The organism is Flammeovirga sp. AWQ4_249, assembly GCF_056161045.1.
In genome coordinates this window covers 115,343-173,013 of record NZ_JBSWYJ010000004.1, presented here as the reverse complement: position 1 = coordinate 173,013, position 57,671 = coordinate 115,343, and the positions used below count along the sequence as shown (strand labels likewise).

36 protein-coding genes (2 of these 36 running past the window's edge) are annotated in these 57,671 nt (G+C 32.1%); 27 read left to right on the top strand and 9 right to left on the bottom strand.

All coding sequences use genetic code 11. The features are described from left to right. The 8 genes from ACXAHM_RS05630 to ACXAHM_RS05595 form a co-directional block, all read left to right on the top strand. On the top strand, positions 1–2,603 hold the 3' portion of the coding sequence (locus ACXAHM_RS05630; RefSeq protein WP_474959433.1) for a carbohydrate-binding protein. It extends 1,750 nt beyond the left edge of the window; 2,603 of the gene's 4,353 nt are visible here — the last part of the coding sequence; its start codon lies off the left edge, out of view; the stop codon is at positions 2,601–2,603. Positions 2,604–3,140: 537 nt separating this feature from the next. Next, positions 3,141–6,293, top strand: a complete 3,153-nt coding sequence (locus tag ACXAHM_RS05625; RefSeq protein ID WP_474959432.1) for a SusC/RagA family TonB-linked outer membrane protein — start codon at positions 3,141–3,143, stop codon at positions 6,291–6,293. Continuing rightward, positions 6,280–8,232 carry a RagB/SusD family nutrient uptake outer membrane protein gene (locus ACXAHM_RS05620; RefSeq protein ID WP_474959431.1) on the top strand — a complete coding sequence of 651 codons (1,953 nt, stop codon included), beginning with the start codon at positions 6,280–6,282 and terminating at the stop codon, positions 8,230–8,232. The genes ACXAHM_RS05625 and ACXAHM_RS05620 overlap by 14 nt, the downstream gene beginning before the upstream one ends. Positions 8,233–8,258: 26 nt before the next feature. Further along, positions 8,259–9,470: a DUF4959 domain-containing protein gene (locus ACXAHM_RS05615; protein WP_474959430.1), complete on the top strand. Its 1,212-nt coding sequence runs from the start codon at positions 8,259–8,261 to the stop codon at positions 9,468–9,470. A gap of 25 nt (positions 9,471–9,495) precedes the next feature. Further along, complete coding sequence (locus ACXAHM_RS05610; protein WP_474959429.1) at positions 9,496–9,861, top strand: DUF4998 domain-containing protein; 366 nt, start codon at positions 9,496–9,498, stop codon at positions 9,859–9,861. A gap of 66 nt (positions 9,862–9,927) precedes the next feature. Next, the gene (locus tag ACXAHM_RS05605) at positions 9,928–13,461 is read left to right on the top strand and encodes a carbohydrate-binding protein (RefSeq protein ID WP_474959428.1); all 3,534 of its coding nucleotides are present in this window, start codon (positions 9,928–9,930) and stop codon (positions 13,459–13,461) included. Positions 13,462–13,526: 65 nt separating this feature from the next. Next, a complete protein-coding gene (locus ACXAHM_RS05600; RefSeq protein WP_474959427.1) occupies positions 13,527–15,311 on the top strand; it encodes a hypothetical protein in 1,785 nt (594 codons plus the stop codon). Positions 15,312–15,390: 79 nt separating this feature from the next. Beyond that, positions 15,391–16,806, top strand: coding sequence for a glycoside hydrolase family 30 protein (locus ACXAHM_RS05595; protein ID WP_474959426.1), 1,416 nt, complete (start codon positions 15,391–15,393; stop codon positions 16,804–16,806). 48 nt (positions 16,807–16,854) lie between these two features. On the opposite strand, the gene ACXAHM_RS05590 is transcribed toward ACXAHM_RS05595, so the two are convergent. Continuing rightward, entirely contained in the window at positions 16,855–18,360 is a 1,506-nt protein-coding gene (locus tag ACXAHM_RS05590) for a CotH kinase family protein (protein ID WP_474959425.1), read from the bottom strand. A gap of 142 nt (positions 18,361–18,502) precedes the next feature. Further along, positions 18,503–18,997, bottom strand: a complete 495-nt coding sequence (locus ACXAHM_RS05585) for a hypothetical protein (RefSeq protein WP_474959424.1) — start codon at positions 18,995–18,997, stop codon at positions 18,503–18,505. Between the two features lie 208 nt (positions 18,998–19,205). Here ACXAHM_RS05585 and ACXAHM_RS05580 point away from each other — a divergent pair, with 208 nt between their 5' ends. Both ACXAHM_RS05580 and ACXAHM_RS05575 read left to right on the top strand, forming a co-directional pair. Beyond that, complete coding sequence (locus tag ACXAHM_RS05580) at positions 19,206–19,781, top strand: NUDIX domain-containing protein (RefSeq protein ID WP_474959423.1); 576 nt, start codon at positions 19,206–19,208, stop codon at positions 19,779–19,781. A gap of 106 nt (positions 19,782–19,887) precedes the next feature. After that, complete coding sequence (locus ACXAHM_RS05575) at positions 19,888–21,246, top strand: MATE family efflux transporter (RefSeq protein ID WP_474959422.1); 1,359 nt, start codon at positions 19,888–19,890, stop codon at positions 21,244–21,246. A 170-nt stretch (positions 21,247–21,416) separates the two neighbouring features. On the opposite strand, the gene ACXAHM_RS05570 is transcribed toward ACXAHM_RS05575, so the two are convergent. Continuing rightward, positions 21,417–22,304, bottom strand: coding sequence for a hypothetical protein (locus tag ACXAHM_RS05570; protein WP_474959421.1), 888 nt, complete (start codon positions 22,302–22,304; stop codon positions 21,417–21,419). A gap of 212 nt (positions 22,305–22,516) precedes the next feature. Here ACXAHM_RS05570 and ACXAHM_RS05565 point away from each other — a divergent pair, with 212 nt between their 5' ends. The 3 genes from ACXAHM_RS05565 (at position 22,517) to ACXAHM_RS05555 (ending at position 24,307) form a co-directional block, all read left to right on the top strand. Further along, entirely contained in the window at positions 22,517–22,972 is a 456-nt protein-coding gene (locus tag ACXAHM_RS05565) for a TspO/MBR family protein (RefSeq protein ID WP_474959420.1), read from the top strand. Between the two features lie 200 nt (positions 22,973–23,172). Then, a complete protein-coding gene (locus ACXAHM_RS05560) occupies positions 23,173–23,673 on the top strand; it encodes a hypothetical protein (protein ID WP_474959419.1) in 501 nt (166 codons plus the stop codon). A gap of 121 nt (positions 23,674–23,794) precedes the next feature. Beyond that, the gene (locus ACXAHM_RS05555; RefSeq protein ID WP_474959418.1) at positions 23,795–24,307 is read left to right on the top strand and encodes a hypothetical protein; all 513 of its coding nucleotides are present in this window, start codon (positions 23,795–23,797) and stop codon (positions 24,305–24,307) included. A gap of 95 nt (positions 24,308–24,402) precedes the next feature. On the opposite strand, the gene ACXAHM_RS05550 is transcribed toward ACXAHM_RS05555, so the two are convergent. From ACXAHM_RS05550 to ACXAHM_RS05540, 3 genes are read right to left on the bottom strand one after another with little or no spacing between them, the layout of a single operon-like run. After that, a complete protein-coding gene (locus ACXAHM_RS05550) occupies positions 24,403–25,731 on the bottom strand; it encodes a TolC family protein (RefSeq protein WP_474959417.1) in 1,329 nt (442 codons plus the stop codon). A 59-nt stretch (positions 25,732–25,790) separates the two neighbouring features. Beyond that, positions 25,791–29,009, bottom strand: coding sequence for an efflux RND transporter permease subunit (locus ACXAHM_RS05545; RefSeq protein WP_474959416.1), 3,219 nt, complete (start codon positions 29,007–29,009; stop codon positions 25,791–25,793). Positions 29,010–29,031: 22 nt separating this feature from the next. Next, a complete protein-coding gene (locus ACXAHM_RS05540) occupies positions 29,032–30,159 on the bottom strand; it encodes an efflux RND transporter periplasmic adaptor subunit (protein WP_474959415.1) in 1,128 nt (375 codons plus the stop codon). Positions 30,160–30,396: 237 nt separating this feature from the next. On the opposite strand from ACXAHM_RS05540, the gene ACXAHM_RS05535 reads away from it, so the two are divergent. The 9 genes from ACXAHM_RS05535 to cydB all read left to right on the top strand — a co-directional run bounded on the left by ACXAHM_RS05535 (position 30,397) and on the right by cydB (position 40,909). Continuing rightward, entirely contained in the window at positions 30,397–31,470 is a 1,074-nt protein-coding gene (locus tag ACXAHM_RS05535; RefSeq protein WP_474959414.1) for a sensor histidine kinase, read from the top strand. Positions 31,471–31,473: 3 nt separating this feature from the next. Further along, entirely contained in the window at positions 31,474–32,214 is a 741-nt protein-coding gene (locus tag ACXAHM_RS05530; protein ID WP_474959413.1) for a LytR/AlgR family response regulator transcription factor, read from the top strand. Positions 32,215–32,379: 165 nt separating this feature from the next. Beyond that, a complete protein-coding gene (locus ACXAHM_RS05525) occupies positions 32,380–32,835 on the top strand; it encodes a CBS domain-containing protein (protein ID WP_474959412.1) in 456 nt (151 codons plus the stop codon). 316 nt (positions 32,836–33,151) lie between these two features. Further along, complete coding sequence (locus tag ACXAHM_RS05520; protein ID WP_474959411.1) at positions 33,152–33,640, top strand: hypothetical protein; 489 nt, start codon at positions 33,152–33,154, stop codon at positions 33,638–33,640. A gap of 9 nt (positions 33,641–33,649) precedes the next feature. Then, positions 33,650–34,561, top strand: coding sequence for a DUF72 domain-containing protein (locus tag ACXAHM_RS05515; RefSeq protein ID WP_474959410.1), 912 nt, complete (start codon positions 33,650–33,652; stop codon positions 34,559–34,561). 87 nt (positions 34,562–34,648) lie between these two features. Continuing rightward, positions 34,649–36,295, top strand: coding sequence for a CTP synthase (locus ACXAHM_RS05510; RefSeq protein WP_474959409.1), 1,647 nt, complete (start codon positions 34,649–34,651; stop codon positions 36,293–36,295). A gap of 185 nt (positions 36,296–36,480) precedes the next feature. Next, positions 36,481–38,286 (top strand): membrane protein insertase YidC, encoded by a 1,806-nt coding sequence (gene yidC / locus ACXAHM_RS05505; RefSeq protein ID WP_474959408.1) that lies wholly within the window; start codon positions 36,481–36,483, stop codon positions 38,284–38,286. Between the two features lie 196 nt (positions 38,287–38,482). Next, positions 38,483–39,859 (top strand): cytochrome ubiquinol oxidase subunit I, encoded by a 1,377-nt coding sequence (locus ACXAHM_RS05500; RefSeq protein WP_474959407.1) that lies wholly within the window; start codon positions 38,483–38,485, stop codon positions 39,857–39,859. 12 nt (positions 39,860–39,871) lie between these two features. Further along, entirely contained in the window at positions 39,872–40,909 is a 1,038-nt protein-coding gene (gene cydB / locus ACXAHM_RS05495) for a cytochrome d ubiquinol oxidase subunit II (protein WP_474959406.1), read from the top strand. Positions 40,910–40,966: 57 nt separating this feature from the next. Here cydB and rfaD read toward each other — a convergent pair whose 3' ends face one another. Together rfaD and ACXAHM_RS05485 are read right to left on the bottom strand one after the other, a co-directional pair. After that, the gene (rfaD, locus tag ACXAHM_RS05490; protein ID WP_474959405.1) at positions 40,967–41,938 is read right to left on the bottom strand and encodes an ADP-glyceromanno-heptose 6-epimerase; all 972 of its coding nucleotides are present in this window, start codon (positions 41,936–41,938) and stop codon (positions 40,967–40,969) included. Between the two features lie 70 nt (positions 41,939–42,008). Further along, entirely contained in the window at positions 42,009–43,988 is a 1,980-nt protein-coding gene (locus ACXAHM_RS05485; RefSeq protein ID WP_474959404.1) for an OmpA family protein, read from the bottom strand. Between the two features lie 294 nt (positions 43,989–44,282). Between ACXAHM_RS05485 and ACXAHM_RS05480 the strand changes: the two genes are divergently transcribed. Further along, positions 44,283–44,426: a hypothetical protein gene (locus ACXAHM_RS05480; protein WP_474959403.1), complete on the top strand. Its 144-nt coding sequence runs from the start codon at positions 44,283–44,285 to the stop codon at positions 44,424–44,426. Between the two features lie 74 nt (positions 44,427–44,500). Here the strand turns inward: ACXAHM_RS05480 and ACXAHM_RS05475 are convergent, their stop codons facing one another. Beyond that, a complete protein-coding gene (locus ACXAHM_RS05475) occupies positions 44,501–53,365 on the bottom strand; it encodes a T9SS type A sorting domain-containing protein (RefSeq protein ID WP_474959402.1) in 8,865 nt (2,954 codons plus the stop codon). A 378-nt stretch (positions 53,366–53,743) separates the two neighbouring features. On the opposite strand from ACXAHM_RS05475, the gene ACXAHM_RS05470 reads away from it, so the two are divergent. The 4 genes from ACXAHM_RS05470 to ACXAHM_RS05455 all read left to right on the top strand — a co-directional run. Beyond that, a complete protein-coding gene (locus ACXAHM_RS05470; RefSeq protein ID WP_474959401.1) occupies positions 53,744–54,463 on the top strand; it encodes a 5'-nucleotidase C-terminal domain-containing protein in 720 nt (239 codons plus the stop codon). Positions 54,464–54,465: 2 nt separating this feature from the next. Then, positions 54,466–55,407, top strand: coding sequence for a bifunctional metallophosphatase/5'-nucleotidase (locus ACXAHM_RS05465; protein ID WP_474959400.1), 942 nt, complete (start codon positions 54,466–54,468; stop codon positions 55,405–55,407). A 6-nt stretch (positions 55,408–55,413) separates the two neighbouring features. Beyond that, positions 55,414–56,850, top strand: a complete 1,437-nt coding sequence (locus tag ACXAHM_RS05460) for a BCCT family transporter (RefSeq protein ID WP_474959399.1) — start codon at positions 55,414–55,416, stop codon at positions 56,848–56,850. Between the two features lie 94 nt (positions 56,851–56,944). Next, positions 56,945–57,671: the 5' portion of an ArsO family NAD(P)H-dependent flavin-containing monooxygenase gene (locus ACXAHM_RS05455; RefSeq protein ID WP_474959398.1), read on the top strand. 320 nt of this gene lie beyond the right edge of the window; only the first 727 of its 1,047 coding nucleotides appear in the window; it begins with the start codon at positions 56,945–56,947; its stop codon lies off the right edge, out of view.

Below are 57,671 nucleotides of genomic sequence, written 5' to 3'. Positions count from 1 at the left end.
AATACCTTTCATCAGTAACTTTGAATAACGAAAAGTCGGTTATCCTAACTTTTAATAAACCATTAAATACATTTGATGTAAATAACTCAGGATTTTCATTAAAAGTGAATGGAGGAGAGAAGGCTTTAGAAAATGTAGTATTAAGCAGTTCAAATCAAGTAACATTGTCTATTAATGATGTTATGTTCTACACTGATGAAATTAGAGTTTCTTACAATGGAAATGCGGTTTCATCAACAGATGGAAGAGGATTATCTCATTTTCATGATCAACTTGTAGTCAATAATATTGCTCCAAGATTTGAGATACCTGGAAGAGTGGAAGCTGAGGATTATGTAGAAATGAGTGGAATTGGATTAGAAAATCCTACTGGAGATCGTGATGGAGGAGGAGCTAATATTGGATATTTACATCCTGGAGACTGGGCAGATTATCAAGTGTACTCAGCGGTAGATGGTGTGTATAAAGTAGATTTTAGAGTAGCAAGTAACTTTGAAAATGGAGGAGAATTGCAATTACAGATGAATAATCAGGTATTGTCTACAACAAGCATCCCAGGAACGAATGGTTGGGCTAATTATATAGTTGTCTCAGATACCCTAGAAATTGATGCTGGTTCAAACACCCTTAGAATGTATGTTCCTTCTTATGGAGAATACAATTTGAATTGGATGGATTTTACATTATTATCACTTAAAGGAGTAATTGAAGCAGAAGATTATATTGCTCAAAATGGTACGCAAACTGAAAATTGTCAAGATGCTGGAGGTGGATTAAATGTAGGTTTTATAGATGATAATGATTGGATGGATTATCAAATAGACTTGGCTCAAGGTGGTGAATATACTGTTGAATTTAGATACGCAAGTCAAAATGGTGGGTCTGAGTTAGCCTTATTAAACGATGGACAGCAATTGTCTGTCACTACTTTATCAGCTACAAATGGATGGCAAAATTGGTCTACAGCATCTACTGTTGTTAATCTTAATGCAGGAACTTCAACTTTACGATTACTCGCACAAAGAGGTGGATATAATGTCAATTGGTTAAAACTTACTCTAAATACACCTTGTGTGCCACCTACAATAGATTTAGGGTCTGATGTGAGTATTTGTCAAGGAGAAACAGTAACCTTATCTTCACCAGATACATTTACTTCTTATTTCTGGAGCACAGGGGAATCAACTCAAAGTATAGAAGTGGGAGTAGAAGGAGATTATTCTTTGACGGTTACAGATCAATTTGGGTGTCAAAACACAGATGTTATTCATGTATCAGTAACCAATGGACCAACTTTAACACCAAGATTTAGTATTAACGGAGGTATTACACAATCAGGTTCAACTGTGGTTGTTGATGAAGGTATGTCATTCCAATTGATTGCAGTAAACGCATCAGTGGATAACTGGCAATGGTCAGGACCATCAAATTTCTCAGCAACCACTTCTAGTGTTTCCCTATCAAATGTAAATACTCTAGATGGTGGTACTTATACAGTAAGTTCTATAGGAACAAACGGATGTTCATCTTCTGTATCATTTAATGTTGTCGTCAATGGAGTAGATTTGGTATCACCAAGTACACCGACAAATCTTAATGCATCTAATATTACAACTTCTGACTTATTATTATCATGGAGTGCCTCTTTGGATAATGTAGGAGTACAAGAATATGAGGTTTATCAAGATGGAAGTTTTATAGGAAGTACATCTTCAACGTCAATTCAAATCAATAATTTGTTAGAAGAAACAACGTACCTATACTCAATAATTGCTGTGGATGAAGCTGGAAATACATCTTCAGAAAGTAGTTCATTATCGGTGACAACTTTGGCTGCTCCAACAGAAGTCGTATTATTCCAAAATAACAATGGTGGAGATAAAATGGAAGTTACAGATGGCCAAGATGGTGCACAGGAATTTAGATATGGATCTAATGGAAGTAATTACCAAATCACAAAAGTGGGTGTATATCTTTCTAAAGAAAAATCACCGAATGGTAATCTTATCTTGAGTGTTGGAACTTCTAGAAATGGAGGAAGAATTAGTGATGAAGTTGGAATCTCAGCCAATCAAGTGACTAATAATTCAGAAGGGAAAAACTTTACTTACTTTGAATTTGTATTACCAAATCCAGTGGATCTACAAGGAAATCAAAGATATTATCTAAACTTCCATAGCCAGGCAAGTAATGGTGATAAGTACTATTTTGAGTATGATCCTAATAACCAATATAATAATGGAAACTGGTTCAAAGATGGTAGTAATGATGGTAAAGACATTAGATTCAAAGTTTATGGAAGTGAATCAAGTGGCTCAAGATCAAAAACAGCTTCACTAAATTTAAATGATGAATTAAATGAAATTATAGCTTACCCTAATCCTTCCAATGGTCGTGATGTTGGTTTAAGAGTACCCAATAATTTCAGAGAAAGTTCAGTTGTTATTTATAATCTTCAAGGTAGAATTGTCCACACGCAAGATTTAAAGTCAGCAAGTAGTACAAAAGTAATATACTTTAAAAATATGCTTTCCGCAGGCTATTATATCTTAAGATTGAATAATGGAAAAGAAATTAAAACAGCCAATTTGATTATTAAGTAAAGAACTTTTTATCCTAATATACTATTAAGGTCATTCTAGTTTTAGAATGGCCTTTTTTATTTGTATTTAATTTTTTGATAGTTAATCGATCTTCCTGTAAGTTGATACTATTTCTGGTAGCGTCCTATTCAATGTATACTCGATCAATGAATCCCAATTTTAGTCTGGTAAAAGCTGTAAAGAGTATAATTGAAAGCTCTTTAATATTTCAAATTGTATCATTTTTATAATGTCATTTTTCCATTTACTTTTATTTAAGTGATATTTTACATTCGTGAACTCGTTTTTTTATCACTTAAGTTTAAAATTGGTGTCAATTAATTCAAATTTCAGCTGATTGCTTTTGTGATATAAATGAGTGATAATCAGTAGTTAACCAGGTTTTGTATATGTGTTGTATATGTGTTTTTTAAGTGTGTAGCTAACATTTAATAATTGTAAATTTGAAGTTTGTGTGTAATTGTGTCTAAGTTTGAATTATCAATGAAATGAATAAAAAATTCAAGATACTTCAACTGTTCAACTAACAAAGTTTACATGAAAAAATATCTATTATATACGCTCTTCATTATTCTATTGCCTCTTCAATTATTCTCACAAAATAGAGTGGTGAGAGGAATTGTTGTAGATGAAAAAGGAGAGTCGTTGATTGGGGTAACAGTCCAAATAAAAGGTACTACTACTGGTACTACGACTGATTTTCAAGGACGATATACAATTAATGCATCTGAAAACGATATACTGGTTTTTTCTTATATCGGTTTTGAAAAGAAAGAGAAACAAATCGGGAGTCAAACTACTTATGATATCATCCTCAAAGAAGATGCTGCAGAATTGGATGAAGTGGTAGTAGTCGCTTTCCAAGAACAAAAGAAGGAAAGTGTGATCGGGTCGATTAATACAGTAAAAGTGGAGGATTTAAAACAACCTTCCTCAAACCTTACCAACTCATTAGCAGGTCGAATCGCAGGGGTGATTTCTTATCAAAGATCAGGTGAGCCAGGTGCGGACAATTCTCAATTCTTTATTCGTGGTGTTACTTCTTTTGGTTATCGAAGTAGTCCATTAATTATGTTGGATGGCTTTGAGGTTTCTCAAGAAGATTTAGCCCGAATAGAACCTGACAATATTGCAAGTTTTTCAATCATGAAAGATGCTGCAGCTACTGCCTTATATGGTGCGAGAGGTGCAAATGGTGTTATCTTGGTGACAACAAAAGAAGGTCGCAAAGGAAAAATGAGAGTGTCTGCTCGTTTGGAGACTTCAATTTCACAACCTACTCAATTAAATGAAATGGTTGATGGAGTAGAATACATGGAATTGTTCAATGAGGCTTATAGAACAAGAAACCCTGGTAACCAGCTTGTTTATTCAAAAGATAAAATTGAAAATACTAGAAACAATACCAACGAATACCTTTATCCAAATGTAGATTGGTATGATGAATTGTTTAAAAGACAGACATACAATACAAGAGCAAACCTGAATATCTCAGGTGGTGGAGAAATTGCTACTTACTACATATCTTCTTCTTATCAGAACGAAACAGGTTTATTAAAAGTTGATCCACTCAACAATTTTAATAACAACATTAATATTGACAGATATAATCTTCGTGCAAACTTAGCCTTCCAAGTTTCACCAACAACAAAGATTTCTGCTAAATTTAATTCAAGATTTACTCAGTATAATGGACCGGCTGTTCAAACAAGCGGTGAAGATCAAAACAACAACAATGCTGATCAAGATTTAGACAATAACAATCTTCAAACTACTTCAGCAATTGATATTTTCAATTCAGTAATGGATGCCAATCCAGTCAATTTCCCTAAATATTATCCAAAAAATGAGGATAATTACTTCTACAATCATATCCTTTTTGGTAACAAAGGTAATGGAGATTATGTTAATCCTTATGCTAAGATGGTTGGAGGTTTTAAAGATGAATTTTCTTCAAATATTATCTCTCAATTAAAGATAGAACAAGATTTATCAGGACTTACAAAAGGTTTAAAGGCAAGAGGAATGGTTACGATGAAAAACTATTCAACTTACGGTGCCTCAAGAACTTTTGATCCCTTCTTTTATGGTGTAGATAGTTACGAACCTGAAACAGGAAAGATTAATTTATATGAAATCAGAGAGGGTACTGAATATCTGAAAAATCCAGAAACATGGACTGGAGCCAATAGTAGATTGTACTTTGAAGCGGCTATGATTTACAACCGTGAATTTGGAAAACATAGTGTTGGTGGACTATTAGTGTATAATCAAACTGAAAGATTGAATACAACTCCAGGAAATGATGTCTACGCTTCTCTTCCAGCAAGAAATATGGGATTATCAGGTCGTTTTACTTATGGATTTGATAGTAGATATTTCTTAGAAGCCAACTTTGGTTATAATGGTTCAGAAAGATTTGCTGAAGAAAATAGATTTGGTTTCTTCCCATCGTTAGGTGTGGCGTGGTCAGTGTCTAATGAAGCATTCTGGGATAATTTTAGAAATGTTGTAACTAACTTAAAATTCAGAGGTACTTATGGTCTAGTAGGTAATGATGCGATTGCTAGAGATGAAGAACGCTTTTTATACTTATCGAATGTAAGTTTAACAGACGATAATCAAGGTTATTCATGGGGACAAGATTTCAACAATAGATATCAAGGTTATCGTGTAAATAGATACCCTAATCCATTTGTGACTTGGGAGGTTGCTACGAAATTAAACCTAGGTATTGAATTTAGTTTATTTGATAAATTAGATGTGCAAGCTGAGGTATTTAGAGAGCAAAGAGATCAGATTTATATGCAAAATGACTATATCCCTGATGCTACAGGTTGGGCAACTTCTCTATCAAGTAACATTGGTAAAGCAATGTCTGAAGGCTTTGACGCTTCAATGACCTATAGACATTTTATCAACAAAGATTTCTCAATAGAAGCTACTGGTAACTTCACGTATGCTACCAACCAAATTATTGAAAATGGAGAGCCTGATTTTGAAGATGCTCATCTAAGTAAAAAAGGAAATTCTATTAATCAACAATGGGGATTAGTTGCAGAAAGATTATTTATTGATCAGGAAGATGTTGCCAATTCACCTCAACAAAATTACGGTTCAAATTATGGTCCAGGTGATATTAAGTATGTTGATATTAATAAAGATGGAAAGATTGATAACAATGATAGAGTGCCAATTGGTTTCCCTACGATTCCTGAGATTATTTATGGTTTTGGAGCTTCAATCGGGTACAAACAAGTAGATTTCTCTTTCTTCTTCCAAGGTTCAGCGAGATCATCATTCTTTATTGATTCAAAGAAAATTGCACCGTTTGTCAACGAAAGAAATGCCTTAGAAGTCATTGCAGATAGCTATTGGTCTGAAAGTAATCCAGATCCAAATGCCTTCTGGCCAAGATTAAGTACTGAACATGTTGATAATAATGAACAACAATCAACTTGGTGGATTAGAGATGGTTCATTCTTAAGGTTGAAATCAGTAGAATTGGGATATACACTACCAGGTCAATTTATGGAAAGGTTAAAAATGGATGGATTAAGAATTTATGTGAATGGTACAAACTTATTGACGTTCAGTGAATTTGATCTTTGGGATCCTGAAATGGGAGGAAACGGATTTTCTTATCCAACTCAGAGAGTTTTCAACCTAGGTATTAATGCAAAATTCTAATCAATCAACTTTACTTACAGCAATGAAAAACTTAAAAAGATATATTCAAATAGGTCTATGTTCATTCATTTTATCAGGATGTGCTGACTACTTAGATATTGTTCCTGAAAAAACACAGGAGATGGAGCTGCTCTTTAATAGAAAAGAGCAAGCTTACAAATCATTGGCAACGGCCTATTCTTATTTACCCAAAGAGGATCATTTGAATTACTCTTACTTAATGGCTTCTGATGAGGTGGTTACACCTTTAAGACAAGTTACTCCGGCCATCAATTTAATGAGAGGTAGACAAAATACAAATGAGCCTATATTAAGTTTCTGGCATGGATTCGATAGACAAGAATCTTTGTACAAAGGCATTGATAATTGTAATATCTTAATTGATAACATTGACCTTGTGCCAGATATGTCAGAGGAAGAAAAAAGACAATGGAAAGCGGAAGGGACGTTCTTAAAAGCATATTATCACTTCTTGATTTTCAGAAATTATGGTCCTATTCCAATTTTAGATAAAAGTATTCCTGTTTTCTCTGAGGCTGATGCTTTAAGAGCAACAAGAAGACCTGTTGATGAAGTTGTGGATTATATTGTCAACAGTATGGATCAAGCGATGGAGGATTTACCACTAAGAGTAACAAGTAAATTAAACTTAGGAAGAGTTGACAAAGCAATTGTCGCTGCTGCTAAATCTAGAGTTTTATTATTTGCTGCCAGCCCACTTTTTAATGGTAACGCTGAGTTTTATGGTGATTTTAAAAATAATGATGGAGAACCATTATTTAATAGTGAATACTCTGTAGAAAAATGGCAAAGAGCAAAAATTGCAGCTGAAGAAGCAATTCAAATTGCGATTTCATCTGGTGTTGGAATGTATACTTTTAAAGGCCCTTATCCTGAATATGACTTGACTTTAAGTGGTAATGAACAAATACAAAATTTATATAATTACCGCTATATGTTCACCGAAAAATGGAATTCAGAAGTGATTTGGGGTAATTCTCGTCCTGTCGGTACAGCAATCTATGATGGATGGGAGAGTGTTCAACCTGCTACTTTAATGAAAGATCCAACAGTATCTAACAATCAAGCAGCTTGGCAATGGTTAGGACCATCAATGAAAATGGTGGATACTTATTATACCAATAATGGCCTTCCTATAGACGAGGATCTTACATTTGATTATGACAATAGAAATACTGTTGTCACTGTGACTAGTGCAAATTCACTAGAAGCACAAGTAGGACAAAAGACAGTAAAGAAGCACTTAAATAGAGAAGCTCGTTTTTATGCTAATGTTGGTTTTGATAGAGGATATAATCGTTCTCATGATAAGAAATTTGATCTAAGATTAAGATTCTCTGAAACGCCAGGTGGTAAAGTAGGAAGTACAAATGATTATTTGGCATCAGGATATTTATTAAAAAAGTACAATCACCCAGCGAGTACGGCTTCTTCTTATGATCAGTTGATTGCCTATGCTTGGCCAACGATCAGAATGGCGGAACTTTATTTGAATTATGCTGAAGCTGCAAACGAGGCAGGTGGACCATCACAAGAAATCTATAATGCATTAAACATGATCCGAAATAGAGTAGGATTACCAAATGTTGAAGCGGTCTGGAGTAATGCTACAATTTGTAAATCAGTGGGTAAGCATTTAGATCAAGAAGGGTTGAGAGAAATTATCAAACAAGAAAGATCTATTGAATTAGCGTATGAAGGCTTCAGGTATTATGATGTGAGAAGATGGAAAGAAGCATTTGAATCTTTTAATACAACATTAAAGGGGTGGTCTGTAGATGAGGTAGATATCAACAAATTCTACACGATTAAAGAGTTAAGTGATCGTCAATTTGTATCTCCAAGAGATTATTTACAACCAATCAAATTGAATGAATTAATCAGTAATCCAAACTTGGTTCAAAACCCAGGATGGTAGTCCTTCCACTATAATTTACGAATGAAATGAAATATATAAATTCAATAAAATCTTATTTATTCCTTATTCTTGGAGTGAGTCTAGTATTCTCTTGTTCAGAAGATAATATTTTAGGTGAAGACGGAACGCCTCCTGGTCAGGTAAAAGAAATTAGTATTTCTGCGACTCATGGTGGTGCAGTCATTACTTACACTTTACCAAATGACGATGATATTCAATATGTAAAAGTGACCTACAAAGATAGCTTTGATAAGACAAAATTTAGTGTCTGTAGTCCATTTGACAACGAATTAGTAATTGAAGGATTAAATGATACTGAATCTCATACAGGTGTCATTGAAGTAGTTGATTTAGCGGGTAATACTTCAACACCACTTGAAATTAGATTTACACCTTTAATGTCACATATTCAGCTGATTAAAGAAAATATTGAAATGAGTGCCACTTTTGGGGGAGTAAGTTTACAATGGTACAATCAAGAAATGAAAACTACCTATGTAAATGTAATTTATAATGATGACTTCGGAAATGAAGTTTCTAGATTTGTGTCGTCAGATCAAGAAAATGCTAGAGCAATCATTAGAGGTTTTAATACGGACGCAAGAACTTTCTCGGTTCAAATAGAAGATTACTTTGGAAATAAAACGGAAGTAATTCAAATGGGTGAATTTTCTCCACTATTTGAAGTTGAAATTCCAAAAGATACTTGGGAGCTCAATGAAGTATTATCTGTAAATGGTAATGCATGGGAAGGACAAACTGTAAATGTTTTTGACGGAGTGGTTGATACTAAAGAGAATAATAATGACAACAGCTATGCAATCATTACTAGAGATAATAATGGAGGTAGTTTATCATTTCCTTTAGATTTAGTAATTGATCTTCAACAAGAAATTGTCATGAACAGATTAATGATGTGGCAAAGAGCATATTGGTATGGAAATGATGAAAACTATTTCTATTATCAAAATGAAAATGTGAAAGCATTTGAGATCTATACAAGTAATGATCTTTTAGAATGGAAATTTGCAGGAAGTTTTGATTTGGGTGACCCTAAAGATGAAGATGGTAATGTTCCAGAAGAAGCCATCCTAGAAGCTATTAATGGTCATGAATTTATCTTAGATGTACCAACAGAAAAATTCAGATATCTAAAATTTTCGATCACAGAAAACTATGGTTCTGAAGAAATTGTCAACCTTTCTGAGATCAGTATTTTCGGTAGTTATGGAGAATAATAAACTAGATATTAAAAGAAATAATATGAAAAATAAACTAATATATATCGTCTCTTTATTGTTTTTCTTAGCCTTTACATCTTGTGAAAGTATGGAATCAAATTATGCTCATTACTTGGATGTAGAACCATATGCTGCAAAAATCACCAATTTAACTATTGAAAATGCATTGAATCAATGTACATTAACTTGGGATCTACCAGAGAAAGGAGACATTACTGAGATGTTGATCACATACGATGATCAGGAAATTAGAATTGAAGCTACTGAAGAATATACAATTGAGGATTTACCAATCAAAGGGTATACTTTTTATGTATATTCCATTAACAAGCATGGACATGTTTCTGTCCCTACTTCAATTTTTGGCTTTCCTGCTGATAACAACTAAGAATAGAATGTGAATAAAAAGGGGATATTATTTAATTCCCCTTTAGAAAAATACTAACAACATAGGATGAAAAGAATTATAACGATACTATCATTTTTCTACTGCCTAACATTTGGACAACAATTGCTAGGACAACATTTACATGCAGTAGGAAAAGAAATTCATGATGCTGAAGGCAATAACTTTATCATAAGAAGTATGGGCCTTGGTGGATGGATGCTACAAGAAGGGTATTTGCTTCAAACCGCTGGTGTTTTAGGTACGCAATGGGAATACAGAGCAAAGTTGGAAGAAATGATAGGCGAGGAAAAGACACAAGAATTTTATGACGCTTGGCTAGAAAACCATTTTACCAAAAGAGATTTAGATTCATTAAAAGCATGGGGTTTTAATACGGTACGTGTCCCGTTGCATTACAATTTGTTTACTTTACCAATTGAAGAAGAACCTGTTTTAGGCGAACAGACATGGTTGACGAAGGGTTTCGAAATGACAGATGAATTGTTGTCTTGGTGCCAAGAAAATGAGATGTATCTTATTTTTGACCTGCATGCGGCACCTGGAGGACAAGGTACAAATGCTGATATTTCTGATTATGACCCTTCGAAACCATCTCTTTGGGAAAGTGAACATAATAGAGACAAAATGGTTGCCCTTTGGGGAAAAATTGCCGAAAGATATGGTGCTGAAGCATGGATAGGAGGATATGATTTATTAAATGAAACCAACTGGACTTTTGCTTCAGGGAATAATTCAATGATGTTGGAATTGTATAAAAACTGTACTGATATTATTAGAAGCCACGACCAAAGGAATATTATTTATATTGAAGGGAACTCATGGGCCAATGATTTCTCAGGATTGACTCCTCCTTGGGATGATAACATGGCGTATTCTTTCCATAAATATTGGACTTACAATTCACCCACAGACTTGGATTGGGTGTTATGGATGAGAGATGAATTTAATGTACCATTATGGCTGGGTGAAACAGGAGAAAACTCAAATACTTGGTTTACTGATTTGATTAATCTCTGTGAAAATAACAATGTAGGTTGGTCTTGGTGGCCTCATAAAAAAGCAGGGATTAATAATCCAATGCAAGTTACAACTCCTAAAGAATATGAGGATTTAATTAAATATTGGAAAGGAGAAATTACTCAAAAGCCTACAGAAGAGGAGGTATTTAACGCAGTAATGGCTTTTGCAGAAGCTTTCAAAATAGAAAATGTCACTTTTAAAAGAGATGTTGTTGATGCAATGTTTAGACAACCATATACTGATGAAACAATACCTTATGTGAAGCATGATTTGACTTCACCAATTTTCTTTTCTGATTATGATTTAGGAAAAAATGGATTTGCCTATTTCGATAATAATGTAGCCAATTATGGTGGAAATGGAGGACAATATTCTGATTGGAATACGGGTTGGTCTTACAGAAATGACGGTGTGGATATACAAGGTTGTGATGATGAAGTAACCAATGGTTATAATGTGGGTTGGACAGAATCTGGAGAATGGATGCAATACACTTTTGACGTTTCAGCCTCTCAACTGTATGATTTGACAATACGTTCTGCTTCGGGAACTAACAATGCAGCTATTATTGAGCTTCAATTGGATGGAGTAAAAATTGGAAATGATTTAGCATTAAGTAATACTGGCGGATGGGAAACTTGGAAGTCAACTACTTTTGAAAATTACGTGATTTCCGAAGGACAACATACATTGAAAGTTTTGTTTAAAAGAGGAGGGAGCAACTTAAATTATTTTGAGTTTGTGAATCCTAGAGCATTGACAGCTATTGAAACAGACCTTGATAAAGCATTTACAGATGAATTAGGAAAATATGTTTATGTAACTTTAAATAAAGATTGGGATACTTCTGTATCATTAGATCCAAGTGATTTCGAAATTGTAATCAATAATTCAGTTGTTAGCTTCAGTGAAGTAAATTATGTAAATGGTAATAATAGAGCGTTACAATTTTCATTAGACAATGATATTCAGGTTAATGATGTAATTTATATTAATGTCAAAGAAAACAATCTTCTTGCAGAAGATGGAACGACATTATCTCCAGTTTCTCAATTTGTAGTAACGAACAATAAGTATCAACTGTTTGAAGTTCCAGGTAAAATCTATGCTGATAAATTTTACTTTAATAATGGATTTGAATTAGAAAAAACAAATGATACTGAAGGAGAAAATAATCTTTCATACGCTAACGAAGGTGACTATGTAGATTATAAAGTAAATATCTTAAATACGGGTTACCATGAATTGGAGTATAGAGTAAGTACTGAAAGAGATGAAAATACAATTGAGGTACTTGTTCTAGATGAGATGGGTATTCCAAAGTCAATCACTAAAACTTCATTTGGCTCAACAAATGGATGGCAGAGTTGGAAAACAATACATACTATAGCTCATCTTGAGGCTGGTGAATACACTTTAAGGTTTAGAGTAGACAAGGGAGAATACAACATCAATTGGTTTAATTTTAATTATAAATTAAATGAACCGTTAGCAATACCTGGAAAAATAGAAGCAGAGTTTTTTACTCAAAATAATGGATTACATCTTGAAAACTGTGAGGATGAAGGGAATGGTTACAATTTAAGTTATACTGATCCAGGAGATTTTGTCGAATACAATGTGGCTATTGAAACGGAAGGTGTTTACCGTTTAAATTACAGAGCAGCATCGAGCTATAATGATGCGGGTAAAGTAAAAATGGAATTGATCCCTGAGGAAGGAGATATCATCGAAGTACATACAAAAGCATTTGCGAATACTGGCGGATGGCAGGAATGGATGACGTTTACAGAAGATGTAAAGTTACCTGCAGGTAATTATACACTAAAAGTAACCGTAGAAGAATCTTCATTTAATTTAAATTGGATTGAATTTATCTATAAGCCTACTACGCCATTTAATATTCCAGGAAAGGCACAAGTTGAAGATAATTATTTTAGTAAAGACATTGACCTTGAAGTGACAGCAGATATAGGAGGTGGTTTAAATCTCTCTAAACCTAAAAAAGGTAGTTACTTTGAATTTATAGCTAATGTTGCAAAATCAGGTACTTACGATATTTCTTTCAGAGTAGCATCCCCTTTTAATAATGCCGGTGAACTGGAAATCTATAGTGTAAAAGATGATTTGTCAGAAAATTTAATCCATACACAACAGTTCGAAAATACCGGCGGATGGCAAGAATGGGAAACTTTATCAAGTACTATAGTACTAGAAGAAGGTGAGTACAACCTTAAATTTGTTATAGTTACTTCTGGATTTAATCTTAATTGGATCGAATTAAAAGAGCATAAAGATGATGTAACATCAGTGCGTGATGATCTCCTTTCAAATGTAAAGATTTTTCCCAATCCTACTAATGGTACTTTTTCAATTCAATTGAATAATACATCACAAAATGAAGTGAGAATATTTAATTCAAACACAAATTTAATTTTATCAGAGCAAAGTAATGGAAGCGTTTTTCATTATAATTTAACTGATTTTCCTTCAGGAATATACTTTGTTCAGATTACAAATAAATATAGTAACACAATAAAGAAAATAATTAAGAAATAACATTGTTGCTTTGAGCAAATAAGCTCTCTTTTTTCAAATCAAAATTTTTATAAAAAACGAATAGTATGAAAAGATTACAAACATTACTACTAGGCCTTCTTATGCTCTTTTTTGGGTATGCATGTACTGAAGATAAAGAACCAGAAACTCCACCAGTGGATGATGAACTTGAACTATCAAACCCTGTGATAAGTACTCCAGATGCAGAATCAACAGTTGATTTAGCTACAACAACGGAAGTAAATATCACTTGGGAAGCAGCTACAGCCAACACTGATGCTTATGCTATCACTTATAAAGTAAGCCTTTCTGTGGAAGGTTTTGAAGATTTAAGCCTTGAAATACCAACAGGTAATGACGGTAAGGATACTGAACTTATGGTGGATGTCTCTGCTTTTGACGAGTACTTGATGCTTAATGGTGTAGAACCGTTAGCTGAAATTAATGCACAAATTACAGTGACTGCAACTTGTCTTGATTTAATGACGACTGACAATGTAAATGTTGTGGTTAAAAGAACAGACGCAACTCCTGTCGCAAGTGTAGAGGCTTTGTATATTTCAGGTGAAGCATCTGAAAGTGGAGATGATATTTCTGTTGCGACAAGTATGAAGCGTCTAATGGATATGGGAACAGGTCAGTTAACGAATACTTTTGAAGTATATACTACTTTAAAAGCTGAGGGTACTTATAAATTCTATGCTAAAAATGAACTTCCTACTGTCAATTTTGGTGGAGCTGATGGCGTATTAGAATTAGCAGGAACAGGTCTTACTGTTGAAACTGAAGGTCAATACAGAGTATTTGTTGATATTGACAATATGACGTATGAATTAACTCAAATCACTAGTTGGGGATTAATTGGTAACCCTGTAAAAGGTTGGGGTGAAGACGTTCCATTAGACTATGTAGGAGGAGGAGTTTGGAAAGGTAATTTCTATTTCCAAAATACTGAAAATATGATCTTTAGATCAAATGGAGATTGGGGTAACTATGTAGGTAAAAAAGTAACTGGCTCTGAAAACGCAATTTTTGTTGGCCCTGATGGTCAAGGTGGTGTAGAAGATTTATACCCTGCAGGAACAGGTGCTTATATCGTAACACTAGATCTATCTGGAACAGAAACGGGATATACATATACTATGGAAGTAGATGAAAATGCTGTAGTCTCAGGTCCTGAAACTTTATTTATTCTTTCTAATGGTCAAATGATCTCAGAATTCTCTCCAAATGAAGAAACAGAAGGTATTTTCAATTCAAAAATGATTCCTTTGGAAGCTGGGGTAGAATATACTTTAAACAGTAAAGTAGACGGCACTGGTACAAGCTATGCTGTGTCTGAAGTGAGTTTTGGTGAAGCTGGTGAATCAGATAATGTTTCAGGAACTTTAGGTATTGCAGAAGGTGATGCTTCATTTACAGTAGGTCATACACAAGCCTACAATTTCTCATTCAACTTTATTACGAATGAAGTAAACTGGAAATATTACAACCTAAAAGTATTCCATTCTGAATGGGATCCTGAAAGAAACGAAGGTGCTGGAGATTGGGTATGGGAACCTAGAGATGAGTTTTTGATGGAATATGTACACCCACTTTCATATAAAGTGACGGCAGAATTTAAAGAAGGTTTTGCATCAAAAATCTATTCTCCTTGGGAGGTTGTAATCGGTTTACCTTTAAATGCTGATCAAGAGGCTCTTTCAGGTGATATTGCTGAAAATAAATCAATTGAAGAAGAAGGTAAAGAACCAATTCATTTTATGCATACAACGACTGGAACATATGAATTGACAATTGTTCTTGATGATGAATATGCTACAGGTACTTATGAGTTTGTAGCTCAATAAGACAAACTATCTATCACTTCCCTTTCATGAGGAGAGGGAAGTGATTTTTTATTTTTTGTACTACTTTTATTTTATGGAAATGATTCGATCACTTACATATTTATCTTTCTTGTCATTCTTATTTTTTAGTGGAATATCATGTTCAAATGATATCTCATTTAAAGAAGACAAATACGTAAAACAAATAACATCAGTAGAAATTATTTCCAGCGAAAAAGACAAACAACCTCTTCAAAGAAAAAATAATATCACATTTAGAAAAAGAGGAACAGCCTATCCTCAGGACCCTTCCATATTTATCAATCCTAATAAGACATTTCAAGAAATTGAAGGATTCGGAGGATTAATCTCAGATGCTTCATTGAGTGTGATTAATACCTTATCTAAAAGCCAAAAAGAAGAATTACTTAATGCTTATTTTAGTGAGGCAGGGAATAATTATAACTTATTGAAAATAAATATTCATAGTAGTAAATATTCAAAAGAGCGATATACTTATATACAAGAAAATGATGAATCTTTAGCTTCCTTTAATATTCATCCTGATAAAGAAAATAGGATTCCTTTTCTAAAGGAGGTATTAAGAAATACTGATTATCCAGTGAAAATTTATGCTACTCCATGGAGCCCACCTGCTTTTATGAAAGACAATAATAGTATGATTAATGGGGGACGTCTTCATAAAAAATATTACCAACATTGGTCTGATTATTATGTCAAATTTATTCAAGCCTATCAACAGGAAGGCATAGATATATGGGGAGTAACCTTACAGAATGAACCGATGCGAGTACATAAATGGGAATCATGTATTTTTACAGCATCTGAGGAAAAGGATTTTTTGAAAAATTATTTAGGTCCGACTTTTAAAAATAATGGGTTGGAAGACAAAAAAATCATCGTCTGGAATCAAGAAGACAATCTTTTGGCACATCGTGCTCAGACAATTTTTGAAGATCAAGAAGCCAACAAATATGCATGGGGGATTGGGATCAACAGAGAAATTTCGGCCTTAAATCAAAATGATAATTACATTTTAGGGGTATATGAATCTTATCCTAATAAAAAGGTAATACAAACGGATGCGAAAGTTTTAAATAATGAGAATTCATGGGAAAGTGCATCTATCTATGCAGCACAATTAATCAACGATTTAAATCAAGGCATTGTCGGTTGGACAGATACAAATTTATTCAATGATACATCAGATGGTGAGTGTACCTTATCATTTGATCAAATAAATGATGAATTAACCTTTACACCTCGTTATTATTTTCTAGGACATTTTTCAAAATACATCAAAGAAAAAGCAAAGCGGGTAAGCAGTTCGGTAAGTACATCTGAGTTATTATCAACTACATTTGAAAATGAAGGGAACTACACGACTATCGTTTTAAATACATCAAATAATCCTATTAATTACAAGGTTGTGGTTGAAAATAAAGAAGTGAGGATTTCTATAGAACCACAAGAAATTCAGACTTTATTGTTTTAATTTAAATATAAAAACCGCAATTAGTTAAAACTAGTTGCGGTTTCATTTTTATAAATTATTATCAAGCCATTCCATTCTTTCTGTAAGGTAGTTCTTGACGTGTTCTACTTCTTCATCATAGGTGTCATATACGGCGGTATTCGGCCAAATCCACTCTCCAATTACATTCCATTTTTTATTATTTTCGATATTAGCATAACGAAGGTCGTGTGCATTTTCATTTACGAAATTAATAAGATTGGGTAGTTCAGTTTTAAAATAATTAAAGCGTTCTCTAACGAGTGAACTAAACTCTGGATCTTCCATCATCCTACTGATCCAAGCGTTATCTCTTACCCAAAAACCAGAAGTGTTTTCATGTAAGCCATCTTCATAGTAAGAATTTCCTAAAGCAAGATCAAAATCCCATAATGGACCCATTGTAATTTTTTCACCACGAACATAGGTAAGGTAAATACTTGACCAATTTCTAGCATCAGGATTTCTCATAATTTCATTAATTAAAAACCAATCGGCAAAAGTAGTCATGTCTACATATTGTCGGTATCCAAGATCTTCATCCTTGAAATTATCTCCCATCAATGCATTTTCAAAAGCATTAATATGACCTTTCACATGTGTATATTCTTCACTTACAAATTCAGTATCAGGATCTTTAATATTGATGTAAAAATTATTTGTAGAGAAGTAAGTATCACCTTCATCAATTCTATCCAATTGATCAATTTCCATCAACCAACCATCATCTTTTAAATCCACTCGGTTGCTACTTTCTTCTACTTTTTGACAGATATGATACGTTCCAACATATTGAGAATTAATGAAAACTTCAGCCATTTGACCTTGTGGTGTATAAGGTAATTCACTTATTCTACCCATTTCAAAAGCTAAACGATTTCTCAATAACGATTTGTCAGAATGTTCTGCTAAGAATATCCATTTTTTGTCTGCCGGTAAGCCAAACATTGAAGTCTTATCGTCAAATTTTAATTGATAAGGCTTTTTATCGTGGAAATACCATGTAGAATTTCCTCTTCCTCGAATACCCGCAGGAAGATTTGAAAAATTAAATTCCTCATGAACATCCGAAGACATAGATATTTTTGCTTCTACATAATCTTCTTTCTGATCAATTGGTTGATTGCCTGTAGTACGAATATCTACAATCGGTAAATTTGTAAAACGAACAATGTCGATATCATACGTTTTCGTTTCTTGTCCATTGGATGCAACACTGTAAGTAAGTGTTTTTGTAAAATCATTGGCAGTAATTCCAGATTCTTGATTTACACCGTCAATACTTATAGAATTTCCTTGGAATTCAAAAGAAGTCACTAATGACTTTCGAGAAACATCTCTACTTACCGTAGCTGAAAACCCATTTTCAGTTTGTTCAAAATCAGTATCAAATAGAATTTCTTCATTTAAGGTTCTATCCAAATACATTCTAGTGAGTTCTGGCGTAGTGGTGTCATCATTGTTTGGAATTAGTTCTTCTGATGTACAGCTCATAGTTAGCAATAGCAACGCACCCATTAATTGGTTTACTTTCATTTCACTTAATTAGTTATTAGTCAGATTTGTTGATCAGTTAAAGTACAAAAAATTCTTCAAATTTTCGCATTTCAACACATAAAAAAGTCACATTACCTTATTGATAATGTGACTATTCAGATAAATATATCTTAAGATATTTTTATTTTATTTTATCGTAAGCTCTGAGTTGATACTTTGCGACCCAATTCTTATCTCTTTTCGTGACATAGTCATAACCTAATGTTTGGAATTTATAGGAGAAAATGCCTTTGTCATAGGTAACTTTTGTTCCGCCAACTTTCTTTTGTACATAGCCATAATCATTCACTAATTCTTGCATATAAGAAACAGAAATGTCTCTCACATCATCTTTAGAATCAGCAATAAATTCTATATCAAAACCGATAAGTCTTTGTTGAGCATTAAACTTACATTTGTAGGCAACATAATAGCCTGACATATTCTTTTTATAGGCTTTTAATCCATCATAGATAATAAATTTCTTTTTATCTCTGTCGTCTTCTTTTCTGTATAACTTTTTAAAAGCCTTATAATCCATTTTATAAGTATATTCTTTATCTATCAAGAGTTTTTCTTGAGCAAACAAAGAACTAGACATCATGATAATTAATGAAAACAGTGTTAGTAATTTCATCTTATTATTTCTTTTTATTCAAAATTTGACAATAGAATCTATGTATAATTCTTTTCTAATACGTAATGTATAAATATTAGTTTAAGTTCTCCATAGATTCATATATTAAAAGACAATTGTTTCTTATCTTTTGACAATCGATTATACTTGAGATTGAATTAATTACAATTTAATTAAATACTGCTATTACCAACCTATTTTAAGAAAAATGATCAATATTAAACATAAAAAAAGAGTATATGACGGCTTTTTAAAAATTGATGTCGTGACTTTCGATCATACAAAATTTGACGGTTCTCAATCCAAAGTGATATCAAGAGAAATCATCGTAAGGAATGAAGCAGTGGCTGGATTATTCTTTCATACTGAAGAACAAAAATATTGGTTTGTAGAGCAAATTAGGATTCCAACGATTACACCTGAAAATCCAAACGGGATTTTATTGGAATGTATAGCAGGGATGATTGATGATGGCGAAACGGCGGAAGAAGCAATCAATAGAGAAGCTATAGAAGAGGTGGGATGCAGTATGAAAAATTTAGAATATATCACTACTTTTTATGCATCGCCGGGAAGTTATAGTGAAAGAGTAGTCGTCTTTTATGCTGAGTTGGATGAAGTAGTGCATGAAGGTGGTGGTTTATTGACAGAAGGAGAAGATATACGTATCGTAAAATTCACATTCGATGAAATGCTGAAACACTATCAAGAAGATAAATTTAAAGATGCTAAAACAACGCTGGCTGTACAATGGGAATTATTACGAAAACTTAAAAACCACTAATGTTTTCTTTTATTAAACTTTAAAATAGTCCCTTTCTATAGAAAGTCGTTACTTTTGCTTCCACTAAATTAGAAGCCTGTACAAACACTTTTTATCACCCTTACAAATGTTTCACCTTAAATCCAACCAAAAGAAATTCTACAAGGAAGTTTGGGACGTTGCCCTTCCTATTTCTATGCAAAGTTTATTACAATATGCATTGGGAATGATCGATCAAATAATGGTAGGTCAATTGGGGGAAACGATCATTGCTTCTGTAGGCTTGGGTGGACGAATGACATTTATCTATATCGTTGGCATTATGGGATTATCCAATGGTGCAGGTGTATTTGTAGCTCAGTATTGGGGTAAAAATGAAAAGGGAAAAATCAGTTATCTCGTAGGTGATTTATTGAAAATCGGGCTTCTTGTGATGATAGTAGGTATTGCTGCGAGTGTTTTTCTTCCCGGACAAATTCTTTCTTTATTTTCTGACGACCCTGAAGTAATTCAATATGGTGGTTTGTATCAGCAAATTGTAGCTGTTGGATTCCCTGCAATTTTATTAAGTAGTGCATATAGTGCTTCACTGAGAAGTATAGGGCAAGCAAAGTTGGTAATGAAGCTAAGTTTCATCAAAGTGATTGTCAATACGGTAGTGAATTATTGGTTGATTTTTGGTGGATTAGGTTTAGCACCAATGGGTATGGAAGGAGCTGCATGGGCAACAGTCATTTCGATGTGGGTGGAAGCAATTGCCTTATTGATTATCATGCGTATCAAAAAATATCCTGGAAATGTAGAAGCAAAACACTTCTTTCGCTTCGAGAAATCTGATATTTATCCATTACTTAGTGTTAGTGCACCTTTAGTGGTAGGAGATATGTCATGGGCCATAGGAGAGACGTGTTATTCTATGATTTATGGCAAAATGGGTACGATTGATATTGCTGCCATGACGATGACGATTCCATTGCAAATGCTAAGTATTGGTTTCTTTATGGGACTAGCTTCAGCAGCAGCTATTGTTATTGGATTTCAATTAGGACAGAACAATATTTTAAAAGCTAAAATATATGGAGCAAAGTTGTTGAAATTTACTTTTATATCTGCCTTACTTGTTGCTCTGTTTATCGCATTGCTTACACCTTTTTATATTCAGTTGTATGAAGTAGCTGACACAGTAGCAGATATTACTCTTGAATTGTGTTTAATTTTCGCATTCCTGTTACCTTGTAAAATGTGCAACTTTATTTTAGCGGCAGGGATTTTACGTTCAGGAGGGGATACAAAATTTACTACAGCTTTAGGGATGTTTAGTACTTGGTTGTTTTCAATTCCCTTAGGATTACTTGCAGCTTTTGTTTTTGATTTGCCTTTATTTTGGGTGTATATCGTCGTTTCTTTAGAAGAATTTCTTCGTCTAATACTCTATATCAGAAGAAAAAAATCAGGAAAGTGGGCTAGAAATTTAGTCAATAAATAAAAAACCTCTCAATTTCTTGAGAGGCTAACTAGCTTGGTCTACTATGCACCTGTAATACCAAACAGGTTATTAATTTCTTTGTATCAATATAGTAAAAATTAGGATAGAAAACTAGCCTTCTAACATTTATTACTGAATAATCATATTTTAAATAAGATATTTATTATCCCTTAAAAACCATTACAAGTTGGCTTTACAGAGTTAACATTACTTTGGATATTATTAATACGGGCACTTAAAATACTTCTTGCTAAAGATGCTGAAATTCCATCAGCACTTGAGATAGCATCAATAATAATATCTTCATTATGATTATAGATTTCAATCATATATTCGCCATTTAATACTAATGATTGGCATTCATTATCAGAGATCGCATCTTGGTATCTACCTTCTGCCCTGTAATATTCTGCCACTGCTTGAATAGCATTAAAATCTTCTGGTTGTGCTCTGTCTCTAAATAAACCAATGGTTTTTAGCACATCATGATTACAATTACTTGCATTGATAATAGGCAGAGCATTATTGATGGAATTTATTTCTGCTTGCACTTCACTTGTTGAAGAGGACTGAGCAACACAACTCATATTATCTTCCAAGTAATCCACATAATTATTAAGTGCAGTTCCTAAAGCAGCACAATCTCTTGCATCATAAGCATCGTAATAAGCTGTTTTATAATTTTCTCGAACCCCTGCAATTGTTAATTCTCCACATGGAGCATATAATGCAGCAATTCTTAAACACTCATCGTAAGTGTCTTTTGTATTTTTCCATGCTCTAAGTCTCTCTCTTACTAAATCTTCTCCATCTGTCGTAGAATCAGCTTCAACATATGCGGTTTCGATACAGTTTCGATTATCTTCAATAAATGAAATAATAGAATCTACTGAGGCCGCAGCAGCAGAACAGTTTGCTGAATCAATATTTTGATATGTACTAACCAGTGAATTGTATTGAGATAATGCAGTTGTTGATGAGCAATTTAACTCATTTTCGTCACAAGCCATTAGTATAAATGGGATGCATAGAGTAAAGATAAGGTATTGGTTTTTCATAAAAAGTTAGGTCTAACGGTGTGTCATTTTAACCACAACAATGAAAAATCAGTTTCTTGTTTTCCATAATATCTTGGAAATCCACTTTTTTGACTTCTAATAATTCAATAATTACATCTTGTTGTTGTCCAATACTTTATCGAAATTTTAAAGGATATCGAAAACAATTCTTTGAAAAGAGGATTTTTATAGGAGAAAATAGCAAAGAAGTTATGTGGATAAGAGCAATTATATTTCTAATCATCAATTTTGCCGGTCTAGCAATTGGTGGAATATTTACAGGAGAAGGCGTTCCTTCAGATTGGTATCAAACGATGAATAAAGCACCATGGACTCCTCCAGGTTGGGTGTTTGGTGTGGCCTGGACAACCATCATGATCACCTTTTCATGTTACTTAGGGTATTTATTCCCCAAAGAAATTAGAACAAAATTTATCACACTTTATGTTGTTCAAGTACTCTTAAATATCAGTTGGAATCCCATTTTCTTTTATTTTAAAAGTCCTATTCTCGGATTGGTCACCATTGTGGGTTTGACGGCAGTAATTTATTTTTATATCATTAAATATTGGAAAGTAATGCAATGGAAATCTCTTTTCATATTGCCTTATTTTATTTGGATAAATATAGCAACAAGCCTAAATATGTATATTGTAATCCATAACTAACAAACGTCTTTTTTGTCCACAAGAATCATCAACACTTTTGTTGCATAAGAGATATGTCTAATCATCACCAATCTATAGTTTTTGTCCCGTCTTTCTGTCTTGATTCGTAATACATAAATAACTATATTGGAAAAGCATTTCAACAATTTAAAAACAAACTTTATTTAACATTGCAGAAAAAAAAGGAATTTATACTAACCGTGATATTCATCGGGATAGCTAATATTTTGAGTGCTCAATCTATTGACTTTTCTAATGTAAAGTTAAATCAATCTATTCTTTCAACGCTCACATTAACGGAATTAAAAGCTTCAAATGCGAAAATTGATAGTATAAAGGCTACTCCAATCGAAATGGATATGGCAACTTTTGATTCTTTAATTTATATAGGAGAATCCTATTATGAATATTATAAAGATTCGGATAAATGTGTTTTAGGTGTTGTTGATTTTGAAAATGAGGAGACAGCACTTAAAATAGGGCATTTGATATTCAATAATTCAACGACAATAAGTGAAGTCTCAAAATATTTCAGCTCAGATTGTAGTACATTAAAATCAATAAGCATCTACGAAAAAGAGGGAGACTTTAGAAGTTGTGATATCCCTGTAACCTTTCAAGGTCAATTGACGGATAGCAGGATGATATTTTTCTTTAAAAATGGGAAGTTAAATAGGATTGACTTTTGGGATGAATATTAAATGTTTTAGTATTGTGCTAAAGGCATAACTACGAACTCTCTTATTTTTTTAAGTTTTGTTTTTTTACCTAAATCATCAAGAATAGATCTAGAAAGACTTAAGACAAACAAATAATTATTCAATGATAAAAATATCTATTCTCTTACTATTAAATTTTCTATCTCTTTCAAAAAATAATCAACCAGAACAAGAAATTAAAGATTTTTATAAATGGTATTTGAATGGAGGAAGAGAAGAGGTTCAACCAAGTTTCAAACGAACAGAAAATGGTTTCACAACTTTAAACATTAAGGAAATAGAAACAATTCTAGAGCAAAAAAATGTATCTAAGCATCTTCTAGAAAAGTATCACAACAAATGGACTGATTGTCAAACAAATTTATCAAAATTACACTATGAAGATTTTCAAGCCATTGATGATATTTCTGGAATTGAAGATCTGATGTGCGATGTCCAATCTGATTTCTGGTTTGCTGAGTCATTTGAAAATCCTAATGAATTTAAGTTAGAAAAAGGTGAATATATTGATGAAAATAAATATAAAGCTGAGATCTCAGTTTCTTCAGCATTATTGAAGTTTCAAGTAATAATGATAAAGAAAAATGGTAAGTGGTTACTTTATGATATTAAATAATGAGTACTTATTATATTGATAGTAAGTGAGTTCAATTAAAACAAAAAATCCTGACCACAACAATGATCAGGATTTAACTTTTACACTATTTTATGTTACTGATTACCATAGGCATCGATAATGCCCCCAGTTAACCTAACTATTTCTGTATTCGTTGCAATCAAATTGAAGATAGCGGTTAACCTTGCATTTTGAGCATCCAAATATTGTATTTGAACATCTCTCAAATTGAAGGAATTGATTTGTCCATTTTTATATCTTTCAGAAGACATGTCCAAGTTTAATTGTGCTGTTGCTACTTGCTCCTCCGTAAGATCCAAAATCTCTTGCTGAAGTACATAGGTATCATAAACTTGCATGATTTGATTATTCAAACTATGTGACATCTGTGATGTTTGAATATCAGCAATCTGCTTGTTGATCGTTGCAATTTGTTTTGCTCTTCTTCTGCTTCCTCCCATATAAATTGGAATTGATAGAGTAGCCCCGACTGTACCACTTATTCCATCAATATTAAAGTTGGGAATACCTTGAGCACCTCCATAATTATCGGTGTATTTCAAATTTGCATTACCTGTGATTTGTGGGTAAAAAGCTGCTTTTGCCAACTCAATATCTTTTTGCTTAATGATCTGATTGATATATTGATTTTTTAACGTAGAGTTATCTGCATTCATACGTTGAATCAAGTCTTGTAAAACATAATCTTTTTCTACTGCCTCAAAAGATTCCGTAAGATTATAATACGTTTGCTCACTTTCTGGTACACCCATGATAAAGTTTAGATCGCGCAGTTTTAATTGTAGCTTATTCTTCTGTTCTAAAGCATTTTTTCGATCTTCAAACCATGCTATTTTAGCTTGTAGAACATCATAAGTAACCTTTTGACCTAATTCTTTTTGTGTATTAGTATAATCAAAACGTTCTTTGGAAAGCTGAGCTAATTGTTCCGCAACTTCTAATCTGTTTTGTTCTAATAATGCCTCGTAATACCCTACAATGATATCTTTAATAGTATTTTCTATTACGACTTGTGCATTACCTTCTGAGAAATGTTCTAATTCTTCCAATTGTTGTTTGTTGATCCAAACTTGAAAGCCATTAAAAATCGTAAATTGAGTCTGCACACCAGGACTTAATACACCTAAGTTGGATTGTGCGGCATGTGACCAGTTATGATTCCAGTCTACATTTGCAGAAACTGTAGGATACAAACCTGCATTTTCTAATGTATTATTTGCCTTTGCAATATTTACATTTTGTGCTTCAATACGGATGTCATAATTGTATTCTAAACCTTGTGCAATAGCATCTGCTAAGCCTAAGATTATTTCTTGTTGTACAACTTCATTTTTTTTCTCTTGAGCGAAAATTTGACCTAAAACGCCCAATAGTAGAAGTGTACCGATATATAGTTTTTTCATTATTGTTGTCTTTTCAACCCACCCTATATTTTATACAGAGTGGGAGGGTTTAGTTTATATTAATAGACTTCTAATTCTTGCTCTTTTTTGATTGAGATACCTTTATCTTTCTCCATCATTTCCTTTTCTCTTTTAATCTCAGAAATAGCAGTTTCTACTTCTTCACGAGACGGCATTTCACCTGTTAGAACCCATTTGAACATCCTTTTAATGTCATTAATCACTTTAACTAATACAGGAAGAACTGTAAGAATGAATACAGTACCAATCATAATACCATACGCTAATGCAATAGCAACTGGTACTAAGAATCGAGACTGAGGTGAAGTCTCCAAGATCATTGGATATAAACCAATGGTTGTGGTCAATGTCGTCAATAAAATAGGCCTAAATCTAGACTTACCTGCATTGATTAAGGCATTGTCAAATGACATTCCTTCTTTAAGGTCTTGATTGAATTTCGATAGATAAACAACCGCGTCATTAATTATCGTCCCTGAAAGGGCAACCATACCCAACATACTGAACATTGAAATGGTCTGTCCTTCGATGCCATGTCCCCACATTGCACCAATAATACCCATTGGAATCATACCTAATACAATGGCAGCTTGGACAAACGATCTGAAGTGTAACATCAAGATCATTACAATTAATAAGAAGGCGACAGCATATGTTTTTAATAACTCTGAAGAATCTTCTTTTGAACTTTTCAATTGCCCTTGGTATTCATATCTAACCGTAGGGAATAAAGTTTTTAATTGAGGTAAAGAAACTTTTTCCAAGTCTTCAATAATAGGTACTGAAGAATCATCTGAATTTAATAAATAAGCCTCCACACGAATCTCTTTTTCTCCATTGTAATGATTAATGGCAACTGGACCACGTGTGATATTAAAATCAGCTAATAAGGCTAAAGGATATAGACCTTCTTGCGTACGAATACGCATTCTTTCAAGATCACCCATAGTCGAACGGTTTTCCTTTTTATATCGAACATAGATTCTAATTTCATCCTTGTTGACCTGTAATCTTTGTGCTTCTGCACCAAAGAAACCATTTCTGACTTGTGCCATTAATGAAGCCTCTGTAAACCCTAATGCATATGCTTTTGGTTTCAAATGTAATCGGATTTCTTGCCCACCAATTTGGTTGTTGTCCATTACATTATAAAGGGCTGTATGCTCATTTAATTCATCTTTTAAATAATCAGCAGCTCTTTCTAATTCATCATAATCATAGCCTAATAAACTAATAGAAACAGGTGCACCCCACATGTTATTTGCACCGACAGAAAGTTTACGAGCAGTAGGTTCATCCCCAACAATTTCATTCACTTTCGCCTTGATTGTAGAAGCGTCAATTGGAGATTCAGTTAAGTCTTCCATGATTACGAAAACTGAACCCGTATGAGTACCACTTTCCGCTCCATTAAATGCAGAACCTAAGCTTACAAATGTATGTTCTATGAATTCAAAATCTGTATTGTACTCTTTTTGTAATTCTTCATTGGCTTTCCAAACAGCATCTTCGTAACGCATTAAGTAAGACTTCGTTGTATCTTGATGAATACCTGGTTTTAAAGCTAAATCAATATTAAAGAAATCACCTGGAGGGCTAGGGAAGAAGGCCAATTGAATTTTTCCACCGCCAATTAAACCAACTGTGAAAATAATGGCAGCTGCAGGGATGGCAATACCAAACCATTTGTGTGCTAATAAGAATTTTAATGTAGGAACATATAATTTATCTCTAAAAGTGAAGATAAATTTGTCCAGTACTTCTCTTACTTTATTAAATTTTGACTTCTCTTTTCTTGGAGTTAAAACAGCTGGTGAACTCACGTGTGAAGGTAATAAGAGCATTCCTTCAAAAAGAGAGAATAACAAACATAGAATAACGACGACTGCCATTTCTGACATCATTTCCATTCCTGATTCTAAGAAAAGGAAAGGTACGAAAGCAATAATAGTTGTAGATACTGAAGTAAATACAGCTGGAATAACTTCCATTGTACCATCAATAGCGGCATTAATAGGTGTCTTACCCATTTCATAATGCGTAAAGATATTTTCTCCAATCACAATACCATCATCTACAAGGATACCAATAATAAGGATCATACCGAATAATGAAATCATATTCAATGTCACGCCCATTAAACTGGCAAAAATAAACATCCCTAAGAATGAAGAAGGAATGCCCCAAGCTACCCACAATGAAAGTCTAAAACTTAGGAACAATGAAAGTGTAATGACTACTAAAATAATTCCTAAAAGACCATTGTCAATCAATGTATCTAATCTTGCATCAACTACAGAAAGGAAATCAAAACCAATAATGATTTCGGCATCATTATGTTCTGCATTAAACTTGTCAGCGTATTCATTAATATATTCTGAGATATCTTGTAAATCCTCAGTATGTAATTTTTTGATTTGAATAGAAACAGCATTTTTACCATTCATCCAAACAGCATTGGGAACATCTTCAAATTGATAATGAACATCTGCTAAATCACCTACTTTTACAATGCGTCCAGAACTTGTCGCTCTAACTACAATATCTTTAATATCTTCAGGATCAGAAGAACGATATCTTGCAAGAACAGAGATTTCTTCTCTTTTATTTTTAATTGTACCTCCTGTAATATCAAGGTTATTATTCGAGATCGCCGTTTTTATATCCTCAATACTAATATTGTAACGACGTAATAAGTCTTCGTCTACTTCAACAGAAATTTCTGTATTTGGAAAGCCGGAAATAGAGACCTGTGAAATTTTACCTGATGCTAAGAAATCATCTTCAATACGTTGCGCGTAGTTTTTCAGATCTCTTAAATTGTCTCCCTTCAGGTCTAAGAACATGGCGTCTGTTGTGGCTCTAGTTTTAGAAACAGAAGGCTTTTCAGCACCGGCAGGGAAATTGGAAATACCATCTACTGCATTTTTTACATCTGTCAATACCTCATCAATATCAGCTCCAGCTTCTGTAGTAACAGTTACAGTTGCAATATTTTCAGCAGAAACAGAGTTTGTTTCTTTTATTCCTGGTATACCTCTAATTTCATTTTCTATCAAAGTTGTAACCCCTTCATCCATTTCTTTAGGAGAAGCACCTTGATACATTACGCGAACAGTGATTGTTCTTGATTCGATAAGTGGGAAAGAAGCTTTACGCATACTCCAAGTTGCTAATCCTCCTAAGATTAAGATGAGTAGCAACGCCATATGTGCGTAAAAAGGTTTCTCCACAAAAGTTGTGATAATTTTTTTCATGATAGGCTAGTAATGAGGTTAATTAGCTTCTTACGTTTACTTTCATTCCTTCTTTACCATTGAAAACAGATTCTGTAACAATGACATCTTCATTTGAAATACCTTGGATAAAGAAACTGTCACCATTTGTTTTGATCACTTCAATTTCTTTTTGGTGTAAACGATTCCCCTTAACAATAAAAATATATTTAGCATCTGTGATGGCTTCTCTTGGAAGTTCAACTACATTTTGTAATTCTTCGCCTTTAAACTCAACATAAACAAATTGACCTTCAAAGATTTGATCATTTGCTGTTGGATTAATTCTTACATAAATCTTAATTGTTTGTGACTGAGGGTCCACAATTTTTGCTTTACGTGTCACCCTTCCTTTGATAGAAGCATGATCAGTAGATTCACTGATGACATTTACTTGATCACCATTTTTGATCCATCGAGCATTTTCAGGCTCTACTTCAACAACTACTTCCAAAACATCAGTTTGGCTAATTACACCAATCTCAGAACCTGGAGAGGCAATGGAACCTGACTCTAAACGTACCGATTTAAAAGTCCCATTAAATGGAGCATAAATATTATATTTAGATAAGTTTATTTCACCTTGTTTGATCGCATAATATTCAGTAATTAAACTTCTAGATGCTAAGAAAAATCGTTCTTGATCTGAATGAATTTCTGGTAATTCTGGAAGTGGAGCATCAATCTTTACTTCACCAAAGAAGGCATACCATTTATCATACTCTGAAGCATAATCAATTTTAATATCCGGTAGAATAGAAGCGATAGTATTCATAAAACTACTTTTCTGAGACTTCAGTGTAGCTTCAATATCATTATCGAATATATGTACTAATTTTTGTCCTTTACGGAATGTATTTCCTTCTTTTAACGCGACACCAGTCTTCATAATACGGCCAGCAACTTCAGTAGAAAGGATATAAGTTTGTGCAGTACTTACTCTACCATGAAACTTTTGATCGTTACTAATATTAATAAATTTTGCAGGTTCAGCTTTAATAGATAAAACTTTCTCTGCTTTTACTCCTTTAGCAGGAGAAGGCTTATTTTCAATGCTGAAATAGGTAAAAACGCTAGCTGCGCCGACTAGAATAAGAATGCCTAATAGTGTGACTATATGTTTACGAGACATATTGATTAGATAGTTTGATAATGAATGATTTTTTTTCAAAAACGAAATAAATCAAACGTTTTCCCTATCCATAAATTATTCAACGTAGGAGACGTATGCTTCTATCAAACCTATTATTTGCTCAATAACCTTGTTCGTTGAGAAACTTTTACTTTTCATAGATAAAAATCGCATATTCGTTGATTCTACTATTATTTTAAATTTTATCTCTCTTCATTTGAGTAAAATATATTTCTGATGAAAGAACGATTTAACTTTACTATACCAAAATGGGCCATACTTCCATTGGTGACATTAGGCTTATTTATCTTCTTGATGAGTACGGAATTATGGTTGGGCTATAAATATGCATTAATAAGAGCATCAATATTTATTTCAATTTTTTTGTTTGTAGTCGTTACAAATATTGGATTGCTTGTACCCAATCTATTGATCAAAAGAAGTAATAAATTACTTTACTTGTTTAGTGCAATTGTGCTCTATATTATCGCTATAAAAAGTTTTATCTACCTCATTGAAATTACTTTTCATATGATCGATGCAGATCTCTTTTTTGCTGAACACCAGGAATTGAGAGCAAAATTGGATGGTAAATTGACCTTTGAGTGGATTTGGCCTTTTGGATTTGGAAGTGTATTTATTTTAATCTCAATTTTTATCAGCACAGTATTAAAATTGAGTGATCACGATGATCGTCAGAAAGAAAAGAAAAAAGAGTTAGCACAAGGAAAAGTTGAAGCAGAACTAAAGTTTTTAAGATCTCAGATAAATCCTCATTTCTTGTTTAATGCATTAAATAATATCTATAGCATGTCCTACATGCAGATGCCTCAGGCTACGGATAATATAGCCAAGCTGTCAGAAATGTTGCGTTACCTTCTGTATGATTGCAATGAAGAAATAGTAGGTTTAGAGAAGGATGTAAATTACCTTCACAATTATATTGACTTCCAGCAATTAAAAACGGAGACTCCTCAAGATATTACATTTGAAATACAGATAGAAAATCCTCAATTTAGATTAGCTCCGATGCTTTTAGAACCATTCATAGAAAATGCATTTAAGTATAGTCGATTAGAAGATAATCCAGAAGGATATGTGAGAATTGAATTGGCACAAGTGAATGATACATTGACATTATTAGTGAAAAATTCAGTCACAGAAAACATAAGTCGTATTGCCACAGGTGGAATTGGATTAAAAAATGTACAAAAAAGATTAGATTTAATGTACACGAAAACATACTCTTTAGAAATAAAAGAAGGAACTGAAGAATTTGAAATCAAGTTGCAAATCGGGAAAATTGATTAAATCATGAAAATTAAAACGATTATCGTTGACGATGAACATTTAGCTAGAACATTATTAAAAGACTATGCTTCTAAAACGAATAACCTAGAGGTATTAGGAACATTTAAAAATGCGCTAGAAGCCATGTCGTTTTTACAGACGAATCATGTCGATTTAATCTTTTTAGATATTCAAATGCCTAATTTATCTGGAATTGAGTTTGTAGAAACTATGCAACAAAAACACCCCATGATTGTCTTTACAACGGCTTATTCTGAGTATGCAATTAAAGGTTTTGAATTGAATGCATTTGACTATTTATTAAAACCCATTACATTTCCAAGATTTCTCCAGACTGTCAATAAAGTCACTGAACAGTTTAATCTTATACAAAATAATACCTCGCCGCAAATTGAGATTCCTACAAGTGAAACAAATCATTCTTATATAGAAACAAAAGAAGATAGTATCACTATAAAAGCGGATTACAAACTTTATAAGGTGAAGTTTGAGAAGCTATTATATATGGAAGGTAAAAAGGAGTATGTTGCCTTTCATACAAAAGATAAAACAATTTTAGCGTTAGCATCTTTAAAAAATTTAGAAGAGTCATTAAAAGGTAAAGGATTTATAAGAATCCATAAATCATATATTGTCAATACGGATGAAATAGAAACCTTAGAAGGGAATATATTAGGTTTAGGAGAAGTTGAACTTCCTGTAGGACAAAGTTATAGAACTGATTTATTGAAAATATTTGAATAAAAAACGACTTAAGATCAAAGATTTAGTACATCTGTATCATTTATAGATTAAATTAGCTTTTCTCCTTGATTATGTGTATATTAAGAGAATAAATGAGATTTAGAATAGAGATTTTTTCTATTACTTCAAATCAATTAACTATTTAACCTCTTAAATAACGCAGAAATGAATTTTACACCAAAAAGAGTACTCAACGATCCACATGACGTCAAATCTTATCCTACCGTAGAGAAGTATATGACTAAACAACTCATTGTTTTTACACCTGAACAAAATATTGAGGAAGCAATGGAAGTATTGGTAGAACAAAAGATCTCCGGTGCACCAGTAGTAAACAAAGAAGGTGATTTAGTAGGTATGCTATCAGAAAAGGATTGTTTACATGTCATCTTAGAAAGTAGATATCTTAACTTTCCTGCAAGTCAAGGTAAAGTAAATGACTACATGACAAAAGCAGTATCTTCTATTTCGGTAGATAAGGATGTAGTGGAAGTAGCAATGTTATTCGAAAATTCATCGTACAGAAGATATCCAATCACAAGACAAGGAAAATTAATCGGTCAAGTATCGAGAAGAGATATTCTTAGAGCCGCAGTTGATCTGAGCTCTACAACTTGGTAGACAAAAATTAATTAAATGAGGCAAGCGATTCCAATAGAAGGGATCGCTTTTTTATGTTTAATGTTGAACTAATTACCATAGGTCAATTTTATTCTTCTCATATTCTACCACCTTTGTAACATGTTAGGTAAGAAAGTAATTAATTAGGTTAAAGCAGCTATTCTCATAAGAACATCCAATGGTTTTTAGACTGTTGGATGTTTTTTTACACTAAAAATTATAATTATAACTTTTGTTAAACACTTGACTAATTATTCTTTAGGATGAATCAATCACTTATTTTTACCAAACAATATTTACGAACAAATAAAAAGTGATGAAGCAACTCCTTATACTATTATTGACAGCTCTTAGTTTTACAACTCTTTCAGCACAAGAAAAGCCTATGACAAAATCAGAAGCTGAACAAGAGTATCAAAAGATAATGACAAATAGTGACGTCAATATTGGTGGCTTATCAGAATTACGCTATTACATCGAAACAGGCAACGTTAATTTTGATGATTACATTTATATCGCTCACTTATTACAAGATTATCCTAGTTATACAGTATCTTTATTAGAGATGGCTCGTCAAATTTCTTTTTCAAGAAGAGAAACACCGATATTTCATGATTTAATTGATTTACCTTTTCTTGATTTGGCAAAAAAATATAATGCAGATATACATAAATTAGTGTTATTAGCCATTCGTTCAAAAAATGAAGGAGAAGACAAAGCTTTACAATTACAGATTGATGAATTGAAAAGTAAATGTCACTTTCATACTATGGAAGAATTTAAAGCTCAACAAGGAAATAAGTAGATCATGTGTATGGATTTTGGAAGGTTAAAAGATATTTCTGGAGTAAATTTTCAGTTACCAGCTGAAGATCATTACTCAAAGATGATGTTTAGAAATCATCCTAATTTCATTAATAATTTTACTTTTAAAATTGGAGCTCCTGCTTGGTCATGTGCTGCATGGAAAGGAAAGATTTATCCTGATAAGGCACAACCTAATTCCTTTTTACACTATTACAGTGAGCATTTTGACACGATCGAACTTAATTCAACACATTATGGTATTCCTAAAACGGATACTTTAATGAAGTGGAAAACTACAGTAGGTGATTCCTTTAAGTTTAATCCAAAGTTTTTACAAAACGTTAGTCATAGGAAAAGACTTTTAAATTGTAAGTCAGATATTTATGAATTTACAGAACAAGTACGGATTCTAGAACATAAATTAGGCTATACTTGGCTTCAAATGCCTCCTGATTTTAAGATAAAAGAAGCAAAGGCGCTTTATAATTTTATTGATTTATTTCCAGAGGATTTATCCCTTGCATTGGAACTACGTCATCCTTCTTGGTTTGAAAATGAAAAAGAGTTAGATATTCTTTCTAAGAAACTAACAGAAAGAGGATATGCCATGATGATTACAGATGTGGCAGGGAGAAGAGATGTATTACATATGAGAGTAACAACACCAACACTTTTAGTTCGTTTTGTTGGTAATGAAATGCATTCAACGGACTTTTCTAGAGTAAATGATTGGGTAGAAAGAATTGCGTCTTTCAAAAGACAAGGTCTTCAGGAAGTGTACTTTTTTGCTCATCAACCAGAAGATATTTTAAGTCCTGAATTAGGACATTATATCGGAACTCAAGTAAAAAAGACTTTGGATCCGCAAATTATTTATCCAATTCTTAGAGAAAAGACAGAACAAGGATCACTTTTTTGATCTAGTTACAAGCATTGACATTCTTTATTTGCTAATTGACAATTTCTCATATAGCTTTGTGCAAACATAATGTGAAATCTTCGAAGTATGTCTTCTCGTACACAAACTAAATTTATTTTTGTCACAGGTGGTGTGACATCATCCCTTGGAAAAGGAATCATTTCTGCGTCTCTAGGTAAATTATTACAAGCAAGAGGCTATTCCGTAACCATTCAGAAATTTGATCCATATTTAAATATTGATCCAGGTACAATGAACCCGTATGAGCATGGCGAATGCTACGTAACGGATGACGGTGCTGAGACAGATTTAGATTTAGGACACTACGAACGTTTTTTAAATGTTCCAACTTCTCAAGCTAATAATGTAACTACTGGTAGAATCTATCACAATGTCATTACTAAAGAGCGAGAAGGTGCATATTTAGGAAAAACAGTTCAAGTTATCCCTCATATCACTGATGAAATCAAAAAGAACTTTTATAAAGTTGCTGAGAACGGTGAATATGATATCGTAATCACTGAGATCGGTGGTTGTGTAGGAGATATTGAGGCTTTACCATTTATCGAAGCAGTTCGTCAGGCAAGATTAGAACTTGGAGCTTCAAGATCAATGGTTATTCATCTTACTCTAGTGCCTTACTTAAGAGCTGCAGGTGAATTAAAAACAAAGCCAACACAGCATTCAGTAAAACAATTATTAGAAGCAGGTATTCAGCCAAACATTTTGGTTTGTCGTACAGAACACCATATACCAATGGATATGCGTCGTAAGATTGCATTGTTCTGTAACGTAGATCTAAATGCTGTAATTGAATCTTGTGACGCATCTACCATTTATGATGTGCCATTGTTAATGCAGAAAGAAAAGCTTGATGAAATCGTTTTGATGAAATTAAGTTTACCTGCTTACCAAGATCCAAATATTGATAATTGGTTAACTTTCCTACAAAAATTAAAAAATCCAAAAGATACTTTACGTATCGGATTAGTAGGTAAGTATGTTGAACTTCCTGATGCTTACAAATCAATTGTAGAAGGTTTTGTTCATGCAGGAGCTGTCAATGAAGTAAAAGTAAAATTAGAATATATCAAAGCGGAAGATCTTGTAGAAAGAGAAGAAGCTGTGAAAGTATTGACAGATCTTGACGGTGTATTAGTAGCTCCAGGCTTCGGTGAAAGAGGTATGGAAGGAAAAATCAATACTTGTAGTGTCGCTCGTGAGCATAAGATTCCTTTCTTTGGTATCTGCTTAGGTATGCAATCTGCAGTTATTGCTTTTGGTAGAGATATGGTAGGTTTAGCAGGTGCAAATTCATCAGAAATGGATGAAGGTTGTTCTCACCCTGTTATCGACTTAATGGAAGACCAAAAGAACCTTTCTCAAATGGGAGGTACAATGCGTTTGGGTGCATATCCTTGTGAACTTAAAGAAGGATCTATTGCAGCAAAAGCTTATAAACATTCTAAAATCTCTGAGCGTCACAGACACAGATATGAGTTCAATAACAAATATCTTGAGCAATATGAGAAAGCAGGAATGGTTGCCACAGGTATTAATCCAAAATCAGGATTAGTAGAGATTGTAGAAATTCCTGATCACCCTTATTATGTTGGAGCACAGTTCCACCCAGAATATAAGAGTACAGTAGAAAATCCACATCCTTTATTCGTTGCTTTTGTAAAAGCCGTGAAGGAATTGAAAAATAGTAAAGGAGAAGTAGTAAGCGCTTAGTTTAACTTCTTTTACGCATTGGCCCATAGGTGTTTACATCTATGGGCCTTTGTTTTTTAGATATAATTGATCGTTTTTTATACAAATAGCTATAAAAGATGTAACTTTGCACGCATTTTAAGTATAAAAGAACGATTTCACTTGTTGAATTTAATAGACAAGTGTCGTAAATTAATAAGATCAAAATGGATAAGAATCAATTAACAGGTTTCCTGTTATTGTCTGTATTACTAATTGGTTATATGTTCATTCAACCGGAAACTCCAGTTGAAGAACCAACACAAACAGAGGTACCTACAAGTGTTGTAGAAGGACAGTCAGATAATCAGTCATCATTCGTGTCTGAAGAAACTACTGCATTTAGCGATTCAGTATTAATGCAGAAATATGGTGTATTTGGTAGCTTAATGAATGGAGAGTCTAAAGAAGTTACTTTAGAAAATGAGAAAGTAAAAATTACTTTCGATGCAAAAGGTGGTAAAGTTACTGATGTTTTATTAAAGACTTATAAAACTTACGACAAGCAACCTTTACATTTAGTTGATGCAACACATTATTTAGTTCAGGAAAAATTACCAACTCAATATGGTTCTATCGACCTTAATACATTAAACTATTCAGCAAATATTTTAGGTAACAAACTTGAAATGATTGCTAAAGGTCCAAATGGAACAACATTAATCAAAAGAACTTATACGCTTGAAGCAGATAAATATGTTTTGGATTATGATTTAGATTTATCAGGAATTCAACAATTTATTCAAGGACAAGAATTAGCCTATACTTGGCATCAAAATATGAAAGCGGTAGAGCTTGACATGAAAACTTCTCGTCAAAAAACTACTGTTAACTATTTTACGAAAAAAGATGATTTTGACTATTTGTCTATGACTTCTAACGATAGAGAAGAAGAGGCATTAGAAGAGCCATTATCATGGGTGTCAGCAAAGCAAAAATTCTTTAATGTTGCTTTAATCACTGATCAGCAATTCAATAAAGCAAACGTAGCAACGGATGTTCAAGAAGAAAGTACTACAATCGTAAAAACGGCTGATATCGCTTTCCAAATTCCGTTGAATACATTACAAGCTGCGAATCTTAAATACTACTTCGGACCAAATGATTATAGAGTTTGTGAAGCTGTAGCACCAGGTTTCGAAGACAATGTATACTTAGGATGGTCATGGACTACTCCTTTATCAAAATATATTTTCATCCCTATTTTTGAGTTCTTAGAAGGATACGGTTTAGGTTATGGTTTAATTATCTTCTTAATGGTAGTATTAGTTAAATCTGTATTGTATCCTCTAACATTCAACTCATACAAATCAATGGCGAAAATGCGTTTATTGAAGCCGGAGATGGATGAGTTAAAAGAAAAGTATGGTGATGATCAAATGAAGATCCAACAAGAGACAATGTCACTTTACAGTAAAGTAGGGGCTAATCCATTGTCAGGTTGTATACCAATGCTTGCGCAAATGCCTTTCTTTATTGCATTGTATAACTTCTTCCCGAATGCATTACAATTAAGAGGTCAATCATTCTTGTGGGCAGATGATTTATCAACATATGATTCAATCGCTAGTTTACCATTCTCAATTCCAGTATACGGTGATCACGTTTCATTGTTCACATTACTTTGGGCTGTTTCAATGGTAGGTTACACGTACTTCCAAAACCAATCACAAGTACAATCTAACCCGCAAATGAAAATGATTTCATACATTTCACCTGCGATCTTCTTATTTATGTTCAACAGCTTTGCTGCTGGTTTAACATACTACTACTTCGTTTCAAACTGTATTACAATTATCCAACAAGTAGCTTCTAAGCAATTTGTAAATGAGGATAAGATTCGTGCAGTCATGGAAGAAAACAAAAAGAAAAATGCGAATAAAAAAGCTGGTGGATTCAGAGCTCGTTTAGATGAAGCAATGAAACAACAGCAAAAAATTCAAGATGAAAATAAGAAAAAAGGTAATAAATAAGCCTTTTCAATGATAAATTGGAGCCCTTTAAAGTTGATTTGAAGGGCTTTTTTTATTCTCCATTTTAATTTAAATAAGAGAATTTCGGAATATTCTAATATATATCTAAAAACGGCTTTTTTTCACTTTGAAAACAAAGAGACTATACTAAAAGTTGATTAGTTTAGTAGTGTAAACCCATTATTAAATACTAACTATGGATGTAGAAATTCTTTCACGAATACAGTTCGCTTTTACTGTTTCTTTTCATTATATCTATCCACCATTAAGTATTGGTTTAGGACTAATGCTTGTGATTTCAGAAGGCTTATTTCTCAAAACTGGAAATCAAATCTATGAAGTATTAACTCGTTTTTGGGTGAAAATCTTTGCATTGACTTTTGGTATTGGTGTAGCTACGGGTATAGTGATGGAGTTTGAGTTTGGGACCAATTGGGCAACTTATTCACGATATGTGGGAGATATTTTTGGTTCAGCGTTAGCTGCTGAAGGGATTTTCGCATTTGCACTAGAGAGTAGTTTTCTTGGAATCTTACTTTTTGGGTGGAATAAGGTTTCTCCTAAAGTACACTTTATGTCAACAGTAGGTGTGTTTTTTGGATCCATGTTCTCTGCAATTTGGATTGTAGTAGCAAACAGTTGGCAACAAACTCCAGCAGGATATCATATTGTAGGAGAAGGAATGGAAGCTAGGGCAGAAATTACAGATTTTTGGGAAATGGTTTTTAACCCTTCAAGTGTTGAGAGAATACTACATGTTTGGATGGGAGCATTTCTAGCAGGAGTCTTCCTTTTTATTAGTGTACATGCATATTATTTAGTTAGGAATAGACATCAGGAAATTTCTAAAATTGGTATTAGATTAGGTTTGATCACTGCCACAATTTGCTCTTTCTTACAATTATTTCTAGGACATTTGTCTGCTGATGGTGTAGCCAAAAATCAACCTGCCAAACTAGCTGCTTTTGAAGGTCATTATTATACAGAAAACCCTGCTGATTTATATTTATTTGGTTGGGTAGATCAAGAAAATAAAGAAGTCTATGGTATAAAAGTACCTGGAGGATTAGCATTTTTAATTGATCAAGATTTTGATACTAAAATTACAGGGCTTGATGCATTTGCTGAGGATCAGAAGCCTACACAGATTAATGCTATTTTCCAATTTTACCACTTAATGGTAGGTATTGGGATGATGCTCATCGGTCTTTCACTTTTTGGTATGTTTTTACTAATAAAAGGAAGATTATTTGAGCATAAATGGATGTTATGGATATTTGTATTTGCAGTAATTTTACCACAATTGGCAAATCAATTTGGATGGTTTGCTGCAGAAATGGGTAGACAACCATGGGTAGTTTATGGTTTACTTAGAACATCCGACGCTCTTTCAAAAGCTGTTCAAGCAGATCAGGTCTTATTTTCACTGATCATGTTTACATTTATCTATACTTTACTCTTCTTGTTGTTCATTTACTTATTAAACAAGAAAATAAAACATGGTCCAGAAGATAGTCATTTGTATGAACATAGACCTCACCAACAAGGTATCAATGATTTCTTTTCAGAATAATAGAATACAACTATGGAAACATTTTTAGGTTTAGATTATCCTACACTTTGGTTTTTAGTTGTAGGTGCATTATTCTCAGGTTATGGGATTTTAGATGGTTTTGATTTAGGTGCAGGTGCAATGCATTTATTTATCAAAGAAGATAAAAATAGAAGAATAGCACTTAATGCGGTTGGCCCTGTATGGGATGGAAATGAAGTATGGCTAGTAATTGGTGGAGGTACTCTCTTTGCAGGTTTCCCTGTATTTTATGCGACGTTGTTTTCAGCGATGTATATTCCATTTATGCTTTTTATTATGTTTATCATTTTGAGAGCTATTTCTATTGAATTTAGAAGTAAAGAGCAAATGAAATGGTGGAGATCAATGTGGGATGTAACGTACAGTATCTCCTCTGGTATGATTGCATTTCTATTAGGAGTTGTTCTTGGAAATGTTTTAAAAGGGTTTCCTTTGGATGAGAATTATGAAGCGATTGAGCCTAATCTTTTTATGTTTTTAAATCCATTCTCAATATTAGTAGGATTAACCAGCTTATCATTAATGATGATGCATGGAGCAATCTATCTAGCTTTAAAAACAGAAGGGAAGTTATTTCATCATGTATCTCAGCTTTTAGAAAAATGCATGATTGGGTTTATTATTATGTTTACAATATTATCAGTCTATACACTAATTTTTCAACCTCATTTAGCTGAAAGATTTAAAGAACATCCTGAATTATTTGTGTTGCCATTAACTGCGATATTAAGTATTGCTAATATTCCTCGTTTAGCTAAAAAGATGAAATATTTAAGAGCTTTTGTATTCTCATCACTCACATTTAGTTTACTCTTAATATTAGTAGCTGTTCAATTGTATCCACATTTATTGATCGCAACAAATGATCCTAATAATTCTATTACAATATATAATGCAGCTGCTTCAGAGAAAGGTTTAGGACTGATGCTGACCATTGCCGCCATTGGTACTCCTTTGGTAATGATTTATACATTTATTGTGTATAGAATTTTCTGGGGCAAGGTAAAATTAGATGAACATAGCTATTAACATCAAAAAAATATAAATAAAAAAGGTATAGTCTTTCAACTATACCTTTTCTATGTATTAATATCTTTCTGTTTTCATCAGATAGTTTTTAACGTAATCCTCAACACCTTCTTCAAGTGAAGTAAAAGGCTTATCGTAACCAATTTTTCTTAGCTTTTCCATTGTAGCTTCAGTGAAATATTGATATTTATCTCTAATATCTTCAGGAGTAGGGATGTAAGAAATATTTTCCTCTTTACCCATTGCTTTAAATGTAGCTTTCGTAAGATCTAAAAATGTTCTAGCTTCTCCAGTACCCACATTATAAATACCTGAATGTTTTGCTTGACGATCATACATTAAGAACATCATGATCTCCACAACATCTTTAGCATAAACAAAATCTCTTTGTTGCTCTCCATCTTTATAATCAGGATTATGTGACTGGAATAATTTCATCCCATCCGTCTTATTAATTTGGTTAAAAGCATGGAAAACGACAGAAGCCATTCTACCTTTATGATATTCATTTGGACCATAAACATTAAAGAATTTTAATCCAGCCCAGAACATTGGCTGCTTTTCTTGCTTTAATGCCCAAATGTCAAAGTCATTTTTAGATTCACCGTAAGGATTTAATGGTTTTAAATCAGGAATTATAGTTTCACTATCTTCATAACCTAATTCACCTAAACCATAAGTCGCAGCAGAAGATGCATATACTAATGGAATAGCATACTTAATTGTTGCTTCCCACATCTTCTTTGTATAATCAGTATTTAAGTGAGCAAGAATTTCTCTATTGAACTCTGCAGTACTAGTACGAGCACCTAAGTGAAAGATAAATTCAACTTCTAAATGATTTTTATCTAACCATTCAAAAAACTCTTCTCGCTCTACCTTTTCAATGATTTTTTTTCCTTCTAAGTTTTTATTTTTCTCCGGAAATGAAAAATCATCAACAGCGACAATATGATTAAAATTATCTTGATTTAATCTTGAAATCATACAGCTACCAATAAATCCAGCTGCACCTGTTACTACAATCATGGTAAATTCTTTATTTTATTCTAACGCGAAGATAATTGATCTTAAGAATTCACCAACGATAATTGATAATTTAGTTTTTAATGATTTTGAATTCAGTACGTCTATTTAAAGCTTTACCTTCCTCTGTGTCATTACTTGCAATGGGTTTTTCAGGCCCATATCCTTTGCTTTTGAGTCTTTTTGAATCAATACCATGTAGTGTTAAGTAACTGACAATAGCATCAGCACGCTTCTGTGAGAGGGTTAAATTGATATCATTGTCACCCGTATTATCTGTATGACCTTCAATTTGAATTTCAATTCCATTATTTACATTCAAAAAAGCCACTAGATTTTCTAATTCCTCAGTTGATTCAGAAGTAATTTTACTAGAATTGACATCAAAAAAGATGTTATTCAGTGTAACTGTTTGATTGACTTTAATAGGGTTAAGATAAATGGAATATACTTTTTCAGGATTGTCTACCAATACTTGTCTTGAGTATAATTCAAAACCTTTACTTAAAATATTTACACCAATAGTGTTTTCGAGAGGGATACTTCTTAGTCGTATTTTTCCTAAGCTATCTGTTACTAATTCTCTTAAAAGGATATTTTCAGGCTGAGTGTAAATACTGACCTTTGCTTCATTTATTTTTGAAGAGTCTAACTTATTAAGAACATAAACTTCTATATCAACTAAATTTTCATTTAATATCGAATCAAGTTCAAATCCATTAGATGATACATTTACCTCTATTGCTTGAATTTCAGGGATATATGTTTTGTAAATATCATAACCGCCTAATCCATTCGGTCTATTTGAGCTAAAGTAAAGAACATCACCTGTTTCATTTGAGCTTGGTGTTTTTTCATCAAAAGGAGTATTTATAGGTATGGGTAATGAAATAGGAGTAGACCATTCATTCTCAGAGGTTCTATATGATTTAAATAGATCATACCCACCAATTGAATTGGTGTTATCAGAAGCAAAATATAGAGTATCTCCATTCATAGAAAAATAGGGATCAATTTCATTGTATTCACTATTTAATCCATTCACGAGAATAGGAGTTACCCATTTTTTTCCATTTCTTTTAGTATAATAAATATCAAATGCTCCTTTACCTTCTTTACGTTTTGTTGAAAAATAAAATTCTTTACCATCTGGTGTGAAAGTACCACCCAAAACTTGATTAGTGAAATTAGTAATTGGAGACGGAAGTTTTGTTTTACTTTTTGGTAAAACTGGATTTTCGGACAAATCTAATTTAGAATAGTATAGCCTGCCAACATCAAAACCATGATAAATGACCATAGTTTTACCAGATTTAGAAATGGAAGATAAAGCACTATTTCCTTTAATATTTATCGCTCTGTTGTTAACAATTTTTCCTTGAATAAATGTACTATCATCATAAGTAGAATAATAAATATTTTCACTTCTAAAATCTAAGTTGATAGGAGAAAAACGATCAGAAGTAAAGAATATTTGATTGGTATTGTATAATAAAACGGGAGAGGTTTCATTGAAATTAGAATTGAGGCTATCTAGATTCATACATGCCATAATCGTACTATCTTTATGACTAAGATTTTGTACTTGTTTTAGTAATTTTTCAATGAATTTCTTATCTGGTACAGTAACATTATCATAACTTTCTAAATAGCTATTATAATAGGAAATTGCCTTCTCAGTATTTTCAGTTAAATGATTTATTCTTGCATTAAGATAAATATTATCTAGTGTTGGTTTTAAGTTATAACTTACGATTGCAAATGAATCGGCTAAAATAAAATTCTGATTAAGAAAGTGAGTATATGCAATTTTGTAATTTAGTTCACTATTTGAAGAATTAATAGTATTGGCAATTGTATAATAAAATAAAGCACTATCAGTATTATGATACTTATTCAACCAATTATCACCAACCTTGATAGATTGTAAGGCCTTATGAAATTCTTGATTGTTATTTCCCATTTTCTCTTTAGTAAAAGGCACATCAGTTTGTCCCCATACAAATTGAGAAATAAATAAAATATAGAGTGAAGAATAAATTTTCTTTAGCATATCAAATTAATAAGAGTGCTTTTCAATTAGCTTTAATCAATATAATAAATAAATTTAACTCAACTTAATTAGAATGCTAAAATTCGATACTATAAAAACAGAAATATGTTTTTTTTAGCTAGTAAAAAAAACTCTTCACAAACAATTTACCTAAACAAAAATAGTAAATAGTATTATTTCAAGATTCTAATTTGAATTTTGAATTTTTTTTACCGAATACACATTTTTATTTGTCACTTCTCCGTATCTAGTTGTTATAAGAATGACAGTAATTTTTGTAAGTAAATACTCCCCATGAAAACATTAATAAAAATATTAACATTGATATTCTTGATTGGACTATTCTCGATGTTGAATGCAATGCAAAGTGGAGAAGAAGGTGATATTACTGTCAAGGTCAATAATTCTTCAATGGGCGTAATTAAAGCAGATAATTGAAATTATTGTCTTTGTTCATAACTCTGATAAAATAAAAAAGTCCTAGGAATTTTTAAGTTCCTAGGACTTTTTTATTAATGTGTGATCATCACCTTATGATGGGTGACGATATTTCCTTGATGTGTAATTTCCATTATATAAAGACCATTTTTTAAATTATCAGTCGTTAGTGACAATTTAGAAACATGATTAATATAAGTAATAGGGAAGGTAACACCATTCATATCAATTAGTCGAATTGCATCAACAGTTAAGCCTGTATTCAATTGAATATTTAATTCTTGATTTGCAGGTAGAGGGAAAATAGAAATTTGTGATATTAATTCATCCTCTAAGCTAGTAACAACGTCTGACGGTAATACCGTAAATATTTCAGATTGAACAAAACAACCGATTCCATTTACAGCTTCCACATAATAGTCACCACTATTCACCTTTGCAATAGATTCGCCACTTTCTTCTAATAGAACACCATCAAGGTACCAGAAGTATTGAAGACTTGGATTTACAACATCAACACTCAAGAATTCTTCACTAGCAACAATCGTTGGTACTAGAATAGGATCAGCATATTTAATTTCTATTGTGTCAGAATAAGCAAAGCATCCATTTGAATTTTGAATTTTAACAGAATATTTTCCTTCCTCATAGATATTAATAGTTTGATCATTCACAAGAGAAAGTAATTCATCTCCTTTGTACCAAACATATGAAACACCACTGTGAGAACTATTTGCTTGAAGATCGATATTAATATCATCACCAAAACAAACCGTATTGTAAGAGTTGGAAGCAATAGTAACATTGAAATCACTTCCACATGTTAAACCAACATTAATTTCAACAACTTGTAATGATAAGTCTGCCCAATAGTTATGAGAAACAAAACAAGTATAGACACCTGCGTCATCATTGTTCATTTCTTCAATCGAAATTGTATTGCCAATAAATTCATTCAATACAACCCCATCTTTAAACCAAAGATAGTTGATGTTATCATCCTCAAAAGGTAAGGTATACGAATAGTTTCCATCATTAACTAGAGCTACATTTTCATATTTTACATTATATCTCTGTGGAGAATAATTTAAATTAGTAATTATATATCCTTCTAAATCATCAAAGAATAATAAGTTGTCAGCAATATTTAGAATAATATCAGTAGGAATACTAGAAATCTCTGTAATGTTGTTGGTGTATAAAATTAACTCTTCAATACTTAATGGTAATGGATAAGTCCACTCAGAAAGATTGTTTCTAGAGAAATCAAGTTTCTTTAAAGAAGTTAATAATGAAAAATCAGTATTAATCGTTTCAATATTATTTCCAGAAATTGATAAATCAATTAGATTAGTTAAGTTATCAAATTCACTACCTATAGATGAGATGTTGTTGTCATCTAGAATTAAATATCTTATACCAGAATTACTACTTATATCAGGAACTCTTGTGAGATTATTTTGACTTAACCATAATGTTGTCAAATTAGTTAAATTTTCAATGCCACTTAACTCATTATCATTTAAGTTATTGTTTGATAAATCTAAATACTCAAGAGATGTGATATTCCATAAATTACTGCTAATTGAGGTGATATCAGAGTCATATATTTTTAACAATGTAAGATCATCAAATTGACCAATAATATCTGATAATTCATTAGCTCCTTCTAATTCATGAAGAAATATTGCCGTGATTTCACCGTCATTACTGTATTCCATTCTTGGCCACTCCACTATTCGTTTTTGATCATCGAAATCGACATTCATCTCAGTGAATAGTTGGTGTAGTGCTGTAGAATCAGCTTCTGAAATAAGGCTTTGGTACAATAAATTTATCTCATTTACTGTAAGAGATAAATCAGTCCAAGGACTTTGAGGATAGGTAGCTACTAAACTATATTTTCCTTCATCTTCAATATTGAAATTTGTTATATCCAGAGTCGGAGTTCCCTCTACTGGAGTTGATATACCTTTAATTAACCAACTATATTCATATAGAGGATTTACTTCATACGTAGCATTAAAGCTGCCATATTGAACGATAAAATGCGTTTCTTTAGTAGGTGTTGGAAATTGAGGAGAATATGTAGTAATTGAACTAATTCCATCAATTAGTGATAAATCATCAAAGTCTAAGTGATTATTTTGGATTTCAAGTTTTGTTAAATATGAAAGTTCATTCAATTTAATTGATAACCTATCTAACAATTGTTCGTCATGAGTAATAAACTCCGAAAAATCTAGTTCAATAATTCTTCCATAGTCATCAATTACAGCCCTTTCACCTAACCATGATCTGAATTCAGAATTTACATCAAAGTTAGAATATTCAATATCAGTCAAAATTTCTTGTAATTTTAATGAATCTTCTTGTCCTAATCCATAGGAAATGTTCAATTGAGCAATTGAAATTTCAAGATTACTAATATCTGAATCATCCGCAATTAAAGTATAGCTACCTTGTATGCCATTTTGAACTAGTGGGACATTGAAAACTGAAGAAGAAGAAAATTCAGATAAATCTGTTGAATTAACCCATTTATAGTTTAATGAGAATCCTTCTAAAGATCCATCATTAATATAAGATTCTCCATGTATTAGTTTAATATTTTCAACTCCAACATTATAAGCTTGATTATTATAATCTGATAATCTATTTGCTAAATAATGTGGTTTGATGTCATCAAAGAATAAGTTGTTATCATTGACATTAAATAAGAGATCATTATAATTACTGATATCAGATAAAGAGGCAATATCTTCTAAACTATTATTCGATAAATTTACTACTCCAGTGATATAGTTAAAACCACTTATTGAAGAAGGTACAATTGTAACGTTCATTAATCCACTAACATCTAATGAGGTTACTCGCCCATAATCATCAATTGATACATTGTCAGATGAAATCCATGAACTCATATCATCTTCATAATTAATACCTGTAATTCCGATATCAACTAAGAAATTATATAAAGCATCTTTCTCCTCATTTCCAACGGTGATATTGATAGAATGAATTTCAACAATTTCTAAATCACTGAAATATTCATTTTTTAAAGTTACTTTGTAGATGATATTACCATTTTCAGGAACGCTCTCGATTGTAGTATTAAAAGTATTCAAACCGTCTAATTCAATAACAGGATCAAATGAAATACCATTGTCAGTTGAGATTGCCCATTCAACAATATCTTCACCATAACTGCCAATTTGAGAAACAGTCAATGGAGTGGCACTAATAGAATAATTAATTGTTGAAGTTTCAAAAGGTGAACCGATTTCATCATAGATTAATGAGAAGAAATATGTACCAGACATTAACTCTTCTTCATAATTATACAAATAGTTATAGTCTAAGAAATTTCCTGTAAGGTTTACTGTTTGTAATAATTCCATAGGAATTAATTCACCTTCTTTAATTATTATTGGTATTTCCCCTTCTGGAAATTCATTTAGTTCAATATCATTATTTATTGAAAATTCACCAATTGTAGGTTCCCCTTCTTCAAGTGGAGGAAATTCACCGCCGCCTTGACCAAAGAATGATAACTCTATTAGATCTTGATCTATAATATTTTTACTTAAAAGGTTTATCTCTGTAACTCTACCTTCAGTATTAATAATAATATAATTCTCTAAGTCACTTAATGATGCAACAGCGCCATCTTCAACCCAATCAGTTAAATCTTGATCTGTCCAACCAAATACATCTTCCAATGTTTCATTATTTTTGAAAACTAAACTTCTAAAATAATTAATGAGATATCCTCTGTCAGCGGTATTAACATAACCTTCAGGAATAACTGCATAATCAATAAAAGAAATAGGAGAGGTGATTTCCGGTAAAAGTGCATGTTTGGTTTGAACACTAATAACTACTTCGTCTTGATACATAGTAATATCCAAACCTTGATCTATAAGATCTTGAATATTAATTTTTATGTATTCTACTTCTATATCTTCTCCTTCAATCGAAACACTTTTGGTGACAAAACTAGTATTCGCAACCTCATTTCCATTTAAAGTAACAAGAGCAATTTTCTCATTTGGATGTAAAGGATGATGATAAAAATCTAAATCTTGAGTGATTGCTTCAATATAAATTGCTTCAGTATCTGAGGTAATACTTGTTACATCTACAGAATACCCACCTTCTTCTCCTTCAAAAACCATTTCTACACTTTCATAGAATAATATAGGAGCTTGATTTAAATAAATGAATGAGCCATAAGTATTTGCTGTATTTGGAGTAGCATTGGAAACGTATATTGGGCTTCCAATACTAATTAAATTAGAAAAACTTGTAGAATATATTTCAGGAGCAACTTGATCCTCAATATATTTTAAGTTTATGAATGTATTCGGCTCACTTCCCTCGAAGAAGTCAACATTTTCAAGGATAAATGATTCTAAGCCTGCTACATTATCAGGGTTGCCTTCTTCATTTAATGCTAGTGCATCAACAGAAATAGTAGAAGAGTTATTTATAGTAACTTTTTCAACATCTTGAATCGTAATATTAGAGGCAATAAGCACATCATTAGAGAAAATTACTTCTTTATAATTCCTAATAGTAAGTGTAATAAAGTGATAAGGATCTCCATCTAAAGCATCAATATTTACTGTCGGGATTTCTTGAATATGATCAGTTAAATTTTGACCGTCAAGAATAACATTTCCTGCTGATTCAAACTGTGCATTGTTGAAAGTGATTTTATTTGAAAAAGTTGTTTCGATCATATTGTGTACATCAAATGTACCATCTGTCATTACAACTTCTACATCAATATTGACTTTTCTGTCATCAAATTCACCTAATTCGAAGATAACAATATTCTCAGCATTTAAAGTTCCATCACCAGTAATTGAAGTACCTTTAAATTCTAAAAGATTATTAAAACCTGATTGTGCATCATATGTACCATTAATAATTAAATCCCCTTCAGCTTTATGTAAAACATTTTTTACTTGAAAAGTAGAATTTGTGGATATAGTTGTTGTTTGTGTTGTAGTTAATTCTAAAATGTCTAAATAAGCTGTATTCATCTCAAAAAGACCATCTATTATTAATTCATTAAAAATAGTAAGATCCATATCATTCATTACAGCTGATGCATTTTCACCAATATAAAGGTTCTCTTTGATTCTAAGGTGATGATTACTACTACTTAGATCCACTTGAAGACTTCCATTATTAATAATAGATAAACTTGTTATGGTCAGAAAACCTTCATTTAAAGTATTCCAAGTTATATTGTGTTCAATATTTACAATTGCATTTTCTCCTGGAACTTCATTTAAATCCCAAGTAGCAGGGTCATTCCAATCTCCATCCTGTACAGATGTAAATTCACGAGTATTGTCTGTAGAATATAAGTGAAGAGCTATATTAGTTGCTTCTATATTAGAAAGGGCTGTAAAATCTACTGAAAATACATCTGAAGTAGCCAAATTATCTGTCAAAGTTAAATCCAATTGCTGAATTTCATTATAGATAGGATAATTTAATTCACTAATTAAAAACTTAGTAATCTCATCTGATTTAGTAGGGAATGTAGTAAAAGGGGATACATCTGCTATTAATTGAATGTCAGCAGTACCTAAATTTTGAGTGGTTATATACCATTCATATTCTGTAAATACATTAGGCGATGGGTTTTCATTTAGATATAAACCTACACCTAAAGAATATTCCAATTCACCTTCTCCAGAGATCATTGTTAAATTTGATAAATCTATATCAAGATAACTGTTATAAGTAGTAGAATTATCATTGTCTTTTGTTTCTATTGGAAATGTTAATTTCCTATCTGTTGTTGAAGGATCTATTATATACCTTAATGTAAGAGGTGTCGTTGATTTGATATAAGAATTATTTGAGACAACAATATCTCTATTCATGTTATCAAGATCTGAAGGATTTCCAATTACAAGTTCTGAAAAATTATCTTCTAATAATAAGTTGTTATTCAATTGGATACCATCTTTTACTAATAAAAAGCTACCATCAGGTTCAAATTCAAATGGGTTAAATTTTGTTTCATTATTAATAATCAACTCTCCAATAAGTAATGAAGTAAAGTCTGTTGTTATATCAAATGTTGTACTTACAATTTCATCTCCATCTCCAAAAGTAATCTTTGTATTTGTCATATCAACCCAATCATGAGATAAATCGAGTCTATATTTGATATTTAATTCAGGACCAAATATAACCTCAGAAGCTTCTGATACTGACCTTACTTCCAAGTAACCTATTTTTTTTGTTACGTTAAAATTAATGTCATCTTCATCTGAATCAATTGCAAAATAGGTTGACAAATCATCATCGAAATTACCTAACATACTATCAGATAAATCAGAATTCACCTGTACTAAACAATTATTCCTTAATTGAATAGTTCCATTATTTGTTAACGTTACGGGTATTTTAAAGAAACTGTTATCTACTGAGAAGAAACCTAGGTTTGTCAATTCTACATGGATATTTATCGATGAGTTATTTCGTGTATTAAAACCTGAGTTATTAGTCAAACTTGAACTTTCAAACCCTAAATTAAATGAAGAATTGTTCTCATTATTGATTGTTCCATTATTAAGTACATCATTTTTTGCTTCTAAATTTGCATTATCGAGATTTATAACGCCTTCATTTGTTAAATTACCTTCAGAAATAAAAGTTGAATTGTTGATGTTTATTGAATAAGGAGCTTTATTTGTAGTTTCTCCTAATACTCTTAATTCAGATGTATTATCTTTGTCTACGTCTTTATTGACCTGAAAACTTCCAGAGTTTATGAAAGTATTGTGGAATTTACTTGTTCCATCAGTAATGATTATGTTTCCATTATTAGTCACATTATTGACAACGTCAATTATACATTCTGTTCCTGAGTAACTTGAAAATTCTTCATTTAGAAAATCATTTGTGATATTGATAGTACTAATAGTATCTGTGATTTTCTTTTTATTTGTCAAATTATAACTATTAAATACAGCTTTATTGAATACTATATCTCCTTCATTAATAAAGTCACCTGTGTTTGAATAAGTACTGTTATCTAAAGTAAGTAGACTGTAATTTTTTGTGTCATTTAAGGTATTAACATTAGTGGAATAAATCTCTGCTTGATTATTATTAATAAAATTGCCTAATGTTATTTGTCCAGTTGGATTTACAATAAAAACACCATCATTGGTTAAAGAAGAGATTGTGAAATCATTTTTATAGTCACTGTCAATAGGTTTTATTGTAAGAGAACCATTTGATGAGATTGTAAGTGCATCGAATACAAAGTTATATTCAAAGTAAAAACCTTCTAGTTCAATAATATCATTAATTAGAATAGAGGAATTTATGTCCACATTTCCATTATCAGCACTTGGAACAACTCCTAGGTCCCAATTTGCTACCGTATTCCAAAGTCCATCTGTACCATCTTCACTACCCTTTATTGTTGAATAAGGAAGTCTAAAAATTGCACCTCCTTTACCAGGGTCAGAAAAAACAAAGTTATTATTAAAAGTAAAAAAGTCTGAAGCAAATGAACTATTGTCAAGTGTGAAACCACTATCAAATGAATAAGTCCCTAATAGTGATAGTGATGAATTATAAATAAAGAATTTTCCATCTACAAGGTTAACGGCTGAAATTAACCCAGGTCCATATAAATCTAATGCTATGTTTGAATTAGTAGTTTTAGGATTAAAAGTAATTGAGTTGACATAATCCAATCCACTTAAATCAGATTTTATGATATAATTATCAATAACTTCTATCCCAGCTCTTATTCCTGAAACATAAATATTTGTTGTAGTACTTTGGATATCAAAAATTTCAGTATACTTATCTTTTTCATTTACCTCAATAAGGTCAATAAAAGGGATATTATCAGAGCCAGTATAAAGACCATAGACCATTAATTCATAATTTCCAGGGTCTCTGTCAATTACTGTAATTACAGAAGTTTTATCAACTAAATCTAGATGAGATGGGTAAACGTCTTTAATATATTCAAGGTTAATGCCTTCATCAGAATGTTGATAATAATTATTGTCAATACTCGTAATAAACATTCCATAGTTTTTACTGAAAGTTACCTCTTGATCACTACCTTCTACATAGTATTCGCCAAAATTGAATAAACTAGGGAATGATGTTTTACCTATTTTACCCTGAAACATAATACTGAAATTATTTATGTCATATCTTATTACTCTTCCTTGATGTACATTATATGCAGGGTCAGAGACATAGACAGAGCCATTTTTCAAAATAACATTCTCACCAAAATTAGCGACATCAGATTCAATTGGGGATGAAATGTCTAACGAACTAGAAGTGTAGTAAGTATAATCTCCGTCTAAAAAGGTTCTTGAAAGTCCATCTAATGCAACTTCTTTATCTATTTTAAATAAAGTAACTTCTTGTTGTGCAATATCAAGGTTATTAATAAAAGTATAATATAAATGATCACCTGCAGGAGTATATGTATACCAAATTTCAGTTTCAAAAGCAGGATTATAACCTGTAGAACTGGCATTCATAATTACAGCGGATTGAAAATCATCTCCTGGTACAAACTCTATTTCTAGGTAGCCTTTTAATTCAGTTCCATCATCGTTATATAACTTATAAAATGTAAAGTCATCAGCTCCAAATTTGATATTTCTTTTTTTATAATCAATAGGAGAATTAATTGTTAAACTTGGGGTTTCAGCAATTGTGTTATCATCTTTCCACTGATAGATATCAATCGAGCCATTACCATGAAATAAGATACCATTATTAGAATTTTGTTGATAATATTGAATTTTCTTATCTACAGTATTCGAAGGAAATTTAATCTCATGAGTAAATTCTAGTTCTTGTCCAATTGCACTATTAACGAGCGAAATAAAAAGAGCAATTAAAAAAAATAATTTTTTAGTCATGTTAGTTATGATCTGATGTTTAATAATAGTTCGTTAATGTTAACGTTTATTTTTTAATGAATGTTACGCAAAATACTATTCCTCTTCCTATTATCATATGATTTTTTGAAAAATTGTTAAATCAAACCAATTAAAAATTTCATTTTTTTTAGATAAATGAACTATACACTATTCAAACACTTCAAAGAAAGTTGTCTTTTGGTAGTTTTTATTGCGTTGTTTTGTGTGTGTGCAGTATAATATATTGATTTTTAGGTATTTTCATTCTTTTAGTAAACAATACAAATAATTGAGTGAAAGTTTATGTATTTATATTGAATTCTTTCATTCCTATGTTTTTTTGTAGTACATTATTTACTAATTATTAATCAAACTACAATGCGTCTTTTATTATTTACCACTCTAATACTTTTCTGTTCATCTTGTCAACAGAACACATCACAATTGGATAATATTGAATATACCACACATGATGTTTCATCGTCAATTCACCCAGATTCTTCATTAGATAAGATCGTACAACCTTATAAAATCAAATTGGATACTAAAATGGATGAAGTTTTATCGAATACAACGATTGATTTAACTTTGGGTAAAGAGGTAAATACATTGGGAAATTTTGTGTGTGATGCAACAACTCAATATTTGGAAAGTAAAAACTTGGGACCAATAGATCTCTGTATCATGAATAACGGAGGATTGAGAGCTCCAATTTTTAAGGGTGATATTACAGCAAGACATATTTATAAATTAATGCCATTTGATAATAAATTGATCTTGATAACTCTGAAAGGTGAGGCGATGCAGGAATTATTTGATTTAGTAGCTAAAAGAAGAGAGGCAGCAGGTGGGTTAGTCTTAACTGTAAAAGATGAGAGTCCTGTTAATCCAAAAATTAACGGTGAAAATTTTGATTTTAGTAAAGAATATGTCGTGTTAACTTCAGATTACCTATATCATGGAGGTGATAACATGACTTTTTTCAAAAAAGGGTCCAATTATGTTGATCCAAACCTTATGATAAGAGATGTGCTCTTGGAGTATTGCAAATCATATCCAAATGGTATCAAAGTAGATAATAAACCAAGACTTTTATAATAATGGAGAATTCAAAAAGAAGAGAATTTATCAAGATTCTTGGTAAAGGAGTATTAGGGTCTTCTATGGGTGTGATTTTGCCTATTTCCTTAGTGAATGCGGCTCAAGAACCAATAAAATTGACGATTCTACATACAAATGATACACATAGTCAGATAGAACCTTTTCCCAATTCACATAGAAAATATGCAGGATTAGGAGGTGTAGCTAAACGTAAAACGTTGGTTGAAAAAGTGAGAACTGAAGAAGAAAATGTTTTACTATTGGATGCTGGTGATATTTTTCAAGGAACTCCTTATTTCAATTTTTTTAAAGGAGAAATTGAATTTAAGGCAATGTCGGAGATGAATTATGATGCAGCAACAATTGGTAATCATGATTTTGATAATACTATTGATGGTTTTGCAGATATGTTACCTCATGCAAATTTTGATTTTTTAGTTTGCAATTATGATTTGAGAAATACAAAGGCTGATGGCAAAACAAAACCATATAAAATTTTTAATAAAGGTGGCTTGAAAGTGGGTGTTTTTGGTCTTTGTATAAAACTAGAAGGATTGGTCGCTAAATCTTGTTACAAAGAGACTAAATACATTGATGCAATTGAGAAAGCTCAAGAGTTAAGTGCCATTTTAAAATATGAAGAGCAATGTGATTTGGTGATATGCCTATCACATTTAGGATATGAAGCTTTTAATGAAGGTGATTATTCTGATCAAGTATTAGCCCGTAAAACAAAAAATATAGATGTAATAATTGGTGGTCATTCACATACCTTTCTTGATGAGCCAGTTATCAGAGAAAATGCAGAAGGAAAAGAAGTTTTAATTACTCAAGTTGGTTATGCTGGGATTAAATTAGGGAGGCTTGACTTCTATTTTAACCAAAAAACAAAAGAGAAATTAGCATATTCAACTGAGATGTTTAATTCTTATTGGGTCTAAAATTTTATGAAGATATCTTTTAATTTTATATGCCTAATATCTAGTGTATTAATAGCTTCTATTTTTCTATTATTTCCATTAAAAGTGGTGAATAATCTTAATGAATTTATTAGCTATTTATTATTCACATTTGATACAACTTTTTTATACGTAGTTTCCTTTATTTTAATCTTTTGTATTGCTTTAACATTTAGCCCTTGGGGGACTATAAAGTTAGGGGATACCACACCTGAGTTTTCTACTTTTTCATGGATAGCCATGCTTTTTGCTGCAGGAATGGGGTCTGGATTAATTTTTTGGGGTGTTGCAGAACCGTTATATCATTTAAAGGCACCAATAAATGAGTATGCTTCATTATTGAGAGCATTATCCATTACTAATTTTCATTGGGGATTACATGCTTGGGCTATATATGCATTTTCAGGATTAATCATTGCCTATTTTTCTTATAACAAAAAGAGAGAAATGACCATTTCTGGAACACTGTCTTCTTCTACAAATATCTGGATAAAAACAATTGATTTATTAGGTGTTTTTTCAATTTTATTTGGAGTGGCAGGTACTCTTGCAAATTCTATTGCTTTAATTCAGACAGGCTTTGAAAATATTTATAGTGGATTTGATTATGGCATGGAGTTTAGAGTAATATTATTACTTATTATAGCGGTGATATTCACATTTTCTTCCTTAACAGGATTAGATAAGGGAGTGAAGATTTTGAGTAATTTCAACGTTATAATAGCTTTTTTACTTTTAGCGTTTGTTTTATTTTTCACGGGTTTTATACCTGTAATTAAACAATTCATTTTAGCATCAATTGACTACATCAAAGTACTATCTGAACTTTCATTTATAATTCATGATGATAGTGCGAAGTGGTCTCAAGGATGGACAATTATATATTTCCTGTGGTGGATTGCTTGGGCTCCTTTTACAGGTTTATTTATTGCTAGAATTTCAAAAGGAAGAACAATAAGGGAATTTCTAATTTCTGTTATTATTTTTCCAACTATTATCACCATTTTATGGTTTGTTGTTTTTGGTGGAGGTGCAAGTCATTTTGATAATTATAATCTTATTCAAGAGGCCGTTCAGAATGATTATACAAAAGGGATTTTTATGTTTTTTGAAAACTTCCCATTTACTAAAGGTATTTCTATTTTAGCAATTTTATTATTGATTACTTTTGTAATTACTAGTGCAGATTCAGCAATTTTTGTTACCGTGCTTTTAACGGGAAGAGATTCAAAAATAAATAAGATAGTTTGGAGTTTTGTCATGGTAGGGATTTCGATTGCTTTGATTTATCAAAATAATGTTGATTTAAATAAAGTAATTGCCATAACCGGGGCTATTCCGTTTGTCGTGATATTAATTCTTCAAGGTATAATTTTTATGAAAAGTCTTTTTGATGATAAAAAGGATATTTTCAACAATAAATAACGAAAAAAACTGAAGTATATACATTTCAAAACAATATCTATCAACTTATACCTTCGTAATTCGTATTTTATAGGTATTAATAAGACTGATATATATGAAAGTATACGACGTAATCATCATTGGAGGTGGACAAGCAGGGTTGTCCGTAGGTTATTTCTTAAATAGACAAGGGTTAGATTTTCTAATTTTAGATCAAAATGAAAAACCGGGTGGAGCCTGGGCAAAAGCTTGGGATTCTTTACAACTTTTTTCGCCAGGGATTTATTCATCATTATCTGGTTGGATGCTTCCTAAAACTGAAAAAGAATTTCCAGTAAGAGATGAGTTTATTAATTATTTAAGTAAATACGAAAAACGATATAATTTTAATATTGAGCGTCCTGTAGATGTTTTAGATGTAGAACTTAAGGATGATATCTATACATTAAAAACATCTAAAGGAACATATAATACTAAGGTCGTTGTAGGAGCTTCTGGTACTGCTTCAGGGCCAAAGATTCCACCAATTAAAGGGAATAATTTATTTCAAGGGCAACAATTACATTCTGTACAGTATCAAAGACCAAGTCAAATTAAAGGTGATAAAGTTTTAATTGTTGGAGGAGGTAATAGTGGGGCCCAATTGGTAGCTGAATTAACGAAAACAAAAAGTGTTCAATGGACGACTTTGACCCCTCCAAACTTTCTTCCTGATGATATTGATGGAAGATATTTATTTGAGCAAGCCAATCGAAAATATCAAGAGTACCTCCAAGGAGAAGTTTCTAAAGATAAGTTTTCAATCAGTGATATTGTAATGTTGGATAGTGTAAAAGACGCAA

Coding starts and splice junctions, on each gene's coding strand:
- ACXAHM_RS05460 (WP_474959399.1), top strand. CDS start 55,414: ATGAAGATATCTTTTAATTTTATATGCCTAATATCTAGTGTATTAATA.
- ACXAHM_RS05480 (WP_474959403.1), top strand. CDS start 44,283: ATGAAAACATTAATAAAAATATTAACATTGATATTCTTGATTGGACTA.
- ACXAHM_RS05465 (WP_474959400.1), top strand. CDS start 54,466: ATGGAGAATTCAAAAAGAAGAGAATTTATCAAGATTCTTGGTAAAGGA.
- ACXAHM_RS05575 (WP_474959422.1), top strand. CDS start 19,888: ATGTTTCACCTTAAATCCAACCAAAAGAAATTCTACAAGGAAGTTTGG.
- ACXAHM_RS05590 (WP_474959425.1), bottom strand. CDS start 18,360: ATGAAAGTAAACCAATTAATGGGTGCGTTGCTATTGCTAACTATGAGC.
- cydB (WP_474959406.1), top strand. CDS start 39,872: ATGGAAACATTTTTAGGTTTAGATTATCCTACACTTTGGTTTTTAGTT.
- ACXAHM_RS05515 (WP_474959410.1), top strand. CDS start 33,650: ATGGATTTTGGAAGGTTAAAAGATATTTCTGGAGTAAATTTTCAGTTA.
- ACXAHM_RS05510 (WP_474959409.1), top strand. CDS start 34,649: ATGTCTTCTCGTACACAAACTAAATTTATTTTTGTCACAGGTGGTGTG.
- ACXAHM_RS05565 (WP_474959420.1), top strand. CDS start 22,517: ATGTGGATAAGAGCAATTATATTTCTAATCATCAATTTTGCCGGTCTA.
- ACXAHM_RS05570 (WP_474959421.1), bottom strand. CDS start 22,304: ATGAAAAACCAATACCTTATCTTTACTCTATGCATCCCATTTATACTA.
- ACXAHM_RS05520 (WP_474959411.1), top strand. CDS start 33,152: ATGAAGCAACTCCTTATACTATTATTGACAGCTCTTAGTTTTACAACT.
- ACXAHM_RS05525 (WP_474959412.1), top strand. CDS start 32,380: ATGAATTTTACACCAAAAAGAGTACTCAACGATCCACATGACGTCAAA.
- ACXAHM_RS05555 (WP_474959418.1), top strand. CDS start 23,795: ATGATAAAAATATCTATTCTCTTACTATTAAATTTTCTATCTCTTTCA.
- ACXAHM_RS05470 (WP_474959401.1), top strand. CDS start 53,744: ATGCGTCTTTTATTATTTACCACTCTAATACTTTTCTGTTCATCTTGT.
- ACXAHM_RS05500 (WP_474959407.1), top strand. CDS start 38,483: ATGGATGTAGAAATTCTTTCACGAATACAGTTCGCTTTTACTGTTTCT.
- ACXAHM_RS05585 (WP_474959424.1), bottom strand. CDS start 18,997: ATGAAATTACTAACACTGTTTTCATTAATTATCATGATGTCTAGTTCT.
- ACXAHM_RS05610 (WP_474959429.1), top strand. CDS start 9,496: ATGAAAAATAAACTAATATATATCGTCTCTTTATTGTTTTTCTTAGCC.
- ACXAHM_RS05540 (WP_474959415.1), bottom strand. CDS start 30,159: ATGTCTCGTAAACATATAGTCACACTATTAGGCATTCTTATTCTAGTC.
- ACXAHM_RS05620 (WP_474959431.1), top strand. CDS start 6,280: ATGCAAAATTCTAATCAATCAACTTTACTTACAGCAATGAAAAACTTA.
- ACXAHM_RS05530 (WP_474959413.1), top strand. CDS start 31,474: ATGAAAATTAAAACGATTATCGTTGACGATGAACATTTAGCTAGAACA.
- yidC (WP_474959408.1), top strand. CDS start 36,481: ATGGATAAGAATCAATTAACAGGTTTCCTGTTATTGTCTGTATTACTA.
- rfaD (WP_474959405.1), bottom strand. CDS start 41,938: ATGATTGTAGTAACAGGTGCAGCTGGATTTATTGGTAGCTGTATGATT.
- ACXAHM_RS05605 (WP_474959428.1), top strand. CDS start 9,928: ATGAAAAGAATTATAACGATACTATCATTTTTCTACTGCCTAACATTT.
- ACXAHM_RS05615 (WP_474959430.1), top strand. CDS start 8,259: ATGAAATATATAAATTCAATAAAATCTTATTTATTCCTTATTCTTGGA.
- ACXAHM_RS05475 (WP_474959402.1), bottom strand. CDS start 53,365: ATGACTAAAAAATTATTTTTTTTAATTGCTCTTTTTATTTCGCTCGTT.
- ACXAHM_RS05595 (WP_474959426.1), top strand. CDS start 15,391: ATGATTCGATCACTTACATATTTATCTTTCTTGTCATTCTTATTTTTT.
- ACXAHM_RS05535 (WP_474959414.1), top strand. CDS start 30,397: ATGAAAGAACGATTTAACTTTACTATACCAAAATGGGCCATACTTCCA.
- ACXAHM_RS05550 (WP_474959417.1), bottom strand. CDS start 25,731: ATGAAAAAACTATATATCGGTACACTTCTACTATTGGGCGTTTTAGGT.
- ACXAHM_RS05545 (WP_474959416.1), bottom strand. CDS start 29,009: ATGAAAAAAATTATCACAACTTTTGTGGAGAAACCTTTTTACGCACAT.
- ACXAHM_RS05600 (WP_474959427.1), top strand. CDS start 13,527: ATGAAAAGATTACAAACATTACTACTAGGCCTTCTTATGCTCTTTTTT.
- ACXAHM_RS05485 (WP_474959404.1), bottom strand. CDS start 43,988: ATGCTAAAGAAAATTTATTCTTCACTCTATATTTTATTTATTTCTCAA.
- ACXAHM_RS05580 (WP_474959423.1), top strand. CDS start 19,206: ATGATCAATATTAAACATAAAAAAAGAGTATATGACGGCTTTTTAAAA.
- ACXAHM_RS05625 (WP_474959432.1), top strand. CDS start 3,141: ATGAAAAAATATCTATTATATACGCTCTTCATTATTCTATTGCCTCTT.